At 62.2% G+C, this 57,505-nt stretch carries 49 protein-coding genes and 1 other RNA gene (1 of these 50 cut by a window edge); 33 read left to right on the plus strand and 17 right to left on the minus strand.

Annotated elements, in window-relative coordinates:
• Positions 1-289: 289 nt before the first annotated feature.
• Entirely contained in the window at positions 290-643 is a 354-nt protein-coding gene (locus tag AB4048_RS17420) for a superinfection immunity protein (protein WP_442203244.1), read from the minus strand.
• Positions 644-1,248: 605 nt separating this feature from the next.
• On the opposite strand from AB4048_RS17420, the gene mraZ reads away from it, so the two are divergent.
• The 12 genes from mraZ (at position 1,249) to murB (ending at position 15,262) form a co-directional block, all read left to right on the plus strand.
• Positions 1,249-1,689, plus strand: coding sequence for a division/cell wall cluster transcriptional repressor MraZ (mraZ, locus tag AB4048_RS17425; RefSeq protein ID WP_442203245.1), 441 nt, complete (start codon positions 1,249-1,251; stop codon positions 1,687-1,689).
• A 14-nt stretch (positions 1,690-1,703) separates the two neighbouring features.
• Positions 1,704-2,729, plus strand: a complete 1,026-nt coding sequence (rsmH, locus tag AB4048_RS17430; protein ID WP_442203246.1) for a 16S rRNA (cytosine(1402)-N(4))-methyltransferase RsmH — start codon at positions 1,704-1,706, stop codon at positions 2,727-2,729.
• 1 nt (position 2,730) lies between these two features.
• Complete coding sequence (ftsL, locus tag AB4048_RS17435; protein ID WP_442203247.1) at positions 2,731-3,225, plus strand: cell division protein FtsL; 495 nt, start codon at positions 2,731-2,733, stop codon at positions 3,223-3,225.
• The gene (locus AB4048_RS17440) at positions 3,225-4,976 is read left to right on the plus strand and encodes a peptidoglycan D,D-transpeptidase FtsI family protein (RefSeq protein WP_442203248.1); all 1,752 of its coding nucleotides are present in this window, start codon (positions 3,225-3,227) and stop codon (positions 4,974-4,976) included. Before ftsL ends, AB4048_RS17440 begins: the two co-directional genes overlap by 1 nt.
• Before the next feature lie 57 nt (positions 4,977-5,033).
• Entirely contained in the window at positions 5,034-6,497 is a 1,464-nt protein-coding gene (locus AB4048_RS17445; protein WP_442203249.1) for a UDP-N-acetylmuramoyl-L-alanyl-D-glutamate--2,6-diaminopimelate ligase, read from the plus strand.
• Entirely contained in the window at positions 6,494-7,924 is a 1,431-nt protein-coding gene (locus AB4048_RS17450; RefSeq protein ID WP_442203250.1) for a UDP-N-acetylmuramoylalanyl-D-glutamyl-2,6-diaminopimelate--D-alanyl-D-alanine ligase, read from the plus strand. The genes AB4048_RS17445 and AB4048_RS17450 overlap by 4 nt, the downstream gene beginning before the upstream one ends.
• A 24-nt stretch (positions 7,925-7,948) precedes the next feature.
• The gene (mraY, locus tag AB4048_RS17455) at positions 7,949-9,049 is read left to right on the plus strand and encodes a phospho-N-acetylmuramoyl-pentapeptide-transferase (RefSeq protein ID WP_442203251.1); all 1,101 of its coding nucleotides are present in this window, start codon (positions 7,949-7,951) and stop codon (positions 9,047-9,049) included.
• 7 nt (positions 9,050-9,056) lie between these two features.
• Entirely contained in the window at positions 9,057-10,469 is a 1,413-nt protein-coding gene (murD, locus tag AB4048_RS17460) for a UDP-N-acetylmuramoyl-L-alanine--D-glutamate ligase (RefSeq protein WP_442203252.1), read from the plus strand.
• A 1-nt stretch (position 10,470) separates the two neighbouring features.
• A complete protein-coding gene (gene ftsW, locus AB4048_RS17465) occupies positions 10,471-11,625 on the plus strand; it encodes a putative lipid II flippase FtsW (RefSeq protein WP_442203253.1) in 1,155 nt (384 codons plus the stop codon).
• A 132-nt stretch (positions 11,626-11,757) separates the two neighbouring features.
• Positions 11,758-12,879, plus strand: coding sequence for an undecaprenyldiphospho-muramoylpentapeptide beta-N-acetylglucosaminyltransferase (gene murG / locus AB4048_RS17470; protein WP_442203254.1), 1,122 nt, complete (start codon positions 11,758-11,760; stop codon positions 12,877-12,879).
• Positions 12,876-14,291 carry a UDP-N-acetylmuramate--L-alanine ligase gene (murC, locus tag AB4048_RS17475; RefSeq protein WP_442203255.1) on the plus strand — a complete coding sequence of 472 codons (1,416 nt, stop codon included), beginning with the start codon at positions 12,876-12,878 and terminating at the stop codon, positions 14,289-14,291. The genes murG and murC overlap by 4 nt, the downstream gene beginning before the upstream one ends.
• Positions 14,288-15,262, plus strand: coding sequence for a UDP-N-acetylmuramate dehydrogenase (murB, locus tag AB4048_RS17480; RefSeq protein WP_442203256.1), 975 nt, complete (start codon positions 14,288-14,290; stop codon positions 15,260-15,262). Before murC ends, murB begins: the two co-directional genes overlap by 4 nt.
• 95 nt (positions 15,263-15,357) lie before the next feature.
• Here murB and AB4048_RS17485 read toward each other — a convergent pair whose 3' ends face one another.
• The gene (locus tag AB4048_RS17485) at positions 15,358-16,653 is read right to left on the minus strand and encodes an MFS transporter (RefSeq protein ID WP_442203257.1); all 1,296 of its coding nucleotides are present in this window, start codon (positions 16,651-16,653) and stop codon (positions 15,358-15,360) included.
• 299 nt (positions 16,654-16,952) lie between these two features.
• On the opposite strand from AB4048_RS17485, the gene aqpZ reads away from it, so the two are divergent.
• From aqpZ to AB4048_RS17535, 10 genes are all read left to right on the plus strand, one after another.
• Positions 16,953-17,639 (plus strand): aquaporin Z, encoded by a 687-nt coding sequence (gene aqpZ / locus AB4048_RS17490; protein ID WP_442203258.1) that lies wholly within the window; start codon positions 16,953-16,955, stop codon positions 17,637-17,639.
• Between the two features lie 397 nt (positions 17,640-18,036).
• Positions 18,037-18,963, plus strand: coding sequence for a D-alanine--D-alanine ligase (locus AB4048_RS17495; RefSeq protein ID WP_442203259.1), 927 nt, complete (start codon positions 18,037-18,039; stop codon positions 18,961-18,963).
• Positions 18,951-19,883, plus strand: coding sequence for a cell division protein FtsQ/DivIB (locus AB4048_RS17500; protein WP_442203260.1), 933 nt, complete (start codon positions 18,951-18,953; stop codon positions 19,881-19,883). The genes AB4048_RS17495 and AB4048_RS17500 overlap by 13 nt, the downstream gene beginning before the upstream one ends.
• Positions 19,880-21,211, plus strand: a complete 1,332-nt coding sequence (ftsA, locus tag AB4048_RS17505) for a cell division protein FtsA (protein ID WP_442203261.1) — start codon at positions 19,880-19,882, stop codon at positions 21,209-21,211. Before AB4048_RS17500 ends, ftsA begins: the two co-directional genes overlap by 4 nt.
• A 96-nt stretch (positions 21,212-21,307) precedes the next feature.
• Entirely contained in the window at positions 21,308-23,017 is a 1,710-nt protein-coding gene (gene ftsZ / locus AB4048_RS17510) for a cell division protein FtsZ (RefSeq protein ID WP_442203262.1), read from the plus strand.
• A 300-nt stretch (positions 23,018-23,317) separates the two neighbouring features.
• On the plus strand, positions 23,318-24,280 hold the full coding sequence (gene lpxC, locus AB4048_RS17515) for a UDP-3-O-acyl-N-acetylglucosamine deacetylase (RefSeq protein WP_442203263.1): 963 nt from the start codon (positions 23,318-23,320) through the stop codon (positions 24,278-24,280).
• 298 nt (positions 24,281-24,578) lie between these two features.
• Positions 24,579-25,448, plus strand: a complete 870-nt coding sequence (locus AB4048_RS17520; RefSeq protein WP_442203264.1) for an outer membrane protein assembly factor BamD — start codon at positions 24,579-24,581, stop codon at positions 25,446-25,448.
• Between the two features lie 13 nt (positions 25,449-25,461).
• Positions 25,462-27,135, plus strand: coding sequence for a DNA repair protein RecN (recN, locus tag AB4048_RS17525; RefSeq protein ID WP_442203265.1), 1,674 nt, complete (start codon positions 25,462-25,464; stop codon positions 27,133-27,135).
• A gap of 206 nt (positions 27,136-27,341) precedes the next feature.
• Positions 27,342-29,498, plus strand: coding sequence for an NAD-dependent DNA ligase LigA (gene ligA / locus AB4048_RS17530; protein ID WP_442203266.1), 2,157 nt, complete (start codon positions 27,342-27,344; stop codon positions 29,496-29,498).
• 161 nt (positions 29,499-29,659) lie between these two features.
• Positions 29,660-30,148 (plus strand): CreA family protein, encoded by a 489-nt coding sequence (locus AB4048_RS17535; RefSeq protein WP_442203267.1) that lies wholly within the window; start codon positions 29,660-29,662, stop codon positions 30,146-30,148.
• A gap of 93 nt (positions 30,149-30,241) precedes the next feature.
• On the opposite strand, the gene AB4048_RS17540 is transcribed toward AB4048_RS17535, so the two are convergent.
• Entirely contained in the window at positions 30,242-30,706 is a 465-nt protein-coding gene (locus AB4048_RS17540; RefSeq protein ID WP_442203268.1) for a chemotaxis protein CheW, read from the minus strand.
• A gap of 2 nt (positions 30,707-30,708) precedes the next feature.
• Positions 30,709-32,673 (minus strand): methyl-accepting chemotaxis protein, encoded by a 1,965-nt coding sequence (locus AB4048_RS17545; RefSeq protein ID WP_442203269.1) that lies wholly within the window; start codon positions 32,671-32,673, stop codon positions 30,709-30,711.
• Positions 32,674-32,971: 298 nt separating this feature from the next.
• On the opposite strand from AB4048_RS17545, the gene AB4048_RS17550 reads away from it, so the two are divergent.
• Both AB4048_RS17550 and AB4048_RS17555 read left to right on the plus strand, forming a co-directional pair.
• Complete coding sequence (locus AB4048_RS17550) at positions 32,972-33,577, plus strand: SCO family protein (RefSeq protein WP_442203270.1); 606 nt, start codon at positions 32,972-32,974, stop codon at positions 33,575-33,577.
• Between the two features lie 97 nt (positions 33,578-33,674).
• Positions 33,675-34,553 carry a 50S ribosomal protein L11 methyltransferase gene (locus tag AB4048_RS17555; RefSeq protein ID WP_442203271.1) on the plus strand — a complete coding sequence of 293 codons (879 nt, stop codon included), beginning with the start codon at positions 33,675-33,677 and terminating at the stop codon, positions 34,551-34,553.
• A 157-nt stretch (positions 34,554-34,710) separates the two neighbouring features.
• Here the strand turns inward: AB4048_RS17555 and AB4048_RS17560 are convergent, their stop codons facing one another.
• A complete protein-coding gene (locus AB4048_RS17560; RefSeq protein ID WP_442203272.1) occupies positions 34,711-34,863 on the minus strand; it encodes a hypothetical protein in 153 nt (50 codons plus the stop codon).
• Between the two features lie 280 nt (positions 34,864-35,143).
• Between AB4048_RS17560 and AB4048_RS17565 the strand changes: the two genes are divergently transcribed.
• A complete protein-coding gene (locus AB4048_RS17565; RefSeq protein ID WP_442203273.1) occupies positions 35,144-36,979 on the plus strand; it encodes an aminopeptidase P family protein in 1,836 nt (611 codons plus the stop codon).
• A 38-nt stretch (positions 36,980-37,017) separates the two neighbouring features.
• Here the strand turns inward: AB4048_RS17565 and AB4048_RS17570 are convergent, their stop codons facing one another.
• From AB4048_RS17570 to panC, 4 genes are all read right to left on the minus strand, one after another.
• Positions 37,018-37,326: an AzlD family protein gene (locus AB4048_RS17570; RefSeq protein WP_442203274.1), complete on the minus strand. Its 309-nt coding sequence runs from the start codon at positions 37,324-37,326 to the stop codon at positions 37,018-37,020.
• Between the two features lies 1 nt (position 37,327).
• A complete protein-coding gene (locus AB4048_RS17575) occupies positions 37,328-38,050 on the minus strand; it encodes an AzlC family ABC transporter permease (RefSeq protein ID WP_442203275.1) in 723 nt (240 codons plus the stop codon).
• A 264-nt stretch (positions 38,051-38,314) separates the two neighbouring features.
• A complete protein-coding gene (gene panB / locus AB4048_RS17580) occupies positions 38,315-39,136 on the minus strand; it encodes a 3-methyl-2-oxobutanoate hydroxymethyltransferase (RefSeq protein ID WP_442203276.1) in 822 nt (273 codons plus the stop codon).
• A gap of 1 nt (position 39,137) precedes the next feature.
• Positions 39,138-40,013 carry a pantoate--beta-alanine ligase gene (gene panC, locus AB4048_RS17585; protein WP_442203277.1) on the minus strand — a complete coding sequence of 292 codons (876 nt, stop codon included), beginning with the start codon at positions 40,011-40,013 and terminating at the stop codon, positions 39,138-39,140.
• A gap of 204 nt (positions 40,014-40,217) precedes the next feature.
• Between panC and AB4048_RS17590 the strand changes: the two genes are divergently transcribed.
• A complete protein-coding gene (locus tag AB4048_RS17590) occupies positions 40,218-41,603 on the plus strand; it encodes a hypothetical protein (protein WP_442203278.1) in 1,386 nt (461 codons plus the stop codon).
• Positions 41,604-41,621: 18 nt separating this feature from the next.
• Here the strand turns inward: AB4048_RS17590 and AB4048_RS17595 are convergent, their stop codons facing one another.
• Positions 41,622-42,707, minus strand: coding sequence for a glycosyltransferase family 4 protein (locus tag AB4048_RS17595; protein ID WP_442203279.1), 1,086 nt, complete (start codon positions 42,705-42,707; stop codon positions 41,622-41,624).
• Positions 42,708-42,767: 60 nt separating this feature from the next.
• A complete protein-coding gene (gene pncA, locus AB4048_RS17600) occupies positions 42,768-43,406 on the minus strand; it encodes a bifunctional nicotinamidase/pyrazinamidase (protein WP_442203280.1) in 639 nt (212 codons plus the stop codon).
• A gap of 147 nt (positions 43,407-43,553) precedes the next feature.
• Between pncA and AB4048_RS17605 the strand changes: the two genes are divergently transcribed.
• On the plus strand, positions 43,554-43,967 hold the full coding sequence (locus AB4048_RS17605) for a DUF488 domain-containing protein (protein ID WP_442203281.1): 414 nt from the start codon (positions 43,554-43,556) through the stop codon (positions 43,965-43,967).
• A gap of 7 nt (positions 43,968-43,974) precedes the next feature.
• Here the strand turns inward: AB4048_RS17605 and AB4048_RS17610 are convergent, their stop codons facing one another.
• Positions 43,975-46,443 (minus strand): ATP-dependent helicase, encoded by a 2,469-nt coding sequence (locus AB4048_RS17610; RefSeq protein WP_442203282.1) that lies wholly within the window; start codon positions 46,441-46,443, stop codon positions 43,975-43,977.
• A 356-nt stretch (positions 46,444-46,799) separates the two neighbouring features.
• Here AB4048_RS17610 and AB4048_RS17615 point away from each other — a divergent pair, with 356 nt between their 5' ends.
• On the plus strand, positions 46,800-47,801 hold the full coding sequence (locus AB4048_RS17615) for a flagellin N-terminal helical domain-containing protein (RefSeq protein WP_442203283.1): 1,002 nt from the start codon (positions 46,800-46,802) through the stop codon (positions 47,799-47,801).
• Between the two features lie 146 nt (positions 47,802-47,947).
• Complete coding sequence (locus AB4048_RS17620) at positions 47,948-48,616, plus strand: OmpA family protein (protein WP_442203284.1); 669 nt, start codon at positions 47,948-47,950, stop codon at positions 48,614-48,616.
• 61 nt (positions 48,617-48,677) lie between these two features.
• Here the strand turns inward: AB4048_RS17620 and AB4048_RS17625 are convergent, their stop codons facing one another.
• Positions 48,678-49,085, minus strand: coding sequence for a DUF2000 family protein (locus AB4048_RS17625; RefSeq protein ID WP_442203285.1), 408 nt, complete (start codon positions 49,083-49,085; stop codon positions 48,678-48,680).
• A gap of 39 nt (positions 49,086-49,124) precedes the next feature.
• On the opposite strand from AB4048_RS17625, the gene AB4048_RS17630 reads away from it, so the two are divergent.
• The 3 genes from AB4048_RS17630 to AB4048_RS17640 all read left to right on the plus strand — a co-directional run bounded on the left by AB4048_RS17630 (position 49,125) and on the right by AB4048_RS17640 (position 55,444).
• On the plus strand, positions 49,125-49,997 hold the full coding sequence (locus AB4048_RS17630; protein WP_442203286.1) for a helix-turn-helix domain-containing protein: 873 nt from the start codon (positions 49,125-49,127) through the stop codon (positions 49,995-49,997).
• Between the two features lie 107 nt (positions 49,998-50,104).
• Entirely contained in the window at positions 50,105-51,523 is a 1,419-nt protein-coding gene (locus AB4048_RS17635) for an FAD-binding oxidoreductase (protein WP_442203287.1), read from the plus strand.
• A 219-nt stretch (positions 51,524-51,742) separates the two neighbouring features.
• Complete coding sequence (locus AB4048_RS17640) at positions 51,743-55,444, plus strand: AsmA family protein (RefSeq protein WP_442203288.1); 3,702 nt, start codon at positions 51,743-51,745, stop codon at positions 55,442-55,444.
• A gap of 18 nt (positions 55,445-55,462) precedes the next feature.
• Here AB4048_RS17640 and AB4048_RS17645 read toward each other — a convergent pair whose 3' ends face one another.
• The 4 genes from AB4048_RS17645 to ssrA all read right to left on the minus strand — a co-directional run bounded on the left by AB4048_RS17645 (position 55,463) and on the right by ssrA (position 57,007).
• Positions 55,463-55,681, minus strand: coding sequence for a ribbon-helix-helix domain-containing protein (locus AB4048_RS17645; protein ID WP_442203289.1), 219 nt, complete (start codon positions 55,679-55,681; stop codon positions 55,463-55,465).
• Between the two features lie 88 nt (positions 55,682-55,769).
• A complete protein-coding gene (locus AB4048_RS17650) occupies positions 55,770-55,964 on the minus strand; it encodes a DUF4169 family protein (RefSeq protein WP_442203290.1) in 195 nt (64 codons plus the stop codon).
• 54 nt (positions 55,965-56,018) lie between these two features.
• Positions 56,019-56,525 (minus strand): SspB family protein, encoded by a 507-nt coding sequence (locus AB4048_RS17655; RefSeq protein WP_442203291.1) that lies wholly within the window; start codon positions 56,523-56,525, stop codon positions 56,019-56,021.
• A 122-nt stretch (positions 56,526-56,647) separates the two neighbouring features.
• Positions 56,648-57,007: a transfer-messenger RNA gene (ssrA, locus tag AB4048_RS17660) on the minus strand.
• Positions 57,008-57,147: 140 nt separating this feature from the next.
• Here ssrA and AB4048_RS17665 point away from each other — a divergent pair.
• A protein-coding gene (locus AB4048_RS17665) for a thymidylate synthase (protein WP_442203292.1) crosses the window boundary here: on the plus strand, positions 57,148-57,505 show its beginning. It continues 437 nt past the right edge of the window; only the first 358 of its 795 coding nucleotides appear in the window; its start codon is at positions 57,148-57,150; its stop codon lies off the right edge, out of view.

A 57,505-nucleotide genomic window follows, 5' to 3' on the forward strand; every position in this document is an offset into this window, starting at 1 on the left:
AAGCCATGGCAGACGGGAGAAATCAAGCCATGGCAGACGGGAGAAATCCTGGTTCCGCATCGGTTTCGATGCCCTGCGAAACCATATCATCCATCAGCCCAAAAACGCTGAACTCGCATGGACAACCGCTTGCCCAAAACGCTTCCGCCAAACTTGAGTCGTGTACTGTGCTTTGAATCGCAGATCCGCTCTATCTTTTTGTTTTCACGCAATTCCGGACCGGAAAACCGCTTCACACTTTTCCTGGAACTGCTCTCATGCCGCACGCAAGAGACCCGCACGGTCTCGCTCAGCTTTGCGCCGAGAGCGGCGTCTGCCGCATGACGTCGTATTCGTTCTCGGTGATCACGCCGTCGCTCAGGAGTGTCCTCAGCTGCAACAGCTTTTCATCCTCCTCGTCGGCGAACCGATGTTCCATCGCCGTCCCGACATTGGCGCGCCGAATGCCGCGCGAGATTTCGGAGAGCGCCCAGAACATGCAGATGATCCAGCCGAGCAGCGTGAAGCCGAGAAATAGATTGACCCAGAAAATCGGCCACCGGCTTGGATGCTCCCTGTAGAAAGCGCTAAGCGTCGGCAGGAAATAGGCGACAAGACATACCACGCTGACGAAAGTCGGCAGAAAAGTCGATGGATCGGTCATGTGTTACGTTGCCCGGGTTGCTCTCGATCGCTCATTTCACATTCGGCATTACATCGCAAAGGCCGGCCCAGTCGCTCCGAAGACGGCAGAGTAGCTCGCCACTGCTGAGCAGTCGCATGAATATATTTAGATCATATGATGAAAAACGAAAGCCATCGGTGAATTTCGGTCGAGCGAGATCGGCATTGATAAAATCAGCCGCATTACCTGGATTTGCAGCACTTTCTTCGATCGGCGAAGGGTGCGCCTTCACCTTTCATTAACCGCTTCAGGCTTATGGTTAAGAAACGGTTTTGCGCGCATTTTCCTCGACTTTCCAAGCGCGGGGCGGGTGACCGGAAACGGCCAAGCTTGCGAATGCCCCATGCCGCGATCGCCCATTCTTGCGGTCGTGTCCCATTGACGCCCATATGGTCCCATGGTATCCCATAACTGCACTGCACGAGGGCTCTGTGCCCATTCATCGCAAAGCTTCAAGCGCCTTCATTTCGAAGGTGCCGGAAGGGCGTTCGCTCTTTCGGCTAGCGAAGTCGTGTCCGGCTGGGGCGGTGCTTTGGGGCGAATGATCGTCGCTCCTCTGTCTGAGGAAACGGGTGTTTCGCGTCATGAGCCGCTTCCTTTCGAATGCGACCAACAGGATCGATGCCAAGGGCCGGGTTTCCGTTCCCTCGGCATTTCGCGTGGTGCTGGCGGAGCGCGGCATCCGGGAGCTTTATTGCTTCCAGGATTTCGTCTTTCCGGCGATCAGCATCGGCGGCGCGGATCTGCTCGATCGGTACGAGCGTCAGATTGCGGCGGAAGATCCGTTTTCGTTGGCGGCGAACGAGATGTCGCTCCTGGTTCATGGGGGCGGGGTCTTTTTGAAGCTCGATGCGGAAGGGCGGTTGATGATCACGGATTTCATTCGCGACTTCACCGGGATTACCGAAGAGGTAACCTTCGTCGGTCGGGCGGATCATTTTCAGCTTTGGCGCCCGCAGGCCTTTCAGGCTGCTCAGGCCCAAGCACGAGGGGAGCGCAGGCTGGCGGGCGGGCGCTCGGAGTAGAATGGGGAAACGGAATGGCGGCGAATTCTGGCGAAGGTGATACCGATGCCGGTGGCGGACCTGTTCGCCACATTCCGGTTCTTCTCCCGGAGGTGCTGACGGCGCTCGCGCCGGCGCCGGGAAAGCGCATTCTTGATGGTACTTTCGGCGCCGGTGGCTATACCTCGGCGATCCTTGAAACGGGTGCGGAGGTCATCGCGCTCGACCGCGATCCGACCGCGATCGCAGCCGGCCAGGCGCTCGTGGCGGCGCATGCGGGCCGGCTCACCCTGATCCATTCCCAGTTTTCGAACCTTGCCGACCACGCCCCTGAGGAGGGGCTGGATGGCGTCGTCCTCGATATCGGCGTCTCTTCGATGCAGATCGACGAGGCGGAGCGCGGGTTCTCCTTTCAGAAGAACGGCCCTCTCGACATGCGCATGTCGGCAAGCGGTGTCTCTGCCGCCGATGTCGTCAACCGTGCCAAGGTGGCGGATCTCATTCGCATCTTTGCCTTTCTCGGAGAAGAGAAGCAGTCGCCGCGCATCGCGCATGCCATCGAGCGGCGCCGTGCCGAAAAGCCCTTCGAGACGACGCGCGATCTCGCCGGCCTGATCGAGCTCGTGACGCCGCGCAAGGCCAAGGACAAGATCCATCCCGCCACCCGCGTATTCCAGGCACTTCGCGTCTTCGTCAACGACGAGCTCGGAGAATTGGCGCAGGCGCTATTTGCGGCCGAGCAGGCATTGAAGCCCGGCGGGCGTCTCGTGGTCGTGACCTTCCACTCGCTCGAAGACCGCATCGTCAAGAAATTCTTCGCCGACCGTTCGGGCCGTGCATCCGGCTCTCGTCACCAGCCCATGGTTCACGAGCGCGCGGCCACGTTCGAGCCCGTCGGCAAGTCCATGGTCTCTGCAAGCGAGGAAGAGGCGAGCCTCAATCCTCGGGCGCGGTCGGCCAAGCTGCGCGCCGGCGAGCGAACCGCGGCTCCGTCCGAAGCCGCGGACATGGGCATATTCGACCTGCCCAATCTTGCAGGTCTTGGAAAGCTCGGAGGCTGAGATGCTGAAAACCTTCGATATCATCCTCATCGGCCTCATGACGGCAACCGCGACCATCACCTACACGATCAAGCATCGGGCGGAGCTGAAGATGGAGGAGGTTCATCGCCTCGAAGCCGAGATCAAGCTGGAAAAGGATACGATCGATCTGCTTCAGGCCGACTGGGCACTGGTGGTTCAGCCGAACCGCCTCGAGAAGCTGGCCAACATCTACAACGGTGAACTGAAGCTGCAGCCGACCGTTTCGACGGCGCTGGCGCAGCCCACCGAGCTGCCGATGCTCCGGTCGCAGCTGCCGCCGCCGGACATCGCGGACAAGGAAGGCGCGCCTATCAAGGGCGCCGCTGCCACCGGCGACAGCGCGGACGCGGAAATTCGCAGAGTCATTGCCGATGTGGCTGCAAAACCGGCGGCAAAGCCCGTCGCCAAGACCGCCGGGGCTGTGAAACACCTCGAGCCGAAAGACAACATCAAAACTGGATCGGTGAAAAACTGATGTCGTTCCTCTCGCGCATCATGGTTTTGAAGAGCAAGGCGCATTTTTCGGCAGGCGTGAACGCGCGGCCGGGTGATGAGCTGGCGCGCTCCAAGTTCGAAGGCGCGCGCAAGCGCCGGACAGGTCAGGCGAAGAGCCGCGTCGTCCTGTTGATCGTCAGCTTCACGACGGTCTATTCTGTGATCGGCGCACGTCTCGTCCAGTTCGCCGCCGCCGAGCCGGAAACGGTATCAAGCATTTTGCCGCCGGACCGGCTGATGGCGTCGCGGCCCGACATCATCGACCGCAACGGGGCAATTCTCGCAACCGACATCCGCACGGTGTCGCTCTTTGCCGAGCCGAACAAGATCATCGACCCGGACGAGGCCGTCGAGAAGCTGCGCACGGTGCTTCCCGATCTCGACTCCCGCGGCACCTACCGCAAGCTGTCGGTCAAGACTTCACATTTCGCCTGGCTCCGTCGCCAGCTGACGCCGAAGCAGCAGAGCCAGATCCTCGCGCTCGGCATTCCCGGCATCGGCTTTAGGCCGGAAAAGCGCCGGTTCTATCCGGGGGGGGCGACCGCCTCCCATATCCTCGGCTACGTCAATATCGACAACCACGGCGTCGCCGGCATGGAGAAATATATCGACGACCAGGGCCTTGCCGATCTTGCCGCCGTCGGCATGACCAGCAATGCGCCGCTGGAGCCGGTCAGGCTGTCAATCGATCTCCGCGTTCAGGCGATTGCCCGAGACGTCGTGGTCAACGCAGTCCAGAATTTCGGCGCCAAGGGTGGCGGCGCGGTCGTATTGAATGCGAGGACCGGCGAAGTGCTGGCGATGGCTTCCGCACCGGACTTCGACCCGAACAATCCGAACGAGGGTGCTGCCGAAGGCTGGCTCAACCGCATGACGAACGGCACGTTCGAAATGGGCTCAACCTTCAAGACCATCACGATGGCGATTGCACTCGATTCGGGCAAGGTGACGCTACGCGACGCCTTCGACGCCAGCGCGCCGTTGCATATCGGCGGCTTCACCATTCACGACTTCCACGGTCAGCACCGAGTGCTGACGGTGCCGGAAATCTTTCAGTTCTCTTCCAACATCGGCACGGCCAAGATCATCGATCTCGTCGGTATCGAAACCCAGAAGGAGTACATGACGCGGTTCGGCCTGCTGACGAAGCTCCAGACGGAGCTGCCGGAAGTGAAGACACCGAGCCAGCCGCGCGTGTGGAAGAAGATCAACTCGATTACCATCTCCTTCGGCCATGGCGTCTCGACGACGCCGCTGCAGACGGCTGTCGCGGGTGCGGCGCTCGTAAACGGGGGTAGGCTGATCGACCCGACTTTCCTGCCGCGTACGGAAGAGCAGGCGGATGAGATCGCGAAGGTCGTGGTCAAGAAGAAGACCAGCGACGACGTTCGTTTCCTGCTCGACTTCAACGGCTCGAAGGGCTCCGGCCGCGCGGCACGCGTGCCCGGCTTCGATGTCGGCAGCAAGACCGGCACTGCCGACAAGGTCGTGCACGGCCGCTACTCGTCGACCCTCAACTTCAACACCTTCCTTGCCGCCTTCCCGATCGATGATCCGCAATACGTCGTCTTCACCTTTTGCGACGAACCGAAGACCGGCGAACATGGCGGCACGATCTCGGCCTATACCGCAGCTCCCATCGCCCGCGACATTATCGCCCGCGCAGCGCCGATTCTCGGTGTAAAACCGAAATTCGGGGAAGATGCTTCCGCCTTGCTGGTGTCTTATTAGAAGGCAAAAGAATGAGGTGCGCGATTCGCGCGCCAATTCGAACAGAGAAGTACACTGATGAAATTGCGGGAACTCGCCGGGCAGGATTTTGCGGACGTCAGAGATAAGGTCGAGGGAGCGCTTGGCGACCTGGAGATTTCCGGCCTATCCTCCGACAGCCGCCAGATCGCGCCGGGGATGGCCTTCGTCGCGGTAACCGGGACCAAGGCCGACGGATCCGCTTTCATCGCCGACGCGGTTTCCCGGGGAGCAGCAGCTGTCGTCTCTGTACAGGAGATAGACGCCGGCAAGGTTCCGGTGCTCACTGTTCCTGAACCCCGCCGTTTCCTTGCGACGGCCGCGGCTCGCTTCTATGGCCGCCAGCCGAAAACGATGGTCGCCGTGACCGGCACCGCCGGCAAGACCTCGGTCGCCTCCTTCACCCGCCAGATCTGGGCGCATGCCGGCCATGCGGCCGCGATGATCGGCACGACAGGCGTCGTGTCGCCCACTCGCAACGACTACGGCTCGCTAACGACGCCGGACCCGGTTTCCCTGCACAAGCTTCTGGCGGAACTGGCCGGCGAGGGCGTCACTCATGCGGCGATGGAAGCCTCGAGCCACGGGCTAGACCAGTTCCGTCTCGACGGCGTCAGGCTTTCGGCGGCTGCCTTCACCAATCTCGGCCGCGACCACATGGACTATCATCCGACCGTGGAGGCCTATTTCGCGGCCAAGATGCGCCTCTTTGAAGCGCTGCTGCCGAAGGGTTCGCCGGCCGTGATTTTCGCCGATGACGCCTGGTCTGACCAAGCGGTGGCGGTGGCGCGCAAGGCTGGGCAGGACGTGCGCACTGTCGGACGCAAGGGCGATTTCCTGACGCTGAAACGGGTCGAGCATTTCCGTCACAAGCAGGTGGCCGAGGTCCATTTCGGCGACGAAATTTTCGAAGTGCACATTCCGCTTGCCGGCGATTTCCAGGTCGCCAATGCGCTCGTCGCAGCCGGCCTTGCGGTATCGACCGGCGTTCCGGCGGCACGGGCGATGGCGGCGCTCGAAAAGCTTCAAGGCGCCTCCGGGCGCCTGGAGCTGGTCGGCCACACGAAGGACGGCGCGCTCGCCTATGTCGACTACGCCCACAAGCCGGATGCTTTGGAAAACGTGCTCGGCTCGGTTCGCCCCTTTACCACCGGCCGCATCATCGTCGTCTTCGGCTGCGGCGGCGACCGCGATCGCGGCAAGCGGCCGATCATGGGCGAAATCGCCTGCCGGCTGGCCGACGTGGTCATCGTTACGGACGACAATCCGCGCTCGGAGGAGCCTTCAACCATCCGCAGCGAGATCATGGCTGCCGCCGCATGCGCCACCGAGATAGGGGACCGGTCCGCGGCGATCCGCGAGGCAGTCGGGATGCTGCAATCCGGCGACACGCTGATCGTCGCCGGGAAGGGCCACGAAGAGGGGCAGACGATTGGCAGCATGACCTTGCCGTTCTCCGATCATGCCGAATTGCGCAATGCCTTGGAGGAGTTGAAAACTTGACCTGGCTGTGGACATCCGAGGACATGATCGCCGCCATGGCGGGCCGGCCGTTCGGGTCGCTGCCCGCCGGCATCACCGGCATCTCCATCGATAGCCGCTCGATCAAGCCGGGCGAGGCGTTCTTCGCCATCAGGGGCGACCGTGTCGACGGTCACGACTATGCAGGCCAGGCGATGGCGAACGGCGCATCGCTGCTCGTCGTCAGCGAAGGTCGGTTGCCGGCCATGGGCCGACTGACGGTGCCGAAGATCGTCGTCGAAGATGTGCTGGTGGCGCTTGCCAAGCTCGGCGTCGCGGCGCGCGCGCGCACCGAGGCAAAGATCATCGCCGTCACCGGCTCTGTCGGCAAGACGACGACGAAGGAGATGCTGCGCCATGTGCTTGCACCCTCCGGCAAGGTGCATGCCTCCGTTGCCTCCTACAACAATCATTGGGGCGTGCCGCTGACGCTTGCTCGCATGCCTGAAGACAGCGACTTCGGCGTCTTCGAAGTGGGCATGAACCACCCGGATGAGATCCGGCCGCTGGTCAAGATGATCGAGCCGCATGTCGCTATCATAACGACGATCGCGCCGGCTCATCTCGGCAATTTCAACAGCCTGGAAGAGATTGCCGCCGCCAAGGCCGAGATCTTCGAAGGGCTGGTGCCGGGTGGCGACGCCATTCTCAATCGCGACAACGACCAGTTCGCTTTCCTCGAGCGCGAGGCGCAGGCGCGGGGCGTTCAAAACATCCACTCCTTCGGCCAGCACGCCAAGGCGGACTTCCGACTTGCCGAGTTCAACGGCTCGGAGGAAAACTCCACGCTCTGGCTGACGCTCGGGGGCGAGACGATGGAGATCGCGATCGGTGCGCCCGGTCGCCACATCGCCGAAAACGCGCTTGCCGTTCTGGGCGCCGTCACGCTCGTCGACGCCGACCTTGATCTCGCCATCGAGGCGCTCGCCACGCTGCAGCCGGAAAAGGGGCGCGGCAAGCGACACAGGCTGGCGATCGGCAATGGCTATTTCACGTTGATCGACGAGAGCTACAACGCCAATCCGACGTCCATGCGCGCGGCGATTTCGCTTCTTTCCGCCGGATCGGAAGGCAAAGGGCGGCGGATTGCCGTCCTCGGCGACATGCTGGAGATGGGGGAACACGCCCAAAAGGTCCACGCCGACCTTTCGGGGCCGATACTGGCGACCGGGATAGAGCATGTCTGGCTCGCCGGGCCTGAAATGGCGGCCCTCCGCGATTCCTTGCCCGAAAGCGTGCATGTCGAATATCGCGAAACCACGGCAGAGCTTGCCGCTTTCGCGCTCAAAGCCGTCGCCGCAGGCGACATACTCATGGTGAAATCGTCGCTCGGGACGGGATTCGGGAAGATCGTGGCAGCCTTGCTTGACAAATTTCCTGCATTTTCGGACACGGAGCCCCACTCATAACGAGGGTTCGAGAAAGGGCTCTTAATGCTGATCTGGCTTGTTGAATTGTCGGAACATTTAAAATTTTTCAATCTTTTCCGATACATAACATTTCGCACCGGTGCCGCGCTGTTCACGTCCGCGGCAATCGTCTTTCTGTTCGGGCCAAGGATCATCGCCTCGCTGCGTGTGCGCCAGGGGAAGGGCCAGCCGATCCGCGCCGACGGCCCGCAGACCCACTTCAAGAAGGCCGGCACGCCCACCATGGGAGGGCTGATGATCATTGCCGGCATTGTCGGCTCATGTCTCCTCTGGGCGGACCTGTCGAGCGTCTATGTAGTGGCCGTCCTCCTCGTGACGCTCGGTTTCGGCGCGATCGGCTTTTATGACGACTATCTGAAGGTCACGAAGCAGAGCGACAAGGGCTTTTCGGGCCGCGCCCGCCTCGGCATCGAGTTCCTGATCGCCTGCATTGCCACATATTTCATGATGCGCACGGCGCTGGCTTCGGGTCCCTCAGGCTCCACCTTCGGCTCGTCGATCGCCTTTCCTTTCTTCAAGGACTTCATGATCAATCTCGGCATCTTCTTCGTGCTGTTCGGCGGCTTCGTCATCGTCGGCGCCGGCAATGCCGTGAACCTGACCGACGGTCTTGACGGCCTTGCCATCGTGCCTGTCATGGTCGCCGCCGCCTCCTTCGGCGTCATCGCCTATCTCGCCGGCAATTTTATCTTCGCGAGCTACCTGCAGATCAATTTCGTTCCCGGAACCGGCGAACTTGCCGTCGTGCTCGGCGCGGTGATCGGCGCGGGCCTCGGGTTCCTTTGGTTCAATGCGCCGCCGGCCGCAATCTTCATGGGCGACACCGGATCGTTGGCGCTTGGCGGCATGATAGGCACCGTCGCCGTCGCCACCAAGCACGAAATCGTCATGGCGATCATCGGCGGGCTGTTCGTGATAGAGACGCTGTCGGTCATCATCCAGGTTGGCTTTTTCAAGATGACCGGCCGCCGGGTCTTCCTCATGGCGCCGATCCACCATCACTTCGAGAAAAAGGGGTGGACCGAGAGCCAGGTCGTTGTCCGCTTCTGGATCATCGCGGTGGTACTGGCGCTGGTCGGCCTTTCGACGCTGAAGCTCAGGTGATCCGGCGATGATTCCGATTACCACGCTCAAGGACAAGAAAGTAGCGCTGTTCGGGCTCGGGGGCTCGGGCTTTGCCACGGCCAGGGCGTTGATGTCAGGCGGGGCGATCGTCACTGCCTGGGACGACAATCCCGACAGCGTCAGGAAGGCTGCTGCCGAAGGCGTCCATACGGCGGATCTCAGGAGCGAGGATTGGAGCGTCTTTTCCGTTTTCGTGCTCTCGCCGGGCGTGCCGCTGACGCATCCGAAACCGCATTGGACCGTCGAACTCGCCCGTGCTGCCGGCCTCGACATCATCGGCGACGTGGAGCTTTTTGTGCGCGAGCGCAGGGCGCATGCGCCCGGCTGCCCCTTCATCGCGATCACCGGCACCAACGGCAAGTCGACCACGACAGCCCTGATTGCCCACATCCTCAAGGCGAGCGGGCGCGACACGCAGCTTGGCGGCAATATCGGCACGGCGATCCTGACGCTTGACGTACCTAAGGCCGAACGCTTCTACGTCGTCGAGTGCTCGTCCTACCAGATCGATCTCGCCCCGACGCTCAATCCGTCGGCAGGCATCCTGCTCAACCTGACGCCGGACCATCTCGATCGTCACGGCACCATGCAGCACTATGCCGGCGTCAAGGAGCGGCTGGTGGGCGGCAGCGGCGTTGCCATCGTCGGCGTCGATGACAGTTTCTCCACGCTGATTGCCGACCGCGTCGAACGCGCCGGCGTCAAAGTCACCCGCATTTCCCGCCGCCATCCGGTGGCGAACGGGCTCTACGCCGAGGGTAGCCGCATCGTTGAGGCAGCCAATGGCGCCACGTCGACCATTGCCGATCTCGACGGCATCCAGACGCTCCGCGGCAGCCACAATGCGCAGAATGCGGCCGCGGCGATCGCCGCTTGCCTGGCGGTCGGCCTTTCCGCCGACGAGATCCGTGCCGGATTGGCCTCCTTCCCAGGCCTGAAGCACCGCATGCAGCCGGTCGCAAAGCGCGGCAACGTCGTCTTCGTCAACGATTCCAAGGCGACGAACGCGGACGCCGCAGCGCCGGCGCTGTCGAGCTACGATCGCATCTACTGGATTGCCGGCGGTCTGCCGAAGGAGGGCGGCATCACCACGCTCGCCGCGCTCTTTCCACACATCGCACAGGCATATCTGATCGGCGAGGCAGCACCCGCTTTCGCAGCGACGCTCGGAGAGAAGGTGCCTTACGAGATTTCGGGGACGCTCGCCCAGGCGGTAGCGCATGCCGCGGCCGATGCGGAAAAGGATGACGCCAGCCAGGTCGCCGTGATGCTATCCCCGGCTTGCGCAAGCTTCGACCAGTATAAGAACTTCGAGGCGCGCGGCGACGCATTCGTCGATCATGTGGCGGCGTTGGAAGGGGTCACGATGCTGATCGATCCGGCGACAGGAGGCAAATGAGATGGTAAGCCGCGTGCAGCGTGGGGCCCTGGCCGACTGGTTCTGGACCATCGATCGGTTTTTTCTGGCGATCTTCATCCTGTTGATGGGGATCGGCTTCATGCTGTCCTTTGCGGCGTCTCCGGCGGTGGCCGAGCGCATCGGGCTGGAGCCATTCCATTTCGTCAAGCGTCACGCCGCCTTCCTGATCCCGGCGATAGCGACGATGATCGGCATCTCCTTCCTGACGCCGCGGCAGGTGCGGCGTACAGCGGTGATCCTCTTGATCGTCGCACTGGCGATGATGCTGTTTGCCCTGTTTTTCGGCATCGAGGTCAAGGGGTCGCGGCGCTGGGTCAATATCGCGAGCCTTTCGATCCAGCCGTCGGAATTCATGAAGCCGGCCTTCGTCATCGTCTGCGCTTGGCTCTTTGCCGAACACGCCCGCCAGCCTGAAATTCCGGGCAATCTCTTCGCCATCATTCTCTACGGCATCGTCGCCTCGCTGCTGGTGGCCCAGCCCGACCTTGGGCAGACGATCCTGACGACGGCGGTCTGGGGTGGGATGTTCTTCATGGCGGGCATGCCTTGGCTCTGGATCATCCTGCTCGGCGGCTTCGGTGCGGGCGGTCTCGTCAGCGCCTACTACGTCTTTCCGCACGTGGCGCTTCGAATAGACAAGTTCCTGACCGGCGAGGGCGACACCTTCCAGGTGGATACCGCCAAGGAGGCGATCGTTCGCGGCGACTGGTTCGGCGCAGGCCCCGGAGAGGGCATCGTCAAGCGCATCATCCCCGATGCGCACACCGACTTCATCTTCTCGGTCGCGGCGGAGGAATTCGGCGTTATTTTCTGCATGGCGCTGGTTGCCGTCTTCGCCGTGCTGGTGCTGCGCGGCCTGTCGCATGCCTACAAGGAAAAGAACGACTTCAACCGATTTGCCGTCGCCGGCCTCGTGCTGCAGATCGGCATTCAGTCGATCATCAATGTCGGCGTTAACCTGCAGCTTTTGCCAGCCAAGGGCATGACGCTGCCGTTGATTTCCTACGGCGGCTCCTCGATGATCGCGATTGCGGTCACGGCGGGCTTCATCCTTGCCCTCACGCGACATAGGCCCGAAAAACGGGCGCAGGACCGCAGCCTGTTCCGCGTCACGAACGGCCTGCCGGCGGAGTAGTTTGATGTTGTGCCTTGTCGCTTCGCCCGTCACCTTGACGCTTTCCCCTCAGCCGGGGAGAGGAGACGCTGTGTGCTATAAGGCGGTGTCGCGTCATTCCGACGGCCACCCGGCTGAAAGGCCCTTTCAACCATGACCAAAGGCCTCATACTTCTCGCCGCTGGCGGCACCGGCGGCCATGTGTTTCCGGCCGAGGCGCTCGCCCATAAGCTTAAGGAGCGCGGCTACTCGGTTCACCTGGTAACCGACAGCCGTGCCGAGCGTTTTGCCGGCAAGTTCCCTGCCGACGAGATCCATGTCGTCCCATCCGCGACGATCGGCTCGAAGAACCCCCTGAAGGTCGCGCGCTCGCTGCTGACGCTCTGGATTGGCATGCGCGCGGCGCGAAAACTGATCGTGCGGCTGAAGCCTATCTGCGTCGTCGGCTTCGGCGGCTATCCGACGGTACCGCCGCTGCTCGCTGCGACCCGCATCGGCGTGCCGACGATGATCCACGAGCAGAACGCCGTCATGGGCCGTGCCAACAAGGCGCTTGCCCCGCGCGTTCAAGCGATCGCCGGCGGATTTCTCGGACCCAATGGCGCATTTGCCGACAAGACGGTGACGACTGGAAATCCGGTGCGGCCGGCCGTCATCGAGGCAGCAAAGCAACCCTACGTGCCCTCCGGCGCTGGCGAACCCTTCAACCTCGTCGTCTTCGGCGGCAGCCAGGGCGCGCAGTATTTTTCGAAGACGCTGCCGACGGCGATCAGCCTGCTCGAGGACGAACTCAGGAGCCGATTGCGCATCACGCAGCAGGTGCGGCCCGAAGATATGGATATGGTCACGGGCTGTACGCGCCAGCTGGAAATGAAGGCCGACGTCGCGCCTTTCTTTACCGACATGGCCGAGCGCATTGGCGCCGCCCATCTGGTCATCAGCCGTTCCGGCGCCTCGACCGTGTCGGAAATTTCGGTCATCGGCCGTCCCGCCATCCTGGTTCCCTATCCGCATGCGCTCGATCACGACCAGGCTGCGAATGCCGCCACGCTTGCCGCGGCCGGCGGCGCCAAGGTGATCGCACAGTCCGAACTTTCGCCCGAAAAGCTGTCCGCGATCATTCGAAGCGCGATGAATGCGCCCGAAAAGCTTGCAAAGATGGCCGCGGCGGCCAAACTTGCCGGCAAGCCCGACGCTGCGAACTTGCTCGCGGACATGGTTGAGGCTATTGCGGGCAAACGTTCAATTACCGAATTCAAGGGGGCAGGCGCATGAAGCTGCCGAAGGCGATCGGCCTTGTACATTTCATCGGCATCGGCGGAATCGGCATGAGCGGCATCGCCGAAGTGCTGCACAATCTCGGCCATCGCGTGCAGGGCTCCGATCAATCCGACAGCGCCAACGTGCAGCGGCTGCGTGATAAAGGCATAGCGGTTCACGTCGGCCACAAGGCCGAAAACCTCGGCGATGCCGAAGTGGTCGTGGTGTCGACCGCCATCAAGAAGGACAATCCGGAGCTCGTCGCCGCACGCGAAAAGCTGCTGCCGGTGGTGCGGCGCGCCGAGATGCTCGCCGAGCTCATGCGCTTCCGCAACGCGATCGCGATCGGCGGTACGCACGGCAAGACGACGACGACCTCGCTTGTCGCGACGCTTCTCGAAGCAGGCGGCCTCGATCCAACCGTCATCAACGGCGGCATCATCAATGCCTACGGCACGAACGCCCGCATGGGCGAGGGCGAGTGGATGGTGGTGGAGGCCGACGAATCCGACGGCACCTTCCTGAAGCTGCCGGCCGATGTGGCCGTCATTACCAACATCGATCCCGAGCACCTCGACCACTACGGCAGTTTCGACGCCGTGCGCGCCGCCTTTCGCCAATTCGTGGAGAATGTGCCTTTTTACGGCTTCGGCGTGCTTTGCCTCGATCATCCCGAAGTGCAGGCTTTGGTCAGCCGCATCGAAGACCGCAAGGTCATCACCTATGGCGAGAACCCGCAGGCGGACGTGCGCTATCTCAATGTCCGCATCGACGGCACGCGCTCGCTTTTCGACATCGAAATTCGCCGCCGGCGCACCGGCCAGGTTATAGAGATCAAGGATCTCGTCATGCCGATGCCGGGCCGCCATAATATTTCCAACGCCACAGCCGCCATCGCGGTGGCCAACCGATTGGGAATGTCGAACGAGGACATCGCCAAGGGGCTCGCCTCCTTCGGCGGGGTGAAGCGGCGCTTCACGTTGACGGGCGAATGGAACGGTGTGCGCGTATTCGACGACTACGGCCATCACCCAGTCGAGATCAAGGCGGTGCTCCGGGCAGCGCGCGAGGCGTGCAATGGCCGGATCATCGCCGTCCATCAGCCGCATCGCTACACGCGCCTGTCGAGCCTGTTTGAAGAGTTCGCGGCCTGCTTCAACGATGCCGACAGCATTTTCCTCGCGCCGGTCTATGCGGCGGGGGAGGAGCCGATCGAGGGGGCTGACTCCGAGGCGCTTGTATCGCGCATCAAGGCAGGTGGCCACCGCGACGCGCGCTACCTGCCGTCGCCGGATCGTCTGGCGTCGATGGTCGCGGAGATTGCGCGACCGGGTGATTTCGTGGTTTTGTTGGGAGCTGGCAGCATCACATATTGGGCAGCTGCATTGCCAAAGGAATTGGAAGGCCTTTCAGGTAAGTCTGCATGAAACAGGTAAACGGGGAAAAGTTGCTCGCGTCTCTGGGCGAGGGTGTAAAGGAAATCCGCGGCCGGCTGTCACCGGATGCGCCGATGGACCGCGTCACGTGGTTCCGCGCCGGAGGTTTGGCGGAGCTGATGTTCCAGCCGCACGATACCGAGGACCTCATCGCCTTCCTGAAGCTGCTGCCCGAGGAGGTGCCGCTGACGGTGGTGGGTGTCGGCTCCAACATTCTCGTGCGCGACGGGGGGATCCCAGGCGTCGTGTTGCGGCTCTCGGCCAAGGGCTTCGGCTCTGTCGATCTTGCCGGTGAGAACCGTATCGTTGCCGGCGCCATCTGCCCGGATAAGCATGTGGCCGCGATGGCGATGGACAACGGCATCGGCGGCTTCCATTTCTTCTACGGCATTCCCGGCACCATCGGGGGGGCCGCCCGCATGAACGCGGGGGCAAACGGAACCGAGACGCGCGAGCGCGTCGTCGAGGTGCACGCGCTCGACCGCAAGGGCAACAAGCATGTGCTCAGTACCGCCGAGATGGGATACACTTACCGTCATTCGGCAGCGCCTGAGGACCTGATTTTCACGCACGTGGTTTTCGAAGGCTACCCGGAAGACCGCGCCAAGATCCGCGCAGATATGGATGCCGTGCGCAGCCATCGCGAGACCGTGCAGCCGATCCGCGAGAAGACCGGCGGCTCGACCTTCAAGAATCCGGAAGGCCATTCCGCCTGGGAACTGATCGACGAGGCGGGATGCCGCGGCCTTGTCATCGGCGGGGCGCAGATGTCGTCGCTGCACTGCAACTTCATGATCAACATGGAGCAGGCGACCGGCTACGATCTCGAATATCTCGGCGAGCAGGTCCGCCGCGAGGTCTTCGAAAAATCCGGCATCAAGCTCGAATGGGAAATCAAGCGCCTCGGCGTCTTCATGCCCGGCCGCGAAGTGCGCCCCTTCCAGGGCGTCACGACGGAATAGCGCTGAGCTGCCGAGCGCCAGCGCTTGTTAGGTAGAAAGCAAAAAGGGCCGCGGCGGTAATCGTCGCGGCCCTTTTCTCATGCGTTTTGGAAACCTTACAGCTCTTCGTTGCCGGAGAGCAGCAGGCAGACCAGAGTGATCGCGGCCGCAGCTGCCATGTAGTAGCCGACGTAGGCGAGCCCGTAGGTTGCCGCCAAGGACGTCGCGATGTAAGGCGCCAGCGACGCGCCGAAGATGCCGGCAAAGTTGAAGGTGATCGAAGCGCCGGTGTAGCGAACCGCGGTCGGGAAGGGCGCGGCGAGCGCCGTGCCGATCGGGCCATACGTCATGCCCATGAGGGCCATGCCGAGTGCCGCGAAGAAATAGACTTCAGCCAGCCCACCTGACAGCAGCGACGGCAGAAGGAAGGAATAGGCGGCAATGGCGATCGTCGTCAGCACCAGCACCGTGCGGCGGCCGTAGCGGTCGGACAGCTTGCCGGAAATCGGGATGAAGATGCCGAAGAATATCGCGGCGACAATCTGCACCAGCAGCGCGTCGAGGAAGCTGATCTTCAGGACCTTGACGTTGTAGGACAGAAGGTAGGCCGTGACGATGTAGAACAGCACGAAGGTGGCAAGCGCCGCGAAGGTGCCAAGCACGATGCTGCGCTTATAGTTGCGGAAGATGGTCGCGACCGGAATCGCGACGCGTTCCTTCTTTTCGATCGCCGCGCGGAACTCCGGCGTTTCAGTGATCGACAGACGCACCCACAGACCGATGACAATGAGGACGATCGAGGCGACGAAGGGCACGCGCCAGCCCCAGGCCACGAAGTCTTCCTGCGAGATCAGGTGCAGCAGAGCCCAGAAGATGCCGGAAGACAGGAAGAGGCCGATCGGTGCTCCCAGCTGCGGGAACATCCCGTACCAGGAGCGCTTTTCCGGTGGCGCATTCTCGGTTGCGAGAAGCACGGCGCCACCCCATTCGCCGCCGAGACCAAAACCCTGGCCGAAGCGGAAGAGTGCAAGCAGCAGCGGCGCGAGGACGCCGATGGACTCGTAGGACGGCAGCAGGCCGATCAGCACGGTGGAGACGCCCATGGTCATCAGCGCGGCCACGAGCGTCGCCTTGCGGCCGATCCGGTCGCCAAAATGACCAAAGACGATCGCGCCGATCGGGCGCGCGAAGAAGGCGATGGAGAAGGTCGCGAAAGATTGCAGAATGGCGGATGTCGGGTCACTTGTCGGGAAAAACAGTGTCGGGAACACGAGCACGGCCGCCGTTGCGTAGACGTAGAAGTCGAAAAATTCGATCGTCGTGCCGATCAGGCTTGCGAGAAGAACGCGCGCCGGAGAATTCGTGACAGCCTTGTTCGGCGCCGATGGCAAAGGAGATATCGCGTCAGTCATTTATCCTATCAATCCCGATTAGTAAGTTCGCCTTAGTCGCGATTAAAGCAATTTTTGATCCGGGCAAGCACAAAAATGCAAGATTTGAACGAAAGTCGATGCTGCGCCGCATCATTATTTCACCGGGCCGCGTTTTCCCGATTTTCCGGCGGTCAGCTACTCAGGACATGCTTTCGACCAATAAAATCGGCCTTAGGTTTAAACTTTTGGGGAGGTTTGGCGGGGAGCCTATTGACGAGAATCACCTGTGGCGGAATGTTATTCGCGCCATAGCTGTGGTTTTTTAAAGGACAAAGATTGTGCAGAAAAAACTTATTGCGGAATTTATTGGGACATTTTGGCTTGTGTTTGGTGGGTGCGGCAGCGCTGTGCTCGCCGCTGCCTTTCCCGGCCTCGGGATCGGCTTTGTCGGTGTGGCGCTCGCCTTCGGACTGACGGTGCTGACGATGGCCTACGCGGTCGGCGGGATTTCCGGCGGTCACTTCAATCCCGCCGTCACGGTGGGGGTTGCCGTCGCCGGGCGGTTTCCGATGAAGAACGTGGCTCCCTACGTCATCACCCAGGTCGTCGCTGCGGTCGCCGCCGCTGCGGTCCTCTATCTCGTCGCCAGCGGCAAGGCCGATTTCCAGCTGGGCGGGTTTGCGGCCAATGGATTCGGCGAGCACAGCCCCGGCGGCTATTCGCTGCTCTCGGCGCTGGTGATCGAAGTGGTGCTTACCCTGTTCTTCCTTCTCATCATCCTCGGCTCGACCAGCGCACGCGTGCCGGCCGGTTTTGCGCCGATCGCCATCGGTCTGGCGTTGACGCTCATCCATCTGATCTCGATCCCGGTAACCAACACCTCGGTCAATCCGGCGCGCTCGACGGGGCAGGCGCTCTTCGTCGGGGGCTGGGCGCTGCAACAGTTGTGGCTGTTCTGGCTTGCTCCAATCGTCGGTGGCGTGCTCGGCGGCAGCCTCTGGAAACTGGTCGACGACGAAGGTTGATTGCTTTCCGTTTTCGCTGCCCGACCCGCGCTAACACTGGCGCGGGTTTTTTATATATGCATTCGAATATGTGTGCCGGCGCTGCTTTTCCTTAACATCTTGAATTCGTGCGCGATCCTCGCAGCAACCCTGATTCTTTTATGACAGATCTCTCCCGAAAATGGCCCGTCAAGTCTTGCGCCTTCGGCAACTATCTGATTCCTAGAGATAATCCTGCGACATGATTTGAGTCGCCAGTGTCCTCGGCGTAACGAAAGCGCTCTGCGGTTAACGAAAGTAAACACTTCATTAACCATAATGCAGTTGTAATGCGCTGGATCGAGGTACGGCGGGATTCGACGAAAAACAGTTTCACGCAAGCGTCGGCTGATGAATACGGAATGTGTTGGGGGTGTTGATGCGCGGTAGGCATGTTGCTGTCCTTATGGGCGGATTTTCCTCGGAGAGGCCTGTCAGCCTGTCCTCGGGAAAGGCATGCGCTGCCGCTCTCGAGGCGGAGGGCTATCGCGTCACCGTCATCGACGTTGAGCCCAACGTTTCGGCAAGGCTCGCCGATTTGAAGCCGGATGTCGTCTTCAATGCTCTGCACGGTCCTTTCGGTGAGGACGGCACGATCCAGGGCGTGCTTGAATATCTGCAGATCCCCTATACGCATTCCGGCGCGCTAGCCTCGGCGCTGGCCATGGACAAGGCGCGCGCCAAGCTGGTTGCCGCAAGCGCCGGAATTCCAATCGCCGAATCGCTGGTGATGAACCGGTTTGCCTTTGGCGCCGAGCATCCGCTCAAGCCGCCTTACGTGGTGAAGCCCGTGAAAGAGGGGTCGAGCTTCGGCGTCGTCATCGTCAAGGAAGATCAGGCTCATCCGCCTCAGGTCGTGACGTCGAGCGAATGGCGCTACGGGGACGAGGTTATCGTCGAGCGCTATGTTCATGGGCGTGAGCTGACCTGTGGGGTCATGGGCGATATCGCGCTCGGCGTGACGGAGATCGTGCCGTTGGGGCACAATTTCTATGACTACGATGCCAAATACGCGGCTGGCGGATCAAAGCACGTCATCCCGGCGGAAATTTCACCAAATATTTACCAAAAAGTACAAACATTGGCGTTAAGGGCGCATCAAGCAATCGGCTGCCGTGGCGTCAGTCGGTCCGACTTTCGATATGACGATCGCTTCTCCGAGGATGGAGAGATCATTTGGCTGGAGATCAACACTCAGCCTGGCATGACTCCCACATCGCTGGTGCCTGAAATGGCCGGACATGCCGGCTACTCATTTGGCGAATTTCTCCGGTGGATGGTGGAGGACGCGTCATGTTTGCGCTGACGGTCAATAAGTTAAGGCGCTCGCGCCACCGTGCCGTCGTGGCAATCGATGATAGCGAGGACCTCTTCGTCCTGCCGCGGCCGCTGCGCCGTGCGGTGCGCTTCTTCGTCAGCTTGGGGACGGGCCGCATCTATATTCCGGCCCATACCGGCACCGTGTCCGCGATCGCCTTCCTGGCTGCGACCGGGTTTTATGGCATGTCGCTCGGTGGCCACACGCAGACCGTTGCCCAGGCGACGACTGCCGCCGCGGGCTTTGCCATCGAGGATGTGAAAGTATCCGGCAACGAGCAGACGTCGGAAATCGAAATCCTGCAGCTTCTGGGTCTCGACGGGACGACTTCGCTGGTGGCGCTCGACGTCGATGCAGCCCGGCAGAAGATCGCAAACCTTCCCTGGGTGGAAAACGTCGAGGTCCGCAAGGTCTATCCGCGCGCCATCGAGGTCAAGCTCAAGGAAAAGGCCGCCTACGGCATCTGGCAGCATGGTTCCGAGCTGTCCGTGATCGAAAAGGGCGGCAAGATCATTGCGCCGTTGCGAGACAACAAGTTCGCCTCGCTGCCGCTTTTCGTCGGGCGCGATGCCGAAACGGCGGCTGCTTCCGTCGTTGATGAATTCGCCGACTGGCCGGATCTGCGTGGCCACGTCAAGGCATTCGTCCGCATCGCCGGCCGTCGCTGGGATCTCTATCTCGACAGCGGCATCGTCATCAAGCTGCCGGAAGACGGCGTCCAGGGCGCGCTTGCTCGGCTTGCGAAGATGAACAAGGAAGAAAACCTGCTCGCGCGTGACATCGCTGCGGTCGATTTTCGTCTGGAAGATCGCACGGCAATCGAATTGACGCCGGAAGCGGCCGAGCGCCGTCAGGCGGCGGTTGATGCCAGAACTAAGGCTTTGAAGAAGGCGGGGCAGGATACATGAGCATGTTTGGTTCGTCCCATTTCGGTTTGCCGCGCCTGAAGCCGCTTTCCTCGAAGCGGTCGCATATCGTTTCCGTGCTCGACATCGGCTCGACCAAGGTCGTTTGCATGATCGGCCGGCTGACGCCGCGCGAAGAGAGCCAGGTTCTTCCGAACCGGACCCATAACATCGAGATCATCGGTATCGGCCACCAGCGTTCACGCGGCATCAAGACCGGCGTGATTGCCGATCTGGACGCGGTCGAGGGCGTCATTCGCCTTGCGGTCGACGCCGCCGAGCGCATGGCCGGCCTCACCGTCGAAAGCCTCATCGTCAACGTCTCGGCCGGCCGGCTCGGCAGCGACGTCTATACAGCGACGATCGATCTCGGCGGCCAGGAAGTCGAGAGCAACGACCTGAAGAAGGTGCTGACTGCCGCCTGCCAGCAGTCGCTGCGCCAGGACCGGGCGGTGCTGCATTCGCTGGCGACAGGCTATTCGCTCGACGGCGAGCGCGGCATCCGCGATCCGCTGTCGATGTTCGGCGACACGCTCGGCGTCGACATGCATGTGGTCACGGCCGAACGCGCCGCACTTCGCAATCTCGAGCTCAGCGTCAACCGCGCGCATCTTTCGGTCGAAGGCATGGTGGCGACGCCCTATGCCAGCGGCCTTGCCGCTCTCGTCGACGACGAAGTCGAACTCGGCTGCGCTGCCATCGACATGGGCGGCGGCACGACGACGATATCGGTCTTTGCCGAGGGCAAGCTGGTGCATACCGATGCCGTCAGCCTCGGCGGCCATCATGTCACCACAGATCTGGCGCGTGGCCTCTCGACCCGTATCGAGGACGCCGAGCGGCTGAAGGTGGTGCACGCCTCGGCGCTGCCGAACTCGTCGGACGAGCGCGAGCTGATTTCCATTCCGCCGATCGGCGAGGATGACCGCGACCAGCCGAGCCAGGTGCCGAAGGCGCTGGTCTCGCGCATCGTGCGGGCCCGCATAGAAGAAACCCTCGAACTGATCCGCGACCGCATCCAGCGTTCGGGCTTTTCCCCGATCGTCGGCAAGCGCGTCGTGCTGACAGGTGGTGGAAGCCAGCTCACCGGCCTGCCGGAAGTGGCTCGCCGCATCCTGGCGCGGAACGTGCGCATCGGCCGTCCGATGGGCGTGTCCGGTCTGCCGACGGCGGCCAAGGGGCCCGCCTTTTCGACGGCGGTCGGCCTGATGATTTATCCGCAGGTCGCCGACATGGAGACACATGCGGGGGGAAACAGTCTGCTTTCGTCGCTCGGCGGAGGCAACAGCCGCATTGCCCGGGTCGGGCAGTGGCTGAAAGAGAGCTTTTGAGTGCCGGACCCCGGATCGCGGCGATCCGGGGTAGGCGGGGACATAAGTGAATTGGCCGGCGTGGCGATGCGGCCATAGATAAAAGGAACGGGTACAATGACTATCAAGCTGCAGAAGCCGGATATCACCGAACTGAAGCCCCGGATCACCGTTTTCGGTGTTGGTGGCGGTGGTGGCAATGCTGTCAACAACATGATCACCGCCGGCCTCCAGGGCGTCGACTTCGTCGTCGCCAACACGGACGCCCAGGCGCTGACCATGACCAAGGCCGAACGCATTATCCAGCTTGGCGTGAACGTGACCGAAGGTCTCGGCGCCGGCTCGCAGCCTGAAGTCGGCCGCGCGGCGGCTGAAGAATGCATCGACGAAATCGTCGATCACCTCAACGGCACGCATATGTGCTTCGTCACCGCCGGCATGGGCGGCGGCACGGGCACGGGTGCGGCACCTGTCGTGGCGCAGGCAGCCAGAAACAAGGGCATCCTGACGGTCGGCGTCGTCACCAAGCCGTTCCACTTCGAAGGTGGGCGCCGCATGCGGCTCGCCGAGATGGGCATTCAGGAACTGCAGAAGTCGGTCGACACGCTGATCGTGATCCCGAACCAGAATCTCTTCCGCATCGCCAACGACAAGACCACCTTTGCCGATGCCTTCGCCATGGCCGACCAGGTTCTCTATTCCGGTGTTGCCTGCATCACCGACCTGATGGTCAAGGAAGGCCTCATCAACCTCGACTTCGCCGACGTCCGCTCGGTGATGCGCGAGATGGGCCGAGCGATGATGGGTACCGGCGAAGCATCCGGCTCCGGCCGCGCGATGCAGGCTGCCGAGGCTGCAATCGCCAACCCGCTGCTCGATGAGACCTCGATGAAGGGCGCACAGGGCCTGCTGATCTCGATCACCGGCGGCCGCGACCTGACGCTCTTCGAAGTTGACGAAGCCGCGACCCGCATCCGCGAGGAAGTCGATCCGGACGCCAACATCATCCTCGGAGCAACCTTCGACGAATCGCTCGAAGGCATCATCCGCGTTTCTGTCGTCGCCACCGGCATCGATCGCGCGCTCAACGAGGCCGCGGCGAAGAATATGGAATTCCGCCAGGTCGCAAAGCCGCTTATCCGTCCCTCCGCGGCCGCCGCTCCGGCAGCGGCCGCAGTGCAGCCTGCCTACGTAGCGCAGGCACCGAAGGCCGCCGATCCGATCGCGCAGACCATCCGCATGGCGGAAGCAGAGATGGAACGCGAACTGGAAATCCCGGCCGCCCCGAAGCCGCATGCGGCGCAGGAAGAAACCTTCCGTCCGCAGAGCCGGATCTTCGCGGCCGCTCCTGAGGCTCCCGTCATGCGCCAGCCGGCTGCTCCGGCCCCGGTCATGCAGCAGCCGATGGCGCAGCCTGCGATCAGCCAGCCTCCGCAGCAGATGCGTCAGGAGCCGGTCATTCGCCAGGCCCCCGAGCAGGTCCGCATGCCGAAGGTGGAGGATTTCCCACCGGTAGTTCAGGCTGAAATCGATCATCGTTCTCAGCCCGCGGCGCAGCCGAGCGAGGATCGCGGACCGATGGGCCTCCTGAAGCGAATCACCAATTCGCTCGGGCGCCGCGAAGAAGACAGCGTTTCCGCCGACATGACTGCCGCTGCGCCAAGCGCCGCTTCGCAGCAGCGCCGGCCGCTCTCGCCGGAGGCCAGCCTCTATGCGCCGCGTCGCGGCCAGCTCGACGATCAGGGGCGTGCGGTGCCGCAGGCGCGCATGACCAACGAAGACGATCAGCTGGAAATTCCAGCCTTCCTGCGCCGTCAGTCGAACTGATTTCGCAGCATTCTCAAGGTTGCATGCCCGGGGCTCTCGCTCCGGGCATGTTTGTTATTAACGGTTCGTTAATTAATGAATTATCTAGTGAATTCAGTCACCTGCTTTCGTAACATAACGAAACGAACAGTGATTTGGATTGCGCCACCGCCGCGCGTATGAAGGGACATACAAGTGGCTGGAATCGCATAGAACAACGCATTGCATGTGCATTTCCCGGCAGTAACAAACTGGACCGATATCGGAATTAACGCGTACCGCGAATTCCTCGACGGCCAGAAGGATGAAGGCAGATTTTTTATGACTATCGGATTGCTGGGTTTTCAGACCACCATTGCCAGCCCGGTCACGATTGCCGGCACTGGCGTGCATTCCGGCTTGAACGTGTCGATTACGTTTCAGCCGGCTGAAGCTGGCACCGGCGTCGTCTTCCAGCGTGTGCACGACAACGGCGATGTGACCGAGCTCAAGGCAGTTTCCTCGCAGGTCGGCAACACTGATCTCTGCACCGTTCTCGGCTTTTCTCCGGCGCGGTCGGTCGCCACCGTCGAGCATGTTATGGCCGCCATCTATGCGATGGGCCTCGACAACGTGCTGGTCGAAGTGCAAGGCCCCGAGATGCCGATCATGGACGGCAGTTCATATCCCTTTATCGAAGCGATCGAGCAGACCGGCCTGGTGTCGCTCGGCGTCAAGCGTCGCTACATTCGCGTCGTCAAGCCGGTTCGCATCGAGGCAGGCGGCTCCTGGTGCGAGTTCCGTCCGCACGACACGACCCGCTTCGAGGTGGAAATCGATTTCGACTGCCCGCTCATCGGGCGCCAGAAGTGGCAAGGCGACCTGACGGCTCAGACATTCAAGTCCGAGCTCGCGCGCGCCCGCACCTTCGGCTTCATGCGCGACGTCGAGCGTCTGTGGGCCTCCGGCCACGCGCTCGGCTCTTCGCTAGAAAACTCGGTCGTCATTTCCGACGACAACACGGTCATCAACGTCGAAGGCCTGCGCTACGCCAAGGATGAATTCGTGCGTCACAAGACGCTCGACGCCATTGGCGACCTGGCGCTGGCCGGCGCTCCGTTCATCGGCCTCTACCGCTCCTATCGCGGCGGCCACAAGATGAACGCCAATGCGCTCAAGGCTTTGCTCAGCGACCCCTCGGCTTATGAAGTCGTTGAGGCAGCGTCCGCTGCACCGCGCAAGCGCGCCGCCCGGCGCGAATTCGTCGCGGTGAGCGCTCCCGAGTTCGCCCCCTGGTCGGCATGACCTCCAGAATTCTTGAATGACCAGGGCGGATTGCCGCCTCCCCAAACAGGGAGGCGGCTCTTTCTTTATTGGGCGCGAAACCGCTGAGTCTCGGCGCGGGGCGCAGGCTTGCCCAACGGCGCCTGCTTGTATTTGAAATTCCTGTGAATTCAGGGGTTAGAGCTGTCAATTCCGCCACTTCCTGCCATAAAAATGCGTTAATGCGCCATCATTGCGTTGCCCTGTTGATGCTTTTGTGGCTAGAAACGCCCAGCGATAGGCTGTCGTTTCGGTTGCGATGGCGGTTGGGATTTATCCGATGGGTTTTGCAAGGTCTGACAGCATGAGAATTACAGCGCGTGCGCTGATTGTTTCGCTTCTCTTGACGGGAGCGGGTCTGGCGGTCACCGGATGCCAATCGGACAAAGACATCGATATCACCAAGCTCGGTTTCGACGCCGATCCGCCGGAAGTCTTGTATAACCAGGGCCTGGCGAACATCAAAGCCGGCAACATGACCGAGGCTGGGCGCAAGTTCGACGCCGTCAACCAGCAGCAGCCGTTTTCCGAGTGGGGCCGCAAGGCGATGGTCATGAGCACCTTCGTCAAGTACCGCCAGGGCCGAAACGATGAGGCCATCGAGACCGGCAATACCTATTTGAAGCAGTATCCGGGATCGGAAGACGCAGCTTACGTGCAATATCTGGTCGGCGCCTCCTACGCCAAGCAGATCGTCGACGTGACGCAGGACCAGCGCGCCGCGCAGCAGACGATCGTGGCGATGCAGAAGGTCGTGGACAACTATCCGAAGTCGGAATACGTCGACGACGCTCAGGCGAAGATCCGTTATGCGCGCGACCAGCTGGCCGGCAAGGAAATGCAGATCGGCCGCTACTACCTGGAACGCAAGGACTATCTTGCGGCGATTTCGCGCTTCCGCATCGTGGTCGAGCAATATCCAAATACCAACCAGATCGAAGAGGCGCTGGCGCGCCTGGTCGAGGCCTACTACGCGATGGGCATCGTTCAGGAAGCGCAGACGGCGGCCGCCGTTCTCGGTCACAACTATCCTGACAGCCAGTGGTACGCCGATTCCTTCAAGCTGTTGAAGAGCGCCGGAACCGCGCCGCGTGAGAACGAGGGCTCCTGGATTGCGCGTGCAGGCAAGAAGCTACTTCTCGGGACGTGAGACCTGAACCAAGATGCTGATCCAGCTATCGATCCGCGATATCGTACTGATCGAGCGGCTGGATCTTGCCTTCGAGACCGGGCTTTCTGTGCTGACCGGCGAGACCGGCGCCGGCAAATCCATTCTGCTTGACAGTCTTTCGCTGGCACTTGGCGGTCGCGGCGACGGCGATCTCGTGCGCCATGGCGAGGACAAGGGGCAGGTGACGGCCGTTTTCGACGTCGGCATGGATCACGCTGTCCGCAGGCTGCTCCGAGAAAACGGCATCGACGACGACGGCGACCTCATCTTCCGCCGCACGCAATCCGCCGACGGCCGTACCAAGGCCTTCGTGAACGATCAGCCGCTCAGCGTCCAGCTCCTGCGGCAGGCGGGGCAACTGCTCGTCGAGATCCATGGCCAGCACGACGATCGTGCCCTGGTCGACACGGACGCACACCGTGCGCTGCTCGATGCCTTCGCTGGCCTTGGCGAGGAGGCGCAGCAGCTTTCAGGCCTCTACCGCATCTGGCGCGATATCGAGCGGACGCTGAAAAAGCACCGCGAGAAGGTTGAGAACGCCGCGCGCGAGGCCGACTATCTGCGCGCCTCCGTCGAAGAACTCGATAAGCTGTCGCCGCAGGACGGCGAGGAGGAGGAGCTTGCCGAACGCCGTTCGCGGATGATGAAGGCCGAGCGTATCGCCGGCGACATATCGGAAGCCTCCGACTTTCTGAACGGCAATGCCTCGCCCGTTCCGCACATCGCCTCGCTGGTGCGCCGCCTTGAGCGCAAGAGCCACGAGGCACCGGGTCTGCTCGAAGACACGGTGGCGCTGCTCGACGCAGCCCTCGATCACCTGTCCAACGCGCAGATGGAAGTGGAGGCCGCGCTCCGCAAGACGGAATACGATCCGAAGGAGCTGGAGCGCGTCGAGGAGCGGCTGTTTGCGCTGCGCGCCGCCTCGCGCAAATATTCCGTTCCAGTCACCAGCCTGCCGGCGCTTGCGGCGAGGATGATCGTCGACCTCGCCGATCTCGATGCCGGCGAGGAAAAGCTTGGCAAGCTCGAGGTGGAGCTTCTTGCAGCGAAAGCAAACTTCGACGCCGCCGCCCGCACGCTGTCGGACAAGCGCATCCACGCCGGCGAAGCGTTGGCCGCCGCCGTCATGGCCGAGCTGCCGGCGCTGAAGCTGGAGCGCGCCCGCTTCATGGTCGAGGTCCGCACCGACGCCGGCGAGCCGACAGCCGACGGCATCGACGTTGTCGAATTCCATGTCCAGACCAACCCGGGCACGCGCCCGGGGCCGATCATGAAGGTGGCCTCGGGCGGCGAGCTTTCACGCTTTCTGCTGGCGCTCAAGGTGGCGCTTGCCGACCGTGGCTCGGCACCGACCCTCGTCTTCGACGAAATCGACACGGGTGTCGGCGGGGCGGTCGCGGATGCCATCGGCCAACGACTGAAGCGCCTTTCCGAGCGCGTGCAGGTTCTGTCCGTTACGCATGCCCCCCAGGTCGCCGCCCGTGCCGCGACGCATCTGCTGATCTCCAAAGGGCCGGCTTCCGAAGGATCGGAAAAGATCGCCACCCGCGTCGCCACCATGGCGCCGACGGACCGCACCGAGGAGATCGCCCGCATGCTCGCCGGCGCCTCTGTGACCGACGAGGCGAGGGCGGCAGCTGCCAGGCTGCTGGCGGGTGGCGCCTAGCTCGCTCCGCGTTTGAGCGACACGCTGTGCCCCCCGGCGCGGTTGCTGCCTCGAATTGTCGGAGGAGGCACAGGAGGTTCGCAGAAGGCTTTGCGAAGAAATCGCCGACCATTAGTCTATGTCTCGCTCTCAAGGAGGGGGTGGAGACACTTTCCATCCCCGGAAATTGCTCTTAAAAACAGCTTCAGATTCTCTGGAGCACCCATATGTCCACCGAGCAGATCGCCGTTGAAAGCTTGACCGAAGAGGACGCCGCTTCCGAGCTGGAGCGGTTGGCAAGGGAGATCGCCCGTAACGACGCGCTCTATCACGGCAAGGATGCGCCTGATATTTCGGATGCGGACTACGACGCGCTGAAGCGGCGCAACGACGCGATCGAGGCGCGGTTTCCGAGCCTCATTCGCCCCGACAGTCCCTCGCGCCATGTCGGGGCCGCACCTTCTGAGACCTTCGCCCCCGTCGTGCACGCCCGGCCAATGCTCTCGCTCGACAACACGTTTTCTCAAGAAGACGTCCAGGATTTCGTGGCGGGTGTCTATCGCTTCCTCGGGCGCTTGCCGGATCAGTCGATCGTATTCACCGCCGAGCCGAAGATCGACGGGCTTTCCATGTCGATCCGCTACGAGAATGGCCGCATGGTGAGCGCTGCGACCCGTGGCGACGGGACGACGGGCGAAAACGTCACTGCCAATATCCGGACCATCAAGGAGATCCCGCAGGTGCTGCCGAAGGGCGTACCCTCGGTCGTCGAGGTGCGCGGCGAAGTCTATATGGCGAAAAGCGACTTTCTGGCGCTCAACGCCCAGATGGAGGCCGAAGGCAAGCAGACCTACGTCAACCCGCGCAACACAGCCGCCGGTTCGCTGCGGCAACTCGATCCCAAGGTGACGGCGAGCCGGAAATTGAAATTCTTCGCCTATGCCTGGGGCGAGATGTCGGACATGCCTGCCGACAGCCAGTACGACATGGTCCGGATGTTCAAGGACTGGGGTTTCCCGGTCAATCCGCTGATGAAACGGCTGAATTCCGTCGCCGATATTCTTTCGCATTACGACGAGATCGGGTTGAAGCGTCCGGGGCTCGACTACGACATCGACGGCGTCGTCTACAAGGTCGACAGCTTGGAACTCCAGGCCCGGCTCGGCTTCCGTTCCCGCAGCCCGCGCTGGGCGACGGCGCATAAATTTCCTGCCGAGCAAGCCTTCACGACGGTCGAAAACATCGACATCCAGGTGGGGCGCACCGGCGCGCTGACCCCGGTAGCGCGCCTGACGCCGATCACAGTCGGCGGTGTCGTCGTCACCAATGCGACGTTGCACAACGCGGATTATATCAAGGGCATCGGCAATTCCGGCGAGCGCATCCGCGAGGACGATCACGATATCCGTATCGGCGATACGGTCATCGTGCAGCGGGCGGGGGACGTCATTCCCCAGGTGCTTGACGTCGTCATGGAGAAACGAGCTCCCGGGGCGAAACCCTATGAATTCCCGACAGTCTGCCCGGTGTGCGGCAGCCACGCGGTGCGTGAGAAGAACGAGAAGACCGGCAAGCTCGATTCGGTCACCCGCTGCACCGGCGGCTTTATCTGCCGCGCGCAGGCGACCGAGCACCTGAAGCACTTCGTCTCGCGCAACGCCTTCGACATAGAGGGGCTCGGGACGAAGCAGGTGGATTTCTTCTTTGAAAACGACGACCCGGCGCTGCAAATCCGCACCGCACCCGATATCTTCACACTGGAGGAACGCCAGGCCGGTTCCCTGACCAAGCTTGAGAATATCGACGGCTTCGGCAAGGTCAGCGTTGCCAAGCTCTATGCCGCGATCAGCGAGCGCCGCCGCATCGCGCTCCACCGCTTCATCTACGCACTCGGCATCCGCCATGTGGGCGAGACGACGGCAAAGCTTTTGGCGCGCTCCTACGGCAACTACGAGGCCTTCGAAGCCGGCATGAAGGAAGCGGCCACGCTCGCAGGCGATGCCTGGAACGACCTCAACGCCATCGAAGGCATCGGCGAGATCATGGCGCGCGCCATCGTCGAATTCTACAAGGAACCGCGCAATACGGAGGTGATCACCCGTCTGCTCGGCCAAGTGACGCCGCTTGAGGCCGAAAAGCCGACCACTGCGGGAAGCCCCGTCGCCGGCAAAACCGTGGTCTTTACCGGCTCGCTTGAAAAATTCACGCGCGACGAAGCCAAGGCCAGAGCCGAGGGCCTCGGCGCCAAGGTCGCGGGCTCGGTTTCAAAGAACACCGATATCGTCGTTGCCGGCCCCGGGGCAGGCTCCAAACTCGACAAGGCACGCGAACTCGGCGTCCAGACCATGGACGAGGACGAGTGGCTGGCATTGATCGGCGGATGAGACCCGGCCTTAGACCGTTTCCGTTTTTCTTCGAAACACGAAAACGGTCTATCTACTTGTATTTACGCAATTCCGGACGGAAAACCGTGTCACACTTTTCCTGGAATTGCTCTAGTGGGCCTGTCCGCTCTCTGATCAGCTGCATTCATCAGGAGACCATCATGCGTCGTTCTTTAAACCTTGCCGCCGCTCTTTTCGTCATCCTGCTTGCCGGTGCGGCCTCGGCCGAGATCGTCGGGCGGGTGGGGGTCGACTGGACGGGCAACGACATTCTCGTGGACGCGGTCGCCGATCCTGCCGTCAGTGGCGTCACCTGCCACGTCACCTATTTCGATCGCAGCGTCATCGACCGCCTGCGCAAGGGCAACTGGTTCGAGGATCCGTCGAACAATTCGATTGCCTGCAACCAGACGGGACCGATCGTCATCGACGAGATCAGCCTGTCGCCGGGTGGGCAAGAGGTGTTCAAGGCGAGCATGTCGCTGATCTGGAAGAAGCTGGTCGTCAACCGCATCTACGACAAGAAAAACGACACGCTGATCTATCTCGCCCATTCGCGTGAACTGACCGACGGGTCGGCCAAGATGTCGATTTCGACGATCCCGCTCTACGGCCAGAACGTCAGCTGGAAAAACGGGAAGCCCCAATAGGAGGCAACACCCTGCCGCCATGCGGACAACAAGAGAAAACCGCCCTGAAACGTTCGGCTCCAGGGCGGTTTGTGTGGGCGTAGTACGATTGCGTCAGGCCGCCTGGGTAAGTTCGTCGGCGATGACGGTGTCGAGGTTGAGGAAGCAGACCATGGTCTTTTCGCGCGCCACGATGCCGCGGCAGAAGGCGCGCTGGGCTTCCGGAATGATCTCCGGCGCCGGTTGCAGGTCTTCGCTCTTGATGGTCATCATATCGGATACCTGCTCGACCAGGAGGCCGACGAGCTTGCCGGCGATATCGGTGACGATGATGGCGGAGCGCTCGGAAGGCTCGGTCATCTTCATGCCGAGGCGGCAAGCCATGTCGATGACCGGGATCACCGCGCCGCGCAGGTTGATGAGACCAAGGACATAGGGCGGCGTATGCGGCATCGGCGTGACGGGCGCCCAGCCGCGGATTTCACGGATCGCCATGATGTCGATGCAGAATTCCTGATCGGCGAGATGGAAGGAGACGATCTCCAGATAGGCACCAGACTGCTTGATCGCGTTGTTCATGCTCAAAACTCTTCCCAGTTGCCGCCTGCCGCCGAAGCACTCACCTTCGCGGCCGGGCTGTTGTTGAAGGCTCCCGCGACCTTGCTCATCAGGTTGCGCGCGGGGGAGGGTTTCGCCTGCGAGGCGACGGTTACCGCCTTCGGCGCTTGACGGGCGTTCATGCCCGCTTGAATTCGGAACTGGCCCACCAGTTCGCTCAGATTTTCCGCGTCGGTCGCGAGCGCATGGCTGGAGGCGTTGGTTTCCTCGACCATGGCGGCGTTCTTCTGCGTGACCTGATCCATCTGGCTGATGGCGGAATTGATTTCGCCAAGCCCGGTGGATTGTTCGCGCGCCGAGGTTACGATCGACTTAACGTGGTCGTTGATGCGCAGCACATCGTCGCCGATCTCGCGCAGCGCCTCGCCGGCGGCCGTCACGAGTTCGCCACCAACCTTGACCTCCGCGCTCGATTTGCCGACCAGTGCCTTGATATCCTTGGCGGCGCCCGCGGCACGTCCGGCAAGTTCACGCACTTCCTGGGCGACGACCGCAAAGCCCTTGCCGGCGTCGCCGGCGCGAGCGGCCTCGACGCCCGCATTGAGCGCCAGGAGGTTGGTCTGGAAGGCGATCTCATCGATGACGTTGATGATGGTGCCGATCTCGCGCGAAGCGTTCTCGATCCGCTGCATCGCGGCCATGGCCTCGCTGACGACGCGATCGGATTTTTCGGTGTTCTGGCGGGTGTGTTCGACCATGTGGCCGACTTCCTCGGCGCGCTGGGTGGCGTTGCGGACGGTCGCGGTGATCTGGTCGAGGGCAGCGGAGGTTTCTTCGAGAGAAGCTGCCTGCTGCTCCGTGCGCTTGGAGAGGTCGTCGGCGGCCGAGCGCATCTGGCGGCTGTTGGCCTCGATCGAGCCGGCGTTGGAGACGATGTCCAGCATGACGCGCTGCAGGTGGCCGGTCGTCTGGTTGAAGTCGGCGCGCAGCCGCTCCAGATCCTCGCGGAAGGGCTGCTCGATGGTGATCGTCAGGTCGCCTTCGGCAAGCCGATTCATGCCGCGCGCCAGCTGGTCGACGGCGGCTTCGACCGCCTGCTCGCTGGCGAGCCGCGCGGCCTCCCGCTGGCGGCGCTCGTCTTCGCTCTGCCGGCGCTCGTCGGCGCTGCGGTTTTCCAATGCCTGCTTTTCGACAGCCGCAATGCGAAAGACTTCGGCCGCGCGGGCCATGTCGCCGATTTCGTCGCCGCGACCGGTGCCGGCGACCTCGCTCCTGTAGTCGCCGTCCATGATGCGCTGCATGCTGATGCGGACCGCCTCGATGCCGCGGCGGATCGAACCGCCATGGATCGTCTGCAGCACGGCCATGGCGGCAAGCGCAACGAGCCCAAGGCCGATTTGATAGTAGAGCGAGCCAGCGGCCGTCTCACCCGCGGCGTCGACATGGTTTTCGGCAAGTGCACTTCCGGCAGTCGTCAGCTTTTCGAAGAGGGTGGTCAGCTTGTCCCCGGCGGCGTCCAGCTTGTCGTCGATTTCGCCGAAGGCCTTGTCATCGGCGCCGGCTTCCACCAGGCCCTTGAGATCGACAAGCGCAAGCTTCCGCAGCGCTGCCACGTCCGTATCATAGGACGCGACGCTGGCCGCGTTGTCGATCTCGCCGGCGAGACGCGTCACGGCGCTCGAACCCTCCGTCAGCTTCTCGATCGATTTGTTCATGATCTCGAGCCGATCGGCGTGAACGCTGCGCTCGCCGCGATCCACGATCGTATCCATCGTTGCAAGCACAAGATCAACAGCGGCGAGCCGCATGGCGGATACGTCGTCGACGATGTCCTGCGTCGCGTTGGCGCGGTGCAGAGCATTGCTCGTCTGGGTGTTCTCGTACACGCCCACCGCGACCATCGCCGCGACGCCGATGAACGCCGCGCCACCGAGGGTCCAGAGCCGTTGGCTGACTGAAAAGCTTCTACGCACGTTCGATGCAGTCATGGAATGCTGACCTCTGGCCGGAAACTCGGCGAATGATTTTGCTGATTGATGGATCATCGGGGAGGGCCGGGATAAGCAGCATCCGGCTGACGTCATGTCGCTTCGGCAGATCTGCCGTCCACAGTGGCTAAAACTAGCATTGATCGTTTAATCCTTCGCTAACGCTGTTTCGTCGTTCGTCGATAGGCGCGCGCGTGACCGCGAAAAACGTCTTGTTGAATTGCGCGGGCTGCGGCAGCGGGCTAAACCTCACGCGCGCGGCAGTATTTGCTGCCATGACAATTCGGGAAAGGCAATTATGAAAGCGCTTCGCATCGGGATCTGGGTTGCCGTCTTCGTGCTGGCCGCAGCGCTCGGCTGGCTCACGCTCGGTATCACCAAGACGCCAGAAGGCACTGTGGCATCGGGACCTTTTGGTGTGCCGTTCACGCTGGTCAGCCAATCCGGGCAGCCGATCAGCGAGCAGGCGTTCCGCGGCAAACCGACGGCGGTATTCTTCGGATATACCCATTGCCCCGATGTCTGCCCGACGACGCTTTTCGAGCTGGATGGCTGGCTGCAGAAGGTCGATCCTGATGGCTCCAAGCTCAATGCTTATTTCGTGACCGTTGATCCCGACCGCGACACTCCGGAGTTGATGAACCAATACGTCTCCAACGTCTCGAAGCGGATCGTCGGAATTTCCGGCCCACCGGACAAGGTGCTGGACATGGTGAAAGGCTTCAGGGTCTACGCCAAGAAGGTGCCGCTCGACGCCAACGCTCCGAACGGCGACTACACGATGGACCACTCGGCCTCCGTCTTCCTCCTCGACGACGAGGGTCGCTTTGCCGGTACCATCGCCTACCAGGAAAATCCGGACACCGCCGTCAAGAAGCTCGAAAACCTGATGAAACGCGGGTAGGGGGCATGTTAGTTCGTCTTGCATGACGCGACCGGCTGCGATACGCGGAAGGTAACGCGGCCGCGAGGCCGAACGACGATCGAGAAAGAGCACGGCCTTGAGTGAAATCCGCCTTTACGTGACGACCACCGAGAGGAAGGCCGAGCAGATCCTCGATCTGATGACCGTCGTTTTCGAGGATGACGATTTCGCGATCGGCACGACGGAAATCGACGAGAAGAACGACGTCTGGCAAGCGTCGATCTACCTGATGGCCGACGATGAGGCGGAAGTCGCGGTACGCTTCGCTGCGTTGCTTCAGCCCGAATTTCCCGACCTTCCCATCGAAAGAGAAGTCATCCCCGACGTCGACTGGATCGCCAAGTCGCTCGAGGGACTGAAGCCGGTGAGGGCTGGTCGGTTTCTCGTGCACGGCTCGCACGATCGCGAGAAGGTTCGCTCTGGCGATGTCGCAATCGAAATCGATGCCGGCCAGGCGTTCGGAACCGGCCATCACGGCACGACGGCGGGATGCCTCGAAACCATTGAGACTGTGCTTCGGAGCCGCGATGTGCGTAACGCTCTCGACCTCGGCACCGGCAGCGGCGTGCTGGCGATCGCGGTGCGCAAGCTGAAGAACATACCGGTTCTCGCAACCGACATCGATCCTATCGCCGTTCGCGTCGCCCGCGAAAATGTCCGCAAGAACGGCATCGTCTCGGGCATTTCGCTGGAAACAGCCGCGGGGCTTCATTCCACCGCCTTTGCCCGGCATGGTCCCTTCGACTTGATCATCGGCAACATTCTAGCCCGGCCGCTGATGAAGCTTGCGCCCGGGCTTGCGACGCATTTGGCGCCGGGCGGCTCGATGATCCTCTCCGGCATCCTTGCCTCGCAGCGCTGGAAGGTTCTGGCTGCCTACAATGGCGCCAAGCTGCGTCACGTGCGCACCATCTGGCGAAACGGCTGGGTGACCATCCATCTCGACCGGCCTTGAGGCCAAGCATCTCGTCTGAAAATGCAAAAGGCGGCGCTCGCGCGCCGCCTTTTGTTGATCGGTTTTTTTGCCGATCCTGTCCGCGAACACGAAGGCTCAAGCGGACTTAGCGCTTCTGACGGCGGATCCGGCTGGGAGGAAACCGGATCGCTGCCGCTCAGCGCGCGCTGTTCTTGATACCGCCAAAAACGAGGTCGGCGCGAGCCGGCATACCGGCTTCCTGATGGCGCAGCGCACCGATGACATGGCGCACGGTTCTGCGTCCGCCTGCCGCAAGCGGGCTCTCATAGGCGAAGCGAGGGGTGGCCATTTCAATTTCCTTTCGGTGGGTCGGGTTTGCAGCGATGCCGCTGCTCGTTGGATGTCCGCTATATAAGGGCTGATCCCGAAAGTGGCAGGGGGCGCACCACATGGAAGGTATGCGCAAGGCGCATGCGTCGCGTCAACTTTCCGCCGTATTCCACCAAGGTTGCCCATAAAATGAGCGCGTCGTTCATGCGATTTTCTTGGCGACGGTCCTTAAGGATTTGCGATAACATGCCGCCTCAGTCGCAAACTGCGGATTCGAATTTCAGCCGCGCGGATAAGCCATGTTCCAAACTTTCGAGGTCACCTCCACCCCACAATTCGGCCGCGAGCGCGTGGAGGGCCTGCGAGCGGCCTTTGACACTTTGGGGATCGATGCCTTTCTGGTGCCGCGCGCCGATGAATATCAGGGCGAATATGTTCCCGCTTCCGCCGAGCGCCTGGCCTGGCTAACCGGCTTTACCGGTTCGGCCGGAGTTGCCCTAGTGATGCGCTCTGAAGCGATCGTCTTTGTCGACGGGCGCTATACCACGCAGCTTGTCGAGCAGGTCGATGGAGCCGTCTTTACCGGCGGCGATCTCGTCGGCGAGCCGCCGCATCTGTGGCTTCCCAAGCATGGGCGAAAGGGATTGCGGCTCGGCATCGATCCCTGGCTGCACACCGGCGCCGAGGTACGAAGGCTGGAAAAGGCCGTCGCCGAAATCGGGGGCAAGGTGGTATTCCTTCCGCACAATCCTCTCGACCGGCTCTGGACCGATCGTCCGGCCGAGCCGCTGGGGCCGGTGACCATTCAGAACGTCGTGCAGGCAGGCGTGCTCGCGGTCGACAAGCTCGCAACGATCGCCGCCGATCTTAAGGCGAAAAGCCTTGGGGCCGTCCTCGTCACCGACCCGTCCTCCGTCGCGTGGATCTTCAATATTCGTGGAAGCGACGTGCCGCACACGCCGCATCCGCTGGCGCGCGCCATCATTTATGCCGAAGGCGAGGCCGATCTCTTCCTGGACAAGCGCAAGACGAACATCGAGGCGGAGGCCTATCTGGCGCAGATGAGCGCGCAGCGGGCGCCGACCGAGCTGGCGGCTCGGCTCGCGATCGCTTGCGCAAACGGCGGGCGCATTCTGGTGGACGCCGATCTCACTCCCTATGCGCTCACCGATCTGATTGCCCGGGAGGGCGGTGTGACCGTTGAAGGCATCGATCCGGCAAAGCTGCCGCGCGCCTGCAAGAATGCCGCCGAGATCAACGGCTCCGCCGCCGCGCACCTGCAGGATGGCGCCGCCATGGTGGAATACCTCTATTGGCTGGAGACCGGAAAGCCGGGAACAGTCACTGAAATCGCGGCGGTGCAGAAGCTCGAAGCGTTGCGTGCAAGCGTCGGCGAGCGAATGCAGAACCCGCTCAAGGACATCTCTTTCGACACCATATCAGGGGCCGGCGAACACGGGGCGATCATTCACTACCGGGTCACGACCGCGACGGACCGCCCGCTGAATGCGGGTGAGCTCTTTCTGATCGATTCCGGCGCGCAATATGTGAACGGCACCACCGACATCACGCGCACCGTCGGCATCGGCCGCGTGCCCGACGAGCAGCGGCGTTTCTTCACGCTGGTGCTGAAGGGCATGATCGCGATCAGCACCGCGCGTTTTCCGAAGGGAACGCGCGGCTGCGACCTCGATCCGCTGGCACGCGTCGCGCTCTGGAAGGCGGGCGCCGACTATGCCCACGGCACCGGCCACGGCGTCGGCTCGTACCTGTCGGTACATGAGGGGCCGCAGCGCATCTCGCGCTTGTCCACGCAGGAATTGCTGCCGGGCATGATCCTCTCCAACGAGCCGGGCTACTATCGGCCCGGCGGCTTCGGCATTCGTATCGAGAATCTCATCTATGTCCGCGAAGCGGAGGACATCGAAGGTGGCGATGTCGCCATGCTTGCCTTCGAGACACTGACCTATTGCCCGATCGACCGCAGCCTGGTGATCCCAGAGCTTCTGACCCACGAAGAGCTGCACTGGCTGAACGACTATCACGACCGCACCCGCGAGGCGTTGATGCCGCTGATCCACGACCGCGACGTTCGCGCCTGGCTGGAAAACGCGACGCTGCCGCTCAGCCATTGAGCGGCGCGCGCTGGGATTGAGACGTCCCAAATAGGCGATCAGAGGCCGGCGAAGTGCCTGAGCAGGAGCACTAGTGCCCAGCCGGCGACGAGCATCAGCATGTGCGAGAAGCGCCAGCCGATGAAGAGTGCGAGCAGCATGCCGGCCTTGACGGCGATGCTGCCGTCGAAAAAGGCGGGCGCGGCGAGCGTGGTTAGAACGGCGGCCGGCACGGCGTTCAACGCCGCTTCCATGCGTGGCGGAATGCGGCTCATGCGCATGATCATGAGATAGCCGCCGATCCGCGTCAGGTAGGTAACGACAGCTGCCGCCGCGATCAGGCTTACCATGTAGGGATCGAACGACATGTCAGACCTCGTGGCTTTCGGTGACGCGGTCCGGCTTGCGGTTCGATTTGACCGGGGGGAGCAGGGCGGCAAGCACCACGCCGCAAAGGCCGCCGAGGCTCACATGCCAGGGCGAGCCGACAGTATGCATGGCGACGATCGATCCGGCAGCGCTCGCCGCGACGACGGGCAGGAAGTTCTCGCGCTTGCGGAAGCCGATGACGAGGCCCATGAAATAGATCGGCAGCAGCACGTCGAGGCCGAGGGCCTGCGGATCGCCGATCATGTTGCCGACGAGGCCGCCGAGAAGGCTGATCGCGACCCATGGAATGTAGATCATGATCGCATAGGCGAAATACCAGGTGAACGTCACCGGCTTGCCTGCTTCTCCGCGTTTCACCGTATCGGCAAATTGCGGATCGACGAGAAAGAAGAAGGTGAAGAACTTCTGGATCGGCGTGAAGTGGCGGATATAGCGGGCGATCGCCGCCGAATAGAGCACATGGCGGAAATTGACCGCGAGGATCGACAGCACGATCACCCAGGCCGGTACGCTGTGGCCAAAGAGCTGGATGCCGACCATCTGACTGGCGCCCGCATAGACGGTACCGCTCATCAACGTCAGTTCGCCAAGCGACATGCCCTGACTGCGCGCCACCGCGCCGAACAGCGCAGCGAACGGCGAAGAGGCGATGCCGATGGCCAGCCCGCCGCGCAGGCCTTGGGTGAGTTCCGCCCTGTTCATGTTCACTCTAAATTAGTTGAGACAAGGCGCTGTCTAAGGCGGATGCCACGCTCCGGCAAACCAAATAGATTGATGCACCTATCGATTTCGCTGAACCTTTCAGCCCGTGTGCCGCGCGTCGCTCTGCTCGCCTGACTGCGCCAGGGCACCGGACAGAACAAGGCGAGCAATGGCAATATGATAGGCCAAGGACTTCACGTTTTGAATCTCCGCCGGCGATCGGCAGGATCGGGCCAGTATCCGTGGGTCGTTGCTTCCAGTTGACTATTTCTTCGGCTGGAACGTGTGCTCCGGGCCGGGGAAGGTGCGCGCCTTGACCTCTTCGGCATAGGCTGCCGCCGCCTGCGAGACGAGCGGGGCGAGTTCGGCGAAATGCTTGACGAAGCGCGGTTTGAAATCGTTGAAGAGGCCGAGCATGTCGTCACAGACCAGCACTTGTCCGTCGCAGGCCGGCGAAGCACCGATGCCGATCGTCGGGGCCGCGATCGCGGCGGTGATCTCGCGGGCGAGCGGCTCTATCGTGCCCTCGACGACGATCGCGAAGGCGCCTGCATCGGCGATCGCTTGCGCATCGTTGCGGATCTTGTCGGCTTCCTTGTCGGATCGGCCGAGCGAGCGGTAGCCGCCAGTGGTATTTACCTGCTGCGGCATCAGACCGACGTGACCGCAGACCGGCACGCCGCGAGCGGTCAGAAAGGCGACCGTCTCGGCCATTTCCGCGCCGCCTTCCAGCTTGACGCCGTCGCATCCCGTCTCCGCCATGATGCGGGCGGCGCTGCGGAAGGCCTGTTCCCTTGATTCCTGGTAGGACCCGAAGGGAAGGTCGACGATGACGCAGGCGCTTGTCACGCCGCGCATAACGGCCTGCCCGTGCGCGATCATCATTTCCATCGTGACCGCCACGGTCGACGGCAGCCCGTAGAGCACCATGCCGAGAGAGTCGCCGACGAGCAGCATGTCGCAATGCTCGTCGAGCAGGCGCGCCATCGGCGTCGTATAGGCCGTCAGCGAGACGATCGGGCGCACGCCCTTCATCGCCTGCAGCTGAGCGGTGGTTGTGCGCTTCGTGGCTCCGTGCTTGCTCATCTCAGGCTGCCCTTTCCTTGGCTGTCTTGTGGCCGCCGATGACGCGGTTGTCGAGCAACCGTGTCGTTCCGACGCGCACGAAGAGGAGGAGGAGAAAGGAGCGGCCGGCGATCGAGGCGAGCGGCTCCAGCGTTTCGGGATCGCGCACCGCGACCACCTCGGCGGCCGCCAGCGGCTCGCGGGCAAGGAAGGCGCGGATCGATTGTTCCAGCGATGCCGGATCTTGTTCGCCTGCCGCTGCCAGCCGTTCCGCCTCGGCAAGCGCCTGCGGGATGATTGCCGCGGCGGCACGCTCCGCCTTCGAGAGATAGACGTTGCGCGAGGAGAGCGCCAATCCGTCTGTATCCCGGACTGTCGGCACCGGTACGACGCGGACGGCCTGAGCGAGATCCTCGACCATGCGGCGGATGACCGCCACCTGCTGGTAGTCCTTCTCGCCGAAATAGGCCTGGTCCGGCTGGACGATGTTGAAGAGCTTGGTGACAACCGTCGCAACGCCGGCGAAATGTCCCGGGCGTACCTTTCCCTCTAGCTCGGCCCCCAGCTTGGGGACGTCGACGACGGTTTCCATCGGCCTTGGATACATGTCGGCAACCGTCGGCGCGAAGAGATAATCGACCTTGCCGGCGGCAAGCATCGCGCTGTCGCGCTCAAGGTCGCGCGGATATTTCGACAGGTCCTCGTTGGCGCCGAATTGCAGCGGATTGACGAAAATCGAGGCGACGACGATGTCGTTCTCGGCGCGGGCGCGCGAAACGAGCTCCATATGTCCAGCATGGAGATAGCCCATGGTGGGCACGAGACCGATGCTGGCGCCGGAGTTACGGTGCGCCGAAAGGCGCTCGCGCAAGGCGGCAATCGTGTGGATCGTTTCCATTTTGCTCCTCCCAGCCGGCATCTCTATTTGCCGTTGCCCATTTCCTCCCCGAAATCGGCGGCTTCTCCTAACTTGTGCAGTGCAAAAAATCAATGCCGCACGGTAATCGGCGGGTATGCCGATTTTGCGTATTGCCGGCCTCTCTGCGCTGCACTTAGCGTTTTCGTCAGCATTTTCAGCTTAGCTTTGCCAATGGCGAAAATCGTGGCGTTGGCGGCATATTTCTATCAGGCGGCGGTAGCTTTCGGGCTGCTTATCGCGGTGGCGCATCTACTGTCGCCGGCCGACTATGCGGCCTATTCGCTGTTCATCGCCATCACCCAGTTTGCCGCCATTCTCTGCTTTGAGTGGATCCGCTTTGCCTGCAGCCGTTTCTACCCCGGGCAGGGCGCCGGCAGCGAGGCGACCCAGCGGCGGGCGCTGACAATCGAATTCGCGGCGTGCGCGATCCTGTGCAGCTCAGGCGCGGCGCTCGCCGTGCCATTCGGTGTCCCCGCTCACGTGGCTCTGCTGGGTGCCCTGGTCGCGATTTTCCAGGGCGGCAGCGATCTGCACCTGACGATGCTGCGATTCCGCCAGGCGTTCGGCGCATTTTCGCGCCTTCAGGGCTCGCGCGCCACCATTCTGGCCGCCGGAACGTTGGCTGGCGCGGGGATCTCACCCAGTTTTCCAGCAACCGCGGCCGGTCTCGTTGCCGGCTATATGGTCTACGGCCTACTCGCCATGCTTTTGACGCACCGCGAGGATGGTGGCGGGGCACGTTTTTCGCCGGTGCAGGTGCGCCAGCATTTCGTCTATGGCAGCGTCGCGGCGGCCGCCTCCGTCTTCGGGTTGTTGGCCCCGCTCGGGTTGAAGTCCATTCTTACGATCGCGCTCGGGGCGGGCGGTGCGGCCGGCGGGCTGTTGGCGCTCGATCTTCTTCAAAAGCCGTTCGTGCTCATCGTCTCCGCGCTGCAGGCGATCCAATACCCCGATATCGTCGCGCGCTATGACCGCGAAGGCGACACGGCTGCGCTCCGACGGGCGCTCGGCAACTACTACGCGCTGCTGGCCGGCTTTGCGTTGATGACGGCGGCCGGCATTTTCGCGCTTCTGCAGCCCATCGGCCTCTTTGTCATCGCGCCGTCGTTGCGCGACGGCTTCATGGAGGCAGCACCTTTCGTCACCACCCTTGCACTCGTCAGGGCGCTCACGCTGAACATGCTGCCGACGCCAGCTCATCTTCGCCATCGGCTGGTGTCGATCTTCGCTCTTGCAGCGGCCGATTGCGTGCTGCTCAACGGCGGCGCTTTTGCCGCCGGCCATCTTTTCTCTTTTGCCGGCGGCACGCTGATGGCAGGCGGTATGGTCGGCGCGCTGATCGCGGCGGTCTTCGGCCTGCGGGTGCTGTTTTCCCTGCCGTTCGATCTGGTCTGGCAACCGGTGCTGCTGTCGGCGATGGGCTTTGCGGTGCCGGTGCTGGCGAATGCAGGCGTCCGCGAAAATCTCTGGCTGTCGGTCGGCGCGGGATTGATCGGCGGTGCCGTCTTCTGCCTGGCCGGGCTCTACAGCTATTTTTCCCGAATGGTTCGTCCGCAGCCCGCGCCTTGAGCGGTACAGCGCTCGCCGTCAGAGCGCTGCGAGCATATCGAGCACCCGCTCGGCGCTCCTGTCCCAGGAGAAGCGGGCGACATTCGCGGTTCCCTGGGCGATCAGCGAGCTCCGTAATGTCCGGTCGGTTGCGATGCTTCGCATGGCATCTGTCAGTTCTGTCAGTTTCGTCGGATCGAAGTAAAGCGCCGCGCCGCCGCAAGCCTCGCGCACCGCAGGAATGTCGGCAGCAAGGACGGGGCAGCCTTGCGTCATCGCTTCCAGCGGCGGAATGCCGAAACCTTCGTAGACGCTTGGAAAGACGAACGCCGTTGCCTGCCGTTGCAACGCGGCGATTTCAGCGTCGCTGAGGCGGCCGGCAAAGACGACCGAATTGCCTTCTGCCGTGTGTCCCGGCGTGAATACGGTAGGTGCCGTGCCGCCGACGACGACGAGCTTTTGCTCGACGCCGTCCAGCGCCTCGAAGGCGCGGATGGCGAAATCGAGGTTCTTATTCGGTTTCATCGTGCCGACCAGAAGGAAAAAGCCGTTCTTCCTCAAACCGAGCCGGTCGACGATTTCCGTCTCTGGCGCGAGCGAGGAGAAATGATCGACGGCATTGTAGATGACGTCGATGCCACCGATGGGAACCCGAAACACCGAGGCGATCTCCGTCCTCGAAAAATCCGAGACGGTGCCTATTTTCGCCGTTCGTGTCAGCGCAAGCCCCAACGCCGCATGCAGAAGCCGATAGCCGCGCCGGAAGGATTGCGGATGGCGAAATATAGTCACGTCGTGGATGACGACCGCCTGCCGGCGATGGGCGACCGGACCGCTGCCGCCGAAGCCGATAAGCCGGCCGCCACGCGTGCGCGCAAGCAGCGCGGTCTGCTCCCACAGATGACCGGGGCCGGAACCGAATTCATCGACCGTGATTGCCTTCAGCGAAAGATCCACCGGCGTGCCATGCGGGACGGCGAGCCGCCACGCCACGTCCCTAAGCAGCATGGGCATCGCACCGGCCGCGATCCTCCGGTCGAGCGAAAGCGTCAGCTCGCGCGCGAAACGCTGCACGCCGGAAAGCGGCTGGCCGAGAAATCGGCCGTTGATGGTGATGGTCTGCACAAGGATGCCCTTCAGGTGTTTGGGGCACCTTGCGCGATTTTGGTGAAGGAAACTTTAGTTTTAACTAATAGATGCCGGTGCGATCACGTCCTCGCTGGTGACGATCGCTATGCCGGTCTCGCGCATTTCCTCGATCGCAGCCTTCACGCCGGCGGGGTCGATGCCGCGGCTTGCATCCTCGATCAAGCGGACGCGGACGCCGGGCAGCATCTCGACCGCATCGAGGGCCGAGAATTTTACGCAATAATCGGTGGCGAGCCCGCAAAGGTCGAGCTCGGTTACGCCCCTGGCGAGAAGCTCTTTCGCAAGGCCGGTCAGTGCGTGCTTTTCGTTGTCGCGGAACGCGGAGTAGCTGTCGACGGTCGGGTCCTGGCCCTTCTGCTGGATGAAGTCGATACGGTCGGCATCGAGATCCGGATGCAGTTCGGCGTCCTTCGTGCCCTGGACGCAGTGATCCGGCCACATCATCTGCGGCTCTCCAGAAAGCTCGCCCATCTCGAAAGGCTTCTTGCCGGGATGCGAAGAGGCGAAGCTGCCGTGGCCGGCCGGATGCCAATCCTGCGTGGCGACCACGAGGTCGTAGTGTCCGCTTCTGATCAGGCGGTTGGCCACCGGCACCACCTGATCGCCCTCCGGCACGGGCAGATTGCCGCCGGGGCAGAAGCCGTTCTGGATGTCGGTCAGTAGCAAAGCTTTCATGAGAGACGCTTCCTTCTTCGGTCGTCCGCACGATGCCAATTGCGCCCTGCGTGATCAAGCGTTTTGCGCTGCATCGCAGCAATCGGTGCGCGGGCCGTAGCGGTTTAGTATAACGCAGGACAGGAACAGAATCGGGCAGGAGGACAGATGGCTATCAGGGTCGTTCAATTGGGTTCTGCGCGTGCGGACGGCGAGGGTGTACGGATCGGCACGGTCCGCCGCCCGCCGCGCGGCGTGCCGAAACAAGAATTCGCAAGCCGCGACTACTACGACGTCTGGCTGCCGCAGCTGGCGCCGAGCCAGGAGCTGGTGACGCAGGCCAAGGCTGCCGAAAGCGATGCGGATTGGGCGATCTTCGAACGCGCCTACGTCAAGGAGATGAGCGAACCCGACACCGGCCGCGTTCTCGATCTCCTGGCGGCGATGTCGCACACCTCCAGCTTCTCCGTTGGATGCTATTGCGAGAACGAGGAACGCTGCCACCGGAGCTTGTTGCGCGGGCTGCTTAGGAAGCGCGGGGCGGCGATCGTTTCGGAAGAGATCACAAAATCGGCGAGTTAGAGGCGGCTCACGCCCGCTCCACGAAGCCGTCCAGCACCCGCTTCTGTCCCGCCTTGTCGAAATCGATCGTGAGCTTGTTGCCCTCGATCGCGGCAATATTTCCGTTGCCGAATTTGATGTGGAAGACGCGGTCGCCGATGGTGAAGCGGGAAGGGGTGTCGGCCACCGACTTGGCGACCAGCTCGCCGTCGATGGTGCGCGCTTTCGGACCGCTTTCCCCATAGCCGACGCGCTCCACCGCGTGGCCGGATCGCGTGCCCCAATTGTTGCGCGTGGCTTCGGTGCGGTTGGCCTGGGCGCGTTTCCAGCCGGGGGTAGCATAGGCGTTGGCGAAAGGCTCCTGCTTGTCGAAGCGGGACTGGCCGTAGCCGCCACGCCCGTAACCGCCGTAGGACTGCTCCATTTCAGCGACCGAGACATGCACCTCCGGTAGCTCGTCGAGAAACCGCGACGGCATCGTCGATTGCCAGAGCCCGTGAATGCGGCGGTTGGAAACGAACCAGATGTGACAGCGGTGCTTGGCGCGCGTCAGTCCCACATAGGCAAGCCGCCGTTCCTCTTCGAGGCCTGCGCGACCGCTTTCGTCAAGCGAGCGCTGGTGCGGAAAAAGCCCTTCCTCCCAGCCGGGAAGGAAGACGGTGTCGAACTCCAGCCCCTTGGCGGAATGAAGCGTCATGATCGAGACGGCATCGAGGCTCTCGTTCTGCTCGGTGTCCATGACCAGCGCGACGTGCTCGAGGAAGCCACGCATGCTCTCGAATGCTTCCATCGAGCGAATGAGTTCCTTCAGGTTCTCAAGCCGCGTCGGCGCATCGGCCGACTTGTCGGCCTTCCACATGTCGGTGTAGCCGGACTCTTCGAGGATCGTCTCGGCGAGTTCGGTATGCGGCGTGGTTTCGAGAAGCCCCTGCCAACGCTTGAAGGATGTCACGACGTCGAACAAGGATTTGCGCGCCTTGGCCGTCAACTCGTCCGTTTCCACCATGTCGCCTGCGGCAGCAAGCATGGGGATGTCGCGGGCGCGGGCATAGTTGTGCAACGCGCGCACGCTGGTGTCGCCTATGCCACGCTTCGGTGTGTTTACGATGCGCTCGAAGGCGAGGTCGTCGGCCGGCTGGCAGACGAGCCGGAAGTAGGCCATGGCATCGCGGATTTCGAGGCGCTCGTAGAAGCGCGGGCCGCCGATGACGCGGTAGTTGAGGCCGAGCGTGACGAAACGGTCTTCGAATTCGCGCATCTGGAAGGATGCGCGCACCAGGATCGCCATGTCGTTCAGCTTATGCGATTGCCGCTGCAGCTGCTCGATCTCTTCGCCGATCGCGCGTGCTTCCTCTTCGGAGTCCCAGGAGGCGTGCACCTGTACCTTGGCGTCATCAGGATTTGAGCGTTCGGTAAACAGCGTCTTGCCCAGGCGCCCTTCGTTGTGGGCGATGAGGTATGCGGCGGCGCCGAGAATATGCTCGGTCGAGCGATAGTTGCGCTCCAGTTTGACAACCTTGGCGCCCGGGAAGTCCTTCTCGAAGCGCAGGATGTTGTCCACCTCGGCGCCGCGCCAGCCGTAGATCGACTGGTCGTCGTCGCCGACGCAGCAGACATTCTGCGGCTCGCCCTTCGGCCGCTGCGCCAAAAGCCTGAGCCACATGTACTGCGCGGTGTTGGTGTCCTGATACTCGTCGACGAGGATATAACGGAAGCGGCCGTGATAGTCCTTCAGCACGTCAGGATATTTGCGGAACATGGCGATCGGATGCATCAGCAGATCGCCGAAGTCGCAGGCGTTCAGCGTCTTCAGCCGCGCCTGGTAGGCGGCGTAAAGTTCGCGTCCTTTGCCGTTCGCAAAGGCCCGCGCATCGCCTTCGGCAATGTCCGCGGGGCCGAGCCCCTTGTTTTTCCAGGTATCGATCATGCCGGCGAACTGCTTGGCCGGCCAGCGCTTGTCATCCAGCCCTTCGGCTTGGATCAGCTGCTTGATGAGCCTGACGACGTCGTCGGTGTCGAGAATGGTGAAGTCGGAGGTGAGACCGACGAGTTCCGCGTGGCGGCGCAGCAGCTTCACGCCAATGGAATGGAAAGTGCCGAGCCACGGCATGCCTTCGACCGCGCCGCCAACGAGCAGCGCGATGCGCTCCTTCATCTCGCGCGCCGCCTTGTTGGTGAAGGTGACGGCAAGAATCTGCGAGGGGAAGGCGCGTTGGCTCGCGAGGATATGGGCGATGCGGGTGGTCAGCACACGCGTCTTGCCGGTGCCGGCGCCGGCGAGCACGAGGACCGGCCCGTCCAGCGTTTCAACAGCGTCCCTTTGTTCGGGGTTGAGGCCGCCGAGATAATCCAGCCGAGCGCCGTTGCGGGCGGCCATGGCGCGCGCCGCAATCCCGCCGCCGATCCCCGCATTCCCAGGCAGAGGCGCCGGGCGTTTGGGCTCGAGATGCGCCGGTTCCTCGTCGAAGAAGGGGATGTCGTCGTTTCCGATGGTCATGCGGCTCAATGTAGTGATTCGGGGTCGAAAGGCAAAAGGATCGCGGCGATCGTGAACAAAAAGTGCACATACCCAGTGTTTTTCACGGATGGAAGCGCCTTCACGCCAAAACTATCGGCAGCAAAGGGAGGCGGCAAAGTGTTGAGTTTTATGGTAACTGGCTTCGTTTTGTTATGCCTTTATTAAATATGGTTGGTAATGATTGGGGCCGTAACCGCCCTTGAATTCAAGTCTGTGTTTCCTGGATTCATCTTTGCCGATTCAATCGGCCCGCGTCCATGACGGGCATGCGGAAATGGTTCGATCTAATTGTAGTTGTTGCGTTTTGTTGCGTATCTGCGTTCGGAGTATCCATCGTGAGCATTTTTCTGCGACCGGCGTCGGCGGTGGCGCTTGCCGTTTTGCGAAGCACCCAGAGCAGTCTTAACAGGACGCAGCAACAGGCCTCGAGCGGCCTGAGGGTCGCCGGCGCCAAGGACAATGCGGCCTATTGGCATATCGCGACCGTGACCCGTTCCGATACGCTCGCCTTGTCGGCCGTGCGGGATGCGCTCGGGATGGCCGCCGCCACCGTCAATATTGCGTCGACGAGCATCACCAACGCCGCTGACCTCGTCTCCCAGATCAAGTCAAAGCTCGTGGCGGCGACCGAGGACGGCGTCGACAAGGTCAAGGTCAACGAAGACATCGCGCAGCTGAAGGACCAGTTGCGCAGCGTCGGTGAGGCGGCGAGCTTCAACGGCGACAATTGGGTCGTGCTTGATGGCAACGACGATCCCAACAAACCGAAGGAAATTCCGGCCTCGCTCATCCGCTACAGCGACGGCACGATTTCGATGGGCTGGCTGACCTATAAGGGCGACGCGCCTCCGAGCGGAACCATCACGCCCGAGGATGCGGGCTATCTGATCGACGACCTGGCAAGCGGCACCGGCGGCCATGGGGTGCTGACTTCCGATGCCTTTGCAACGGCCGTGGGCGCCAGTCAGAACTACGTGCTCCTCGCCAGCAAGAACGGCAACACGGCCGGGCAGGTGGAGATTTCGCTCGACAGCACGACGACGCAGGGACAGGTCAGGGACATGTTGAGCGTGGTCGACGCCATGCTTGGCCAGCTGACCACAATCGGCTCGGCTTTCGGTTCGATGGAAACGCGCGTGCAGTTGCAGCAGAACTTCGCGCAGGACTTGAGCGACAGCTTGACGGAAGGTGTCGGCAAGCTCGTCGATGCCGACATGGAAGAGGTTTCAACGCGCCTGGCGGCGCTCCAGACGCGGCAGCAGCTCGGACTGCAATCGCTGTCGATCGCCAATGCGAGCTACGACACGATCCGCCAGCTCTTCCAGAACATTCATTGATTTGGCGAGGATTTGACTGAGAAAGCGGGGGTTCGGGCGATAAACGCCGTGACGTATCGTCCATACGAAAAAAATGGCGATTCATCATATTGCCGTATTCCTTGATTTCTGCTCTGAAAAAAGCCCCTTCCGGAGATCATCAATCCATGCTCAAGAAATTTGTCCTCCTTGCCGTTTCGGCTGCCTATCTCAGCGCCTGCACGACGACCGACCCCTTTACCGGGCAGCAGAAAGTATCCAATACGGCAGGCGGGGCGGCGATCGGTGCTGGCCTCGGCGCACTGGCTGGGCTTGCGGTCGGCGGCTCGCCGGTCGGACGGCGCAACGCCGCACTGATCGGTGCAGGCATCGGCGCGCTCGCCGGCGGCTCGATCGGTAATTACATGGACCAGCAGGAAGCGGAACTGCGCCAGCAGCTTCAGGGCACCGGCGTGTCGGTCACCCGCATCGGCGACCGCATCGTGCTTAACATGCCGTCGAACATTACCTTCGACGTCGACCAGGATGCCGTCCGGCCGGAATTCTATTCAACGCTGAATTCGGTCGCGATCGTGCTGCGCAAGTTCGACCGCACGCTGATCGACATCAACGGTCATACAGATTCGACCGGCAGCCTGCAGCACAATCAGGACCTGTCGCAGCGCCGGGCCATATCCGTCGCCAGGCTGTTGGGCAGTCAGGGCATCGACCAGCGCCGCGTTTCCGCCGTCGGCTTCGGTCCTTCGCAGCCGATCGCAAGCAATGCGACGGAGGCCGGACGTGCGCAGAACCGTCGCGTCGAAATTCAGATCGCGCCGATCACCCAAAACGGCTGATCGGGCGCATTTCGTCAAGGAGACGGCCGGGCATCGTTCGCGGCCGTTTTTTTGTCGTCGGCTATCGGTGCATGACCGCGCCCTTGGTGACCTTGTCGACGATCTTCTTGTCGGCACGCATGGCAATGCCGACAACCTTGGCGTCATCAGGCGAAAATTCGGAAAAGACGGCGCGATTGGCGGCGTCGTGGCCGGTCGAGAACATCTCCTCGATGAAGAGCGACGTGGTGATGTCGCGTTCCAGCGCGCGGCGATTTATCCTGGCCATGGTTTCGTCATCGGCAGAGAGCACGATCATCGGCTGGACTGATAGCGCGTTGTAGCGATTGCCGGCTCGGTCGCGATAGGCGTCGCCGATCATCTCGGGCGCCTGGCCGACGATGCCGCTGACCAGAAACGCGGTAACGTTCAACTTCTGCCATGTGGCGAGATCGTCTTTGAGCACGATTGCGATCTTGGTATCGAACATGGATGATCTCTTTCAGTCGGTTTCGTCGAGGGACGTGTCTTGGGCGGGGATATATCCAGCCCTATCTTCGAGGGTCTTGAACGTTTGTGCGTGCCGGAGCGCAACGGCATCGTCTCGGCGCCCGCCTATCCCGGAATAGAGCGCATTCAGGCGCAGTTTCGTGGGGCCGCTTTCGAGCCGCATCGGCATGACACCTACGCGCTCGGGGTAACGATCCGTGGCGTCCAGACCTTCAACTATCGCGGCGAGCAGCGCTACAGCCTGCCGGGGCGGGTGATCGTCCTGCATCCGGACGAGGTCCATGACGGTGGCGCCGGGACGGACGACGGCCTGACCTACCGCATACTCTATCTCGAGCCGTCGCTGCTGCTGCAATGTCTGGAAGGCACCGGCAGCGGCCTGCCTTTCGTCAACGATCCCGTGGTCGACGATGCGCGGCTTGCCAATCTGCTGCTCGCAGCGCTTGGCGAACTCGACCGCGAGCTCGACGAACTCTTCGTCGACGATTTCGTATCCCTGTTGACGCGAGGGCTCGCGGCGCATGCCCGGCTGCCGCAGAAACCCTTGGGGACTATCGCTTGGACGGAGATCGACGCGGCGCGTGCCTATCTCGAAGCGCACGCCTTGGAGGGCGTCGGTTCGCGGGAACTCGAACGGGTGACGGGTCTCGATCGCTTCACCCTCTCGCGGCATTTCCGGGCCGCCTTCGCGACCAGCCCGCACCGTTTCCTTTTGATGCGCAGGCTGCAGCGAGCAAGGGCGATGATCGCTGAAGGCGAGCCGCTTGCAGAAGTGGCGGCTGCCGTCGGCTTTGCCGACCAAAGCCATCTGACGCGTCATTTCAAGAAGGCCTTCGGCATGGCCCCCGGCGCCTGGAGCGGCATGGTCGGCGCCGGCCGCGCGCGCGTCTGACGGCACCACCGGCCGGCTCATCTTGCGCTGGACAGCCCCTGCGATTGTCCCCTAGAACCCGAGGAAGGTGTATGTTTCGACAGTGACGTCAGCGGGGAGGCAGCGACATGGCGCTCAAAGATGCAAAGGCCGGCGCCCGCAACGAAGCGGGGATCGTGCTCGTCGTCGAGGCGCTGAAGCATGCGTTCGGCGATCGCTTCCAGACGGGCCAATCGTTTCGCGCCCAACACTCGCACACGACAAGCTATATTCCGTCCCAGCTTCCCGATGGCGTTCTCTTTGTCGAGAGCAGCGAGGACGTAAAGACGGTCGTCCGGCTTTGCACCGCGCACCTTGTGCCGATCGTCCCGTTCGGAACCGGTTCATCGCTGGAAGGGCAGGTCAACGCCCCGCTGGGCGGTATTTCCATCGATTTCAGCCGGATGAATCGCGTTCTTGAAGTGAATGCCGAGGATCTCGATTGCACGGTCGAGCCCGGGGTGACGCGCGAGCAGCTGAATACCCATCTCCGCGATACCGGGCTGTTCTTTCCGATCGATCCCGGCGCCAACGCCTCGATCGGTGGCATGACCTCGACGCGCGCCTCCGGCACCAACGCCGTGCGGTACGGCACGATGAAGGAAAACGTTCTGGCGGTGACCGTCGTGACGGCGCAGGGGGAGGAAATCCGCACCGCGCGTCGCGCCCGAAAATCTTCGGCGGGCTACGATCTCACGCGACTGTTCGTCGGCGCCGAAGGTACGCTGGGCGTGCTGACCTCGGTGACGCTGAGGCTGCAGGGCATCCCGCAGAAAATTGCCGGAGGGGCTTGCGCTTTCCCGAGCGTCAAGGCGGCCTGCGATGCGGTCATCATGACAATCCAGATGGGCATCCCGGTCGCGCGCATCGAGTTGCTCGACGCAGTGCAGATGCGCGCGTTCAGAAACTATTCCGGGCTTTCATACGAAGAAAAGCCGACGCTCTTTCTGGAGTTCCACGGGACGGACGAGACGGTCGCCCTGCAGACCGCGCAGTTCTCGGAGATCGCTGCCGAATGCGGCGGCGGCGAGTTTCTCTGGACAAGCAATGAACAGGAACGGAACAAGCTCTGGAAGGCGCGGCATGACGCCTATTGGTCGGTGCGCGCGCTTGCGCCGGATCTGGGCATCCTCGCGACCGACGTCTGCGTGCCGATCTCGCGGCTTGCCGACTGCGTGACCGAAACGCAGGCGGACATCGAAAAGCACGGGCTGCTCGCCCCCATCGTCGGCCACGCAGGCGACGGCAATTTTCACGTACAGCTGTTGTTCGATGACCGCAGTGCCGCAGGTATCGCGGTTGCCGAGGACTTCGTCGCGCGGCTGAACGCGCGGGCGCTCGCGATGGACGGCACCTGCACGGGAGAACACGGCATAGGCCAGGGCAAGATGGCGTTTCTGGAGCAGGAACTCGGCGGCGCGGTCGATCTCATGCGCCAGCTCAAACATAGCCTCGATCCCAACAATATCTTCAATCCCGGCAAGATCTTTCGCACGACTAGTTCGTGATTTCAGGGATTTGCGCGGTTTTGCAAATCTTTGTCGCTGCACCCCATGGCAACGGCAAATCATTCGTTTGCCCGCTCCCAAAAGGCTCGATCGTCAGATATACGAAGCAGACGCAAAACGACTTAAATCAGAATCGATTTAAGTGAAGGATTGTGCGAAGTTCACGCGCTATCGCCTTTGCGATTGAGGTCGTTGGAACGCGAACGGAGACTGTAGGCATTGTTGGGTAAGGTCCTGGTTTTCCTGGGTGGGTTGCTGGTCGTGGTGCTGTTCGTTGCGCTGCTTGCCCCGCTCTTCATAGACTGGACCGATTTTCGCAAGAATTTCGAGGATCAGGCGAGCCTGATCATAGGCAAGAAGGTGACCGTTCACGGGTCTGTCGACGCCCGGCTCTTACCCTTTCCGGCCGTGACGATGCACGACGTGCGCGTCGGCTCCGAGCCGGACGGCACGCCGCTGGTCCAGATCGCCGAGTTCACCATGGATGCGGAACTCGCGCCCTTCCTTTCCGGCGAAGCGCGGATATTCAACATGCGCGTATCGCAGCCGAAACTGCGCCTGCGCTTGCTGAAGGATGGAACGCTCGACTGGATGCGCGGCAGTTCCCCGCAGATACCGGCCAAGACCGTGGTGCTCGAAAACGTACGCGTCGACGGCGGGGAGGTGGAGTTCATCGACGAGCAATCCGGTCGTACCCGGCATGTGACTGACATTAACGCCGATATGTCGGCGAAGTCGCTCGCGGGACCGTGGCGCATCGAGGGCGATGCGGCGCTGGACGGCGAGCATGGCAACTTTGCCATTTCCAGCAGCCAGCCGGATGATCGCGGCGTACTCCACGTGAGGACGCGGCTGGTTCCGGAACGGCATCCGATCAGCGTCGATCTCGAAGGCGAGTTGCAGCTCGTCAATCGCAAACCGAACTATCTCGGCACCTTCTCGGCGGCCGTGGAAACGAAGCAGAAGAGCAATGATCCGAAGCAGGCCGAACCGCGCGTCAAAGGCAAGTTCGAACTAACGAACGAGCGCATCCGGGTTCCCGAATACAGGCTGGAAGTCGGCACGACCGACGATCCCTATGTCGTCACTGGCGAGGCGACGCTTGATACCGGCAGCAACCCCGAATTCCTGCTGACTGCCGATGGCCAGCAGATCGACGTCAACCGCCTGGGCAACCGCGGTTCCGGCGGCAAGACGAGCCGGAGCGCCGCCATTTCGGCACAGCAGCGGCTGGCGACTTTGATCTCGATCGCAGCCGAGATACCGGTGCCGCAAGTGCCGGGCAAGGCGACCTTCCGCCTGCCTGCGATCGTTGCCGGTGACACCACGATCAGAGACGTGGAGCTCGGCCTGCAGCCGGCCGGCCGAGGCTGGAAGATCGACAAGGCGGTCGGCACGCTGCCGGGCCGCACGCAGGTCGAAGCGCATGGCGATCTCGTTTTGCAGGGCGAGCCCAATTTCAGCGGCAACCTGGTCGTCGCCTCCAACCAGCCCTCCGGACTGGCGTCCTGGCTGACCGGATCGGTCGATCCGGCGATCCGCCAGCTGAAGCAGGCGGGCTTTTCCGCCGATGTCCACCTTGCGCGCGAGCAGCAGCGCTTCGACAATCTCGAAATCGCCCTCGGCGCGGCGACGCTTAAAGGCCGCCTCGATCGCCAGTCGCAGTCCGATCAGACGCCGACGCTTGCCGTCGATCTTAACGGCGACGCCTTCGATCTCGACGCATTGCGAGCGCTGACAGGTCTCTTTACAGGTCAGGAACCTGGCGGGAACCTTCTCGATCACCGCATCAGCGCGCATCTGAAAGCCGATAGCTTTGCTGCCTTCGGCGTCGCGGCTGAAAATGTCGAGACCACTTTCGGGATCGCCGACGGCAAGTTGGCGCTCGACAAGCTGACCGTGCGCAGTCTCGCCGGCGCTGAAATCACGGCGACGGGCAGGGCGGAAGGCTCGCTCGCAGACCACAAGGGATCGGGCGAGATCACATTCAAGGCAGCCGACCCCGGACCTTTCTTCGCGATGCTGAGCCAGCACCTGCCGCACCATCCCGCGGTCGACCGGCTTGTTCGCAACGCCGCATGGTACGGTAATACGGCGCTGCGCGGGGCGGTGACGCTCGGTGGTGACAAGGGCAACTCGCTGGCGCTGACCCTTGCCGGTGTCTCGAACGGCAGCCGCGTCAATCTCGACTACCGCATGACCGATCTGTTGGCGTTTTCCCAGAACGGCCAGACGACGCTCGAGGCAACGCTGGAAAATTCGGTGACCTCCATTCTCTTCGGTCAGGCGGGGCTCGATCCGCTGCCGGTCGAGGCGGATGCGAACGGTCGCATGACGCTCAAGGTCGCGGCCAACGGCACGGATCCGGCCGATGCGGCGCTGACGTTTGCGACCGACAAAACCTCCTTTACAGCGAACGGCAAGGTGGATGTCCGCCCGGATACCTTCCTCAACGGCAACCTCGCGGTGTCGCTGGAGAGCGCCGACCTCGATCCCTACCTCGTCATGAACGGCATCGGCCTGCCGCAGATGGGGACGGGCCTGCCGGCAAAACTGCAGACGAACGTCGCAATCGCGACCGACAGCATCGCCCTTGCTGATATGAAGGGGCAGTTCGCGGACAATACCATCGCTGGCGCGCTGACCATCGACCGCCGGCCGGCGACCGTGACGGCCGCGGGCGAAATTTCGTTCGCCAAGGCGGACCTCGGATGGCTGGGCGAGGCGATCTACGGCCCCCTTACCGACGCGGCGACCGGCAATCTCACGAAGGCCAAGCTTGGCCTGCCGCTGTTCACCGGCTTCGACGTAAACGTCAAGCTGACCGCCAAGCAGTTCTGGCCGGGTGTGTTCGGACCGGTTTCCGATTTCGGTGCGAACCTGGTCTACAAGGGCGATGCGTTGCAGCTGAACGATATCGCCGGCGTTTGGAACGGCGGCAAATTCGGCGGCAGTCTGATGCTTTCGAATTCCGATGGCACGGCGCTGCTGCAGACGAAGTTGACGCTCGCCAACGGCGATCTGGCGACCGTGATCTGGCAAAAGGACGGCGCTCCCCTTGCCACCGGCCGCTTCGGTCTCGGTCTCAGCATGGAAGCGAGCGGCAGAAGCGTGGGCGAACTCGTAGCGGGCGCCAGCGGCTCGGGGCAGATTACGCTCGGTGAAACGCACGTGCGCGGGCTGAACCTTGCAATTCTGCCGCCGCTGCTGGCGGCGACCGATCAGATCAAGGGCGATATCACCGCCGAGAAGATCAAGCCGATCGTGCAGACCCTCCTCAGCAACGGCGAGGCTGTTGTGAAGTCTCTGACGATCCCGTTCAACATCTCGGGTGGCACGGTTCGGGCGCAGAACGTGGTGGCCTCGACGGATCTCGCGAAGATCGCGAGCGACATCGAGCTTGATCTGGCGCAGCAGCGCTTGCGCGGCTCGCTCGGTCTCAGCTTCGATCCCGGTAGCGAGGCGTTGACCGGCGCAACACCTGCGCTTCGGGTCGACTTCGACGGCGCGCTTGCCGGCGCGCGGGCAACGCTCGACGTCACCGATATTACCAGCTTCCTGTCGCTGCGCGCTTTCGAGCGCGAGCGGCGCCGCGTCGAGCGGCTGCAGGCGAACGTTTTGGAGAAGCAGCGGCTGCGCCGTGAGGTCGCGCTCTTCAAGTTCAATGCCGCACAGCGCGAGATCGAACGCCAGCGCCAGGTGGAGATCGAGCGTCAGCGCGTGGCGGAAGAGCAGCGGTTGCGCGCGCTTGCGCAGCAGGCGGCAATCGAGAAGCAGGCTGCGGCCGATGCCAAGATGAAGGCGGATGCCGAGGCGCGCGCCCGGGCAGAGGTGCAACGACGCCAGGCGCCCGGTGGCCTGTCCCTTCCGAACGGGGCCGGAAACCTGAATTTCAACGAATTGCCGGGGATCGCCCAGTAACCGTCCTTGCGCCAGCGATCAGCGGGCCGATCGCTCCTTGATCCATGAAAGAACGTGAAGCCTGAGCGCCGAGGAGAGATTGCTCTCGGGCTCGCGAGCATCATCGATCTCGCGGATCAGCGCGGCGAGCGAAAGACCACGCGCTCTCGCGATCGCCTGAAGTTCGTCCCAGAAGGCGTCCTCCAGAGAGAAACTTGTGCGATGGCCATGGAGCGTGGCGGAATGTTTACGGATCATGGGATGTTCAGAAAATGATTCAGGTGATTGAGAAACTGATTCACTTGATATGGGCTAACTAACTGATTTTAACTGATTTGCCGCACTATCATTCGTCCGATGCCGGCTTTTCGATGTGGCCCGCCTGATGCGCCTTGTCGGCCTTCTCGTTCAGCGCCTGCGTCAGGTTCTTCTCGGTCTTGGTGCGGCCAAAGGTGATCCGGTTCTGCTCGGCTTGGCTTTCTTTCTCGGAGCGGGCCTGCCGCTTGCGGAACTGCCGGAGATTGACGATTTCGGCGCACATGTGTTTGCTTCGACCTCTCAAAGTAAAAGGGGAAGCTCTCGCTTCCCCTCGGGGTCATTGCTTCTTGCGGAATGCGTCGAGCGAGACGACCGAGCCCGGCTTCTTCTCCTCGCCGTCCTTCGCAGTACTCTGTTCCTCGCCGCTTTCGACGCTCACGGGATATGCGGTAATTTCGCCGCCCGGCAATTCCACTTCTTCACCCAGCGGTACGTCGAACTCGAGTTCGAAATTCACCGAGGGATCGTAGAAGCCGCGAATGGCGTTGAATGGGATGACCAGCTTTTCCGGCACGTCTGAGAATGACAGGCCGATTTCGAAATGCGTTTCGGTGATCTTCAGTTCCCAGAACTGGTGCTGGATGACGATCGTCATCTGCTCCGGATATTTCGACTTCAGGAGCTGCGAGATGCGAACGCCCGGCGCGCCGGTCAGAAAAGTGATGAAGAAATGATGGTCGCCGGGGAGCCTTCCGGTGCTCGCGACTTCGGTCAAAACCTTGCGAATGACTCCGCGTAGCGCGTCCTGCGCCAGAATGTCGTAGCGGATATGGTCCTGCCCCATGCTTTCCTGTCCTTCGTTGGCCCTGTGCTTTTCGCAACGCTATATGCCATGCGAACGCTCGGGGAAACCCCCGTGGCACGAGTCATATCGGGCAGCATACATGATTTCGAAAAGGGAAAGAAGGTGAAGGCTTCTGTTGCCAGGTGCCTTCGGACCCCGCCTAGAGGTGCGACCCCCTAGGGCTTTATTTGAAGTGTCACACCGCGATTAAGCAGCGAGACGAGCTTCCGCATAGTTGTCATTTGCAACTACAATTTTAGCCCGATAACGGTGGTACAATGCCGAGCGAAAAGCCGATCTTTACACCCTTGTCGATCCTGTTTCGCCCCCATCAAAAGCCGGTCGGTCCGACCGGTTTTTGGTGGAGGCGCCGGGTACCGCCCCCGGGTCCAATAGGCTTATTACATCATCCGTTTATCGCCATAGCCGGCCCGAAGACCGGCACAGGTGATATAGTGTTTTCCAGAGCCCGTGGAAAGGGCATTCGTCACAAATGCATCATCGATTTCACAATCGCTCCATGGAAAGCGGGGGAGAAGCGCCAAAGCCGCCGTCAGATACGTTGGTTTTGCCAGCCATTGGCATTAAATAAACGTCTCAACTGGAATCGACGGCGGGCGCAATGAAGCAATATCTCGATCTCTTGAGCCATGTGATGGAGACCGGCACCGATCGCGGCGACCGGACGGGCACCGGAACGCGCTCGGTGTTCGGCTACCAGATGCGTTTCGACCTGTCGCAGGGCTTTCCGGTGCTTACGACGAAAAAGCTGCACCTGCGCTCGATCATCCATGAACTCCTCTGGTTTCTGAAGGGCGATACCAACATCGCCTATCTAAAGGAGAACGGCGTTTCGATATGGGACGAGTGGGCCGACGAAAACGGCGAACTCGGCCCGGTCTATGGCGCGCAGTGGCGCTCTTGGCCGACGCCCGACGGCGGCCATATCGACCAGATCGAGAAGCTGGTCGAGGGCATCA

The organism is Rhizobium sp. RAF56 (genome assembly GCF_052113965.1).
Classification (GTDB): Bacteria; Pseudomonadota; Alphaproteobacteria; order Rhizobiales; family Rhizobiaceae; genus Rhizobium.

What these genes read in the sequence shown, in the direction of transcription:
- AB4048_RS17420 (WP_442203244.1), bottom strand. Translation starts at nt 643, where the DNA reads ATGACCGATCCATCGACTTTTCTGCCGACTTTCGTCAGCGTGGTATGT.
- mraZ (WP_442203245.1), top strand. Translation starts at nt 1,249, where the DNA reads ATGAGCCGCTTCCTTTCGAATGCGACCAACAGGATCGATGCCAAGGGC.
- rsmH (WP_442203246.1), top strand. Translation starts at nt 1,704, where the DNA reads ATGGCGGCGAATTCTGGCGAAGGTGATACCGATGCCGGTGGCGGACCT.
- ftsL (WP_442203247.1), top strand. Translation starts at nt 2,731, where the DNA reads ATGCTGAAAACCTTCGATATCATCCTCATCGGCCTCATGACGGCAACC.
- AB4048_RS17440 (WP_442203248.1), top strand. Translation starts at nt 3,225, where the DNA reads ATGTCGTTCCTCTCGCGCATCATGGTTTTGAAGAGCAAGGCGCATTTT.
- AB4048_RS17445 (WP_442203249.1), top strand. Translation starts at nt 5,034, where the DNA reads ATGAAATTGCGGGAACTCGCCGGGCAGGATTTTGCGGACGTCAGAGAT.
- mraY (WP_442203251.1), top strand. Translation starts at nt 7,949, where the DNA reads ATGCTGATCTGGCTTGTTGAATTGTCGGAACATTTAAAATTTTTCAAT.
- murD (WP_442203252.1), top strand. Translation starts at nt 9,057, where the DNA reads ATGATTCCGATTACCACGCTCAAGGACAAGAAAGTAGCGCTGTTCGGG.
- ftsW (WP_442203253.1), top strand. Translation starts at nt 10,471, where the DNA reads ATGGTAAGCCGCGTGCAGCGTGGGGCCCTGGCCGACTGGTTCTGGACC.
- murG (WP_442203254.1), top strand. Translation starts at nt 11,758, where the DNA reads ATGACCAAAGGCCTCATACTTCTCGCCGCTGGCGGCACCGGCGGCCAT.
- murC (WP_442203255.1), top strand. Translation starts at nt 12,876, where the DNA reads ATGAAGCTGCCGAAGGCGATCGGCCTTGTACATTTCATCGGCATCGGC.
- murB (WP_442203256.1), top strand. Translation starts at nt 14,288, where the DNA reads ATGAAACAGGTAAACGGGGAAAAGTTGCTCGCGTCTCTGGGCGAGGGT.
- AB4048_RS17485 (WP_442203257.1), bottom strand. Translation starts at nt 16,653, where the DNA reads ATGACTGACGCGATATCTCCTTTGCCATCGGCGCCGAACAAGGCTGTC.
- AB4048_RS17495 (WP_442203259.1), top strand. Translation starts at nt 18,037, where the DNA reads ATGCGCGGTAGGCATGTTGCTGTCCTTATGGGCGGATTTTCCTCGGAG.
- AB4048_RS17500 (WP_442203260.1), top strand. Translation starts at nt 18,951, where the DNA reads ATGTTTGCGCTGACGGTCAATAAGTTAAGGCGCTCGCGCCACCGTGCC.
- ftsA (WP_442203261.1), top strand. Translation starts at nt 19,880, where the DNA reads ATGAGCATGTTTGGTTCGTCCCATTTCGGTTTGCCGCGCCTGAAGCCG.
- ftsZ (WP_442203262.1), top strand. Translation starts at nt 21,308, where the DNA reads ATGACTATCAAGCTGCAGAAGCCGGATATCACCGAACTGAAGCCCCGG.
- lpxC (WP_442203263.1), top strand. Translation starts at nt 23,318, where the DNA reads ATGACTATCGGATTGCTGGGTTTTCAGACCACCATTGCCAGCCCGGTC.
- AB4048_RS17520 (WP_442203264.1), top strand. Translation starts at nt 24,579, where the DNA reads ATGGGTTTTGCAAGGTCTGACAGCATGAGAATTACAGCGCGTGCGCTG.
- recN (WP_442203265.1), top strand. Translation starts at nt 25,462, where the DNA reads ATGCTGATCCAGCTATCGATCCGCGATATCGTACTGATCGAGCGGCTG.
- ligA (WP_442203266.1), top strand. Translation starts at nt 27,342, where the DNA reads ATGTCCACCGAGCAGATCGCCGTTGAAAGCTTGACCGAAGAGGACGCC.
- AB4048_RS17535 (WP_442203267.1), top strand. Translation starts at nt 29,660, where the DNA reads ATGCGTCGTTCTTTAAACCTTGCCGCCGCTCTTTTCGTCATCCTGCTT.
- AB4048_RS17540 (WP_442203268.1), bottom strand. Translation starts at nt 30,706, where the DNA reads ATGAACAACGCGATCAAGCAGTCTGGTGCCTATCTGGAGATCGTCTCC.
- AB4048_RS17545 (WP_442203269.1), bottom strand. Translation starts at nt 32,673, where the DNA reads ATGACTGCATCGAACGTGCGTAGAAGCTTTTCAGTCAGCCAACGGCTC.
- AB4048_RS17550 (WP_442203270.1), top strand. Translation starts at nt 32,972, where the DNA reads ATGAAAGCGCTTCGCATCGGGATCTGGGTTGCCGTCTTCGTGCTGGCC.
- AB4048_RS17560 (WP_442203272.1), bottom strand. Translation starts at nt 34,863, where the DNA reads ATGGCCACCCCTCGCTTCGCCTATGAGAGCCCGCTTGCGGCAGGCGGA.
- AB4048_RS17565 (WP_442203273.1), top strand. Translation starts at nt 35,144, where the DNA reads ATGTTCCAAACTTTCGAGGTCACCTCCACCCCACAATTCGGCCGCGAG.
- AB4048_RS17570 (WP_442203274.1), bottom strand. Translation starts at nt 37,326, where the DNA reads ATGTCGTTCGATCCCTACATGGTAAGCCTGATCGCGGCGGCAGCTGTC.
- AB4048_RS17575 (WP_442203275.1), bottom strand. Translation starts at nt 38,050, where the DNA reads ATGAACAGGGCGGAACTCACCCAAGGCCTGCGCGGCGGGCTGGCCATC.
- panB (WP_442203276.1), bottom strand. Translation starts at nt 39,136, where the DNA reads ATGAGCAAGCACGGAGCCACGAAGCGCACAACCACCGCTCAGCTGCAG.
- panC (WP_442203277.1), bottom strand. Translation starts at nt 40,013, where the DNA reads ATGGAAACGATCCACACGATTGCCGCCTTGCGCGAGCGCCTTTCGGCG.
- pncA (WP_442203280.1), bottom strand. Translation starts at nt 43,406, where the DNA reads ATGAAAGCTTTGCTACTGACCGACATCCAGAACGGCTTCTGCCCCGGC.
- AB4048_RS17605 (WP_442203281.1), top strand. Translation starts at nt 43,554, where the DNA reads ATGGCTATCAGGGTCGTTCAATTGGGTTCTGCGCGTGCGGACGGCGAG.
- AB4048_RS17610 (WP_442203282.1), bottom strand. Translation starts at nt 46,443, where the DNA reads ATGACCATCGGAAACGACGACATCCCCTTCTTCGACGAGGAACCGGCG.
- AB4048_RS17620 (WP_442203284.1), top strand. Translation starts at nt 47,948, where the DNA reads ATGCTCAAGAAATTTGTCCTCCTTGCCGTTTCGGCTGCCTATCTCAGC.
- AB4048_RS17625 (WP_442203285.1), bottom strand. Translation starts at nt 49,085, where the DNA reads ATGTTCGATACCAAGATCGCAATCGTGCTCAAAGACGATCTCGCCACA.
- AB4048_RS17635 (WP_442203287.1), top strand. Translation starts at nt 50,105, where the DNA reads ATGGCGCTCAAAGATGCAAAGGCCGGCGCCCGCAACGAAGCGGGGATC.
- AB4048_RS17645 (WP_442203289.1), bottom strand. Translation starts at nt 55,681, where the DNA reads ATGATCCGTAAACATTCCGCCACGCTCCATGGCCATCGCACAAGTTTC.
- AB4048_RS17650 (WP_442203290.1), bottom strand. Translation starts at nt 55,964, where the DNA reads ATGTGCGCCGAAATCGTCAATCTCCGGCAGTTCCGCAAGCGGCAGGCC.
- AB4048_RS17655 (WP_442203291.1), bottom strand. Translation starts at nt 56,525, where the DNA reads ATGGGGCAGGACCATATCCGCTACGACATTCTGGCGCAGGACGCGCTA.